The organism is Flavobacterium sp. RSP46 (assembly GCF_003984825.1).
GTDB lineage: Bacteria > Bacteroidota > Bacteroidia > Flavobacteriales > Flavobacteriaceae > Flavobacterium.
This window is the reverse complement of the sequence record NZ_RYDM01000010.1, coordinates 1-57,671: the sequence shown is the minus strand read 5'-3', so window position 1 is coordinate 57,671 and position 57,671 is coordinate 1. Positions and strand designations below refer to the sequence as shown.

Here is a 57,671-nt window from a genome sequence, read left to right as displayed (position 1 = left end):
TTTAAAAGGTTTATTTTAGTATTAAAATTAGGAACCTGATAGGATATTTGTTTGATGTTTTCCAGAGGTGTTCCTGATGCCGAAAGCGTAACTTCTTGAGGATAATCAAAATAATCATTCAAAATCGCATCTACTTCATCTGTCATAGTTGCTGAAAACAGAATGTTTTGACGTTTTTTAGGCATCATGGCCAATATAGAGGTCAATTGGGTACGGAAACCTAAATTCAGCATTTCATCAAACTCATCTATTACCAGCTTTTGCATTTCTTCAAAACGAATCACATTATCCAGCGTTAAATCCATGATTCTTCCTGGAGTTCCCACTAGTATGTCGCAACCTGCATACACTGCTTTCTTTTGGGTATTGATATTGACACCTCCAAAGATTCCAATAGTACGAACCGACATGTATTTTGTCAATTTCTCAATTTCTTCCGCAACTTGTACAACAAGTTCACGAGTAGGAACCAGGAGCACTATTTTTGGGGTATGCCCGGGAGTAAATTTATATAGTTTCAACAAAGGCAAAAGGTAAGCAAATGTTTTACCAGTACCGGTTTGAGCGATTCCCATCATATCTCTTCCTGACATTATCACAGAAAATGTTTTTTCTTGAATAGGAGTAGGAGTTGTAAACCCTAAATCATCTATCGCTTTTTGTACGGATTTAGGAAGATTGAATTGCTCAAAAGTAGTCATTTGCTTAAATTTTTTGCAAATATAGTCTTTTTGAAAGTAATACTCTAAAAATGATAAATATCACAAATCAAACGCATTAAAAATACCAGTTTTCCATTTAATTTTTCAAGCAAATTATATTAAATTCAACAGATTATACGTGATAAATATGTTTGTTGTTAGTGTATTTATTTGATAAGTAGCAAGAAAGATATATTGTCGCAATTATTAAAAAGAGTTTTTGCCACAGATTGTAAGGATTAAAAAGATTTTTAAAATTACATAACGAATTAATCTGTGCTAATCTGTGAAATCTGTGGTAAAGAAATTTAGTGCTTTATTAAAATACGACATTAAATTTTAGTCATTACTTAGATGCACAATATTTAATAATTTATATCAAAAGGATGGTAAAGGCAAATAATATTTGTCATAAAGAAATAATATGCGGTTAGTTAGATACCGACCTCGAAGTTTTATAATTAAATTAGCAATGAATTGACGGTTGATGATAAATAGTGTCTCAACCAAGATATGGAAAGAATAGCAAATATACTTTTACAAATCAACAAATCCAGGTTAATTAAGATTATACTTCAAGCAGAAAATAGTCAAGCAGGACTTAAAAACTCGCAACGCCAGAAACCGAAAAACGGTAATGCTCTTTTGGTCACTACTATATTGACAATATAAATCAAATGATCGATTTCTTGAAAGTAATCATTTTAAATAGTTTGTGAATAAAAAGCACTGAATTACAAGGGTTAAAAATGTTTTTACTAAAAGAGATACGAAGTTTTACTTATTTAAAAATGTTCAATTCTTCGTTATAAATAGGACTTTGAATATTTAAAAAATTTAAAACACTGTGAAATACATGGTTTTGAGACAACATCTCATTAGGTTTTAAATGTTTTGAACTGTTATCAGAATACCAAACTATAAAAGGGATTTCATATTGTTCTTTTGGTGCAATACTCAAAGGTAAACCATGCATGTATAGGTTTTTTTCTCCCAAAGATTCACCATGGTCAGACACAAAAATCATAGTACTTTTATAGGTAGTCAATTGCTTTAAATCTTTAATTATATTGGCTAATATATAATCGGTATACACAATGGTATTGTCGTAAGCATTGATTAGTTCTGTTTGAGAACAATTAGCTAATTCAACGCTATTGCAAACGGGTTTAAAAGTCTCAAATTCAGAGGGATATTTCTTGCTGTATGTAGGTCCATGACTTGTACTTGTATGTAAAACGATTAATATTTTATTCTTTTTACTGGCTAAAATTTGTTCCTTTAATCCGCTCAAAAGTACTTCATCATAATTACAGCCATCGCCTTTGCAATTTGGCATTAGAAATGCTCTGTTTTGATAATTTTTTATATGAATTGGTGGCTCTCCCCAATTTGTTGTTCTCCAAATAACCTCAACATTATTTCGATACAAATAATTGGGCAAAATTTCATACAAATCATCGGTGTTTTTATGTTCTAAAATACTTTTCACACCTGCAGTGGTATAGGTTGCATCCGATTTTGCATTAAAATGAAATACATTATTAGTTTTAGAGAGTAGGGGATTTGTGTTTTTGTTGTATCCATACAAAGAAAAATTTTGACTTCTTGCAGATTCGCCAATAACTAAAACTACAACTGATTTTTGATTATCTTTTATTGTTGCATTTGGTAATAAAATTTCTTTTTCATTTTTTTTGGATTCATGTGCATAAAAAAGTGAAATATTTACAGTATAAGACCAAGGCATTGCAAGTCCGCCCAAAGTTTTTGAATTTTTATCAATCCACAAAACATTACTTGAATTGGCAATTACTAAACCTAAAATAAATAATAAAGTCAATGAGATCAGGACAAAAAATCTTTTTACTGTAACATTTATGACTTTAACTTTGATGATATAAATACTAGGGATTATGCCCAGAAAAAGTAAGTATACAACTAATTTGAACGAAAAAAAACTGCTAGACTCGTCATAATTGGTATTAAGTATATTGCCTATCATACTTTCGTCAATGATAACACTATAGGTATTAACGAAGTAAACGGCAACTGAATTTATTATAAAGAACAACACTAAAAGAAATTTCCCAACATAACGCGACAGGAAAAAAAGCAGAAAAAAAACGAAAGCATTTAGCACTAACATTAGAATCATCAAACTAAGAATTAAAAACATTCCGTTCAAGTTTTTATATTCAACGTTATTAAACACAAATTTAAAAAACGGATAATGAAAGAATATAAAATTAAGAAAACTCATCAATAAGACAAAATGAGTTAATTTTAAATTATTTTTTAACGTATACATGAATGATTTTATAAAGTGAAACAATTAAACTAATTAACGCCAAATCAAATATGATGAAATTTTCTCGATTTATTTTGATGATGAATGAAATACCGCAGATCACAATCAACAAAATAAAAATTGGATAGTATTTTTTATTATTCACCCAATTCCATATTTTATATTTTCGGCTGGCAAAAATACCAATAAGACCCGAAATATATCCTATAATACTGCCTATAATCACGTCTAGCGGATGATGTGCTCCAACACCCACTCTGGAAAACACAATAATCAATCCTGTAAATACAACAGAAAAGACCCATAAGATTTTATAGTTTAACTTTTTAGGTATAAATGCAAACAACAAAACGGTGAGTATAGTAAAAACTGTAATGGAATGCCCAGAAGGCAAACTACTAAATCCGATAGCTGTTTTTCCTACAATGATAAAACTATGATTGTCAAAAATTTGAGCAGGTCGAGGTACTAAGAACAAGTTTTTTAAGAGGTAAGAAAACAGGAGGGAAGCCAATGAAGCTGTTAATATTGCCTCCCATATTTTAGGAGCATACACGATGAAAATAATTATAAATGACAAAAAAACAGAGGCATCGCCTAATTGGGTAAGATTGTATTCTAAATTTGGATATTGACCTAAATAATGGTTAATATATAAAAAGTAGTCCTTTTGAATTTGTACATACTTAAAAGTAGTTAAAGAATCTTGGCTGGAAAGAAATATAAGAATAACCAATAACAATATAAGCGGTAAAAAAAACAAAGTTATTTTTAGTTTGGCGTAATTATTAATAACTTTTAGATTCATTATAATTTTATATTTTCAGATTTAGACGAACAAATTTATTTAAAACTCACATACATTTATGACACCTTATTCGGTTAACGAACCACTTAATAAGTATTCCGGTGAAACTGTACCACTTTTTTAATGATATTTTCTGGGATCAAAATTAGATGTTTTTTTCTAATTATTTTTCATTTTTTTATGCATCGATTCACCCTTATGTTCGAACCTAATTGCGGAGTGAATTATCCTATCTGTAACTATTTAGGTTGCAATAAAGCAAACTTGGCTATCTAATTCTAAATGATTGGTAGAGTTTTAAACGAAATTTTGATAAAAGAGGGATATGCAAAGCCATATAACAATGTTTTCCGTGAAACGCTTCTATGTATCAGGAATGGAATTTACAAGCTAAAAACAAAAAATAGGATTGTATTCTATTGTAAATAAATTTTAATTTATTTTGTTGGGAAATAGCAAAATAAAAAAATCGTAAAAACTTAAAATATAGCTTATTACGATTTTTTTAAAGTGGAGTCGCCGAGAATCGAACTCGGGTCCAAACAAGCAACTAAAAAGCTTTCTACGCGTTTATTTTCTGATTGAGTTTTCGATACTGTGCTAGGCCAGAAACAGCCACACGATACTTATCTTCTTAATTTTGAAATCCACCCGAAGCTCATGGAAATCTAGGTTTATTTTTACGGTTCTCCTAAACTGAACGCCACAAACCAAGGCTTTCAAGGAGAATCCAGCTTTCCTATCTGATAGGAACGTGGCTTAATCGTACTATAATTCGGATTATGCAGCTAAAGCGTAGTTATTTTCGCCGTGTAAAATGGTAAGATCTTATATTTACGAGCAAGGTCTCAATGCTCGACGTGCTTACTTATCAATTCGACTTGCTGTCAAAACCAGTCGACCCCTTTTTGTTTAAAATTCCAATCCTGAATTTTAAGTTTGCAAATTTACACTTTTTATTGGGATTACTATTGCAAATCTAGTATCACTATTCTAAAATCATTCTTTTTTTTATTCATCTCTTAATTTGAATGGATAGTCGCCAAATAAAACAGCTAATTTTCGTACATTATACGTTTTTCGTGTAAATTTATTAGAAAGTGCTATAATAGTAACTCCTTCTTTTCTCAAAGTAATATAGGCTGAAGTATTTCCATGCCACCAGCCGTTGTGGAAATAAAAATTTTGTCCCGTTTCCCAATTGACCATTCGAATCCCCAAACCATAATTTTTTGTTCCTTTGCGTTCATTACTGTAGCCTTTATATACCTGACTTTGTAGTTCAGGTGTTAAAAAAGCAGCGCTATTTCTGGCTCTGTCAAACTTTAATAAATCACGTGGTGTAGAATAGATATTTTTATCTCCATAAACGGCATCCAGGTAATCTTTTCCTATCTCGACTTTGTTTCCTTTGTAGGATGTAACGGCAGTATCTTTATCTCTTTCATAATCAAAAACATACGTATTTTTCATATTAAGTGGCTTGAAAATAATTTGTTTCATAGCCTCTTTATAGGGAAGTTTTGTGATTTTTTCAATTATTAGTGCTAACATGGCATAATTGGTATTGCAGTAACTAAAACGGGTATTAGTTTTGAATTCTAAACCAATGTCTTTTGTAGCCATGATCGTCAGTATGTCTTGATTGGAAAGTATGTTGTGTCGGTCCCATATCGTTTTGTCTCGATCTGTAAAATAGGCGTAATTACGCATGCCGCTTCTGTGATTCAATAATGTTTTTATCGTAATTTCGGGATAAGGAAATTCCTTCAGGATTGTATTTACCTTTTGATCCAATTCGATTCTTTTTGCGTTTACTAATTTTAAAATAGCCGTTGCCGTAATAACCTTGCTGACAGATGCAATGTGCAGCGGCGTAGATTTAGTAATGACTGTTTTATCTTTGAAATTTGCATACCCTTCATATTTTTCATAAATAATTTGACCGTTTTTAGCAACCAGAAAACTTCCATTTGCGCTGTTATTGGGCCAATTTTTTTTGTAAAAAGAGTCTATTTCTTTTCTTTTTGAATCGACATATTCCGCGGTAAGTTTGGGCTCTAGGTTTGTTAACGGCTTCATTTTAGGCAATGTACTCTTTGGAAGTTGGGCATCACTTAATTCAACTTTCTTTTTCTCCTTGGCGCAGGAGCTCAAAATCAAAAAGAGGAGGTATATATGTAGTATCTTTGTTTTTTTTATAAAATTCATTTCTGTGGTGCTGGAAAGGCAAATATATAGAATCAAAGCCTTTTTGTTTGTTATTTTTTCTAAACCTTAACACTATTTTATCAGTAGACAGGGTACTCATTTTTGTATCATTTTGTACTTCAGTGACTAGGAGTGTACTGCCTGCAGATTTTAATTTTAAAATAAATTCAAATTCGTTTAAATTGTTATATTTGTAACAAATAAACGATATAAAGTTATATTAAACTAAATCAAAAGCATTCAAAACGTATGAAATTTGGAATTTTAAAAGAACGGAAAAATCCGCCGGACAGAAGAGTTGTTTTCTCACCTAATGAATTAACAAAGCTGAAACAACAGTATCAAGAGTGTATGGTAAAGGTAGAATACTCTGATATTAGAGTTTTTACCGACTCTCAATATGAAAATCAAGGCATCGAATTGACTGATGATATCAGTGATTGTGATGTTTTGTTTGGGGTAAAAGAAGTACCGGTAGAAAATTTGATTCCTAACAAAACCTATTTCTTTTTTTCGCATACCATAAAAGAACAGCCCTATAACAAAAAATTATTGCAGGCTGTTTTAGAAAAAAATATCGATTTGTACGATTATGAAACAATTGTAGATGCTAACAATCGCAGGTTAATTGGTTTTGGTCGTTATGCAGGGATAGTAGGGGCATACAACAGTATTCGTGCTTTTGGAATAAAATTCGAATTGTTCAAATTGCCAAAAGCAGAAACATTATCTGGTAAAGAAGCCTTAATAGCTCATTTAAAACGATTAGTATTACCGCCTTTAAAATTTGTTATTACAGGAACTGGAAAAGTGGGAAACGGAGCCAAAGAAATTTTGGATGCTATAAAAATAAAGGAAGTTTCGGTGGAAAATTATTTAACTAAAAACTATTCGCAGCCTGTTTATACTCAAATAGATGTCTTAGAATATAACAAAAGAAAAGACGGGCAGGTTTTAGATTTTACTGATTTTTATCACAATCCAAAAGAATATGTTTCTGATTTCGAAAGATTTACAAAAGTGTCTGATATCTATATAACAGGACATTTTCATGCCAATGAGGCTCCGGTGATTTTGACCCGAGAAATGCTTCAATCCAATGATTGCAAGATCAAAGTAGTGGCAGATGTTTCTTGTGATGTGAATGGGCCAATAGCCTGCACCCTCAGATCATCAACAATTGCTGAACCTCTCTATGGGTATGTGCCAAATGAAGATAAAGAAGTGGATGTGTTTCATCCTGCGGCAATTGTGGTTATGGCAGTTGATAATTTGCCGTGTGAATTGCCTAAAGATGCCAGTGAGGGATTTGGAGAAATGTTCATGGAACATGTAATTCCTGCATTTTTCAATGGAGATAAAGATGGAATTTTGCAAAGAGCCAAAATAACTGAAAAAGGAAAACTGACTCCACGATTTAGTTATTTACAAAATTATGTTGATGGAAAATAAATCTTTTTTCTTATGAATCCAAAAGCCCTGAATACAACGTTGCCGGTTTTTTTTATTAAAAGTTTTTAGACATGTTTTTTTTTGGTTTTATAATATTATAAATCAATTAACACCAGACAATTTTTGGCTCGACCGAAAATGATTATTTTTGTATAAAATCAGAAATTTATAATGACTAAAAAGATTCCAATTTCCATATTAGAGTTAGCATTAATTACTCAAGATAGCGATGCAAACGAAACATTTAAAAAAACAACAGCACTGGCGCAACTGGCTGACAGTTTAGAGTACGACCGTTTTTGGCTAGCCGAACATCATAATATGGCTAATGTAGCCAGTACAGCAACGGTTGTTCTGATTGGTTATATTGCCAGCCAGACTCAGAATATCCGAGTGGGTTCTGGAGGTATAATGTTACCCAATCATGCTCCGTTAATTATAGCGGAACAGTTTGGAACCTTAGAAATATTGTTCCCCAACAGGATTGATTTAGGATTAGGAAGAGCGCCGGGAACAGATGGATTAACCGCACAAGCGATTCGGAAAGATTTCTTTGAGCAATCGCAGCGATTTCCTCAAAATGTTGCCGCACTGCAAGAATTTTTCTCTAAAGATAATGCTATAGCCAAAGTGCGTGCTTTTCCTGCCGAAGGAACGAATGTTCCCATTTGGATTTTAGGTTCCAGTATGGATAGTGCTGCTTTGGCTGCTACCAATGGTTTGCCGTATGCCTTTGCCGGTCATTTTGCGCCAAAACTAATGCATCAGGCATTTGAGTTTTATCGAGAAAATTTCAAACCTTCCCAATTTTTAGAAGCACCCAAAACTATGGCTTGTGTAAACGCCATAGCTGCTGATACGGATGAAGAAGCGGAAAAATTATCAACCAGTTTGACTCAAATGTTTTTGAACTTGATTCGGAATGATAGAAAACAATTACAACCGCCTGTTGATTCGCTAGATGGGATTATGCGTGAAGAAGAACATTTTCATGTGAATCAAATGACTGCTTGTTCGTTTGTAGGAAGCAAAAAGAAATTAGAAACAGAATTGAAACAATTTATCGAATATACGCAAATTGATGAATTGATGATTACAAGCCCAATTTTTGATCATGAAGACAAATTGAAAAGCATTCGAATCATGAAAGAAGTTATGGATACAATTAATAAGAAATAAAAACTATAAGAGATTCTTTCTCAAAGCATAAAGAAACTTAATTGACTTATATGGTAAAAAAAATTAATCAGATAAGCCATGTAAGCAAAGATCAATTTTTAAATTTTGCTATTTAGAATATAAATAGATACAAAGAAACCCTGCAACGTTACATTGCAGGGTTTCTAATTTATATTAATAATTAAAAATTCAACATTGATAATTAATTATTTAAGGCTTCCCACCATATCTTCGGGTTTAACCCAAGCATCAAAATCTTCTGGAGTTACGTAGCCTAGACGAACAGCTTCTTCTTTGAGAGTTGTTCCGTTTTTATGTGCAGTTTGTGCAATTTCAGCTGATTTGTAATACCCAATTTTAGTATTCAAAGCCGTAACTAACATCAATGAGTTGTCAACTAATTCTTGAATACGTTTGTAGTTAGGTGCAATTCCTTGTGCACAATGTTCGTCAAAAGACATACAAGCATCACCAAGTAATCTGGCTGATTGCAAGAAATTTGCAGCCATCAAAGGTTTGAAAACATTTAATTCATAATGACCTTGCATTCCTCCCACAGAGATGGCAACATCATTACCCATCACTTGTGCGCAAACCATTGTCAATGCTTCACATTGTGTTGGGTTTACTTTTCCTGGCATGATGGAAGATCCCGGCTCATTTTCAGGAATAAGGATTTCTCCAATTCCGGAACGTGGTCCAGAAGCCAGCATACGGACGTCATTGGCAATTTTATTCAATGAAACGGCTAGTTGTTTTAAGGAACCGTGCGTTTCTACAATGGCATCGTGCGCGGCAAGTGCTTCAAATTTATTTTCGGCAGTTACAAATGGATGTCCGGTAAATTCAGCGATGTATTCGGCAACTTTTACATCGTATCCATCAGGAGTATTCAATCCTGTTCCTACGGCTGTTCCTCCTAAAGCCACTTCGGATAAGTGTGCCAATGTATTTTTAACCGCTTTCAAACCGTAGTTCAATTGTGCTACATATCCTGAAATTTCCTGACCTAATGTTAGTGGCGTAGCATCCATTAAATGTGTCCGACCTATTTTGACTACTGTATTAAATTCAACTGCTTTGGCATGAAGCGTGTCTCTTAATTTTTCAACTCCGGGAATAGTAACTTCAACTACTGCTTTGTAGGCTGCAATGTGCATTCCGGTAGGGAAGGTGTCATTTGAAGATTGGGATTTATTCACATCATCATTGGCTTTGATGAATTGTTCGCCTTCGCCAATGTTGAATCCTTTGAGAACTTGAGCACGATTGGCAACTACTTCGTTCACGTTCATATTACTTTGTGTACCAGAACCTGTTTGCCAAATTACCAATGGGAATTCATCATCTAGTTTTCCGGCTAGAATTTCATCACAAACTGCAGCAATGGCATCTCTTTTTTCGACTGGTAAAACGCCTAAATCACAATTGGCATACGCCGCTGCTTTTTTAAGATATGCAAAACCTTCCACGATTTCTTTTGGCATGGAAGCTGATGGGCCTATTTTGAAGTTGTTCCTGGAACGTTCTGTTTGTGCACCCCAGTATTTGTCAGCGGGAACCTGCACTTCACCCATGGTGTCTTTTTCTATTCTGAATTTCATTTTGTTGTTATTTAAAAATAATTATGTTGTTTATTACGTTTTTAGCCCCGATGGCAACGGAAATCCTTTTCTTTTTATTTTCAAAAAGAAAAGATTGGAGCGTACAGCGGGAAATAGCTCCAAATTCTGAGTTCAAAAATACGGATAATTCCTTTTTTATAAAAATTGATTGATAGTTTTTATGGTTTTTTATTGGTACGAAAAGGAATTAAACTTACATTTGTGGCTACATTCAAAAATTCCGGAAAACATGTTTGAATTTTCACAGTATTTAGGCTTTTTACTTTTCTTAACCATCCTTACTATAGGATTTTGGTTAATGTTTTTTCTTGTAGGTTTCGTTCAATATTGGATTGGCGGTGCTTTATGGGAAATGTATAAAGAAAGAAAAGCAAAGAAAGAACAATCAGTATAATCTGTTTGTTAAATAAAAAAAGGACTTCTGAAAAGGAGTCCTTTTTTTATGCTTTTACTTTTCAATTTTATTAGCTCTGATGAATTTATAAAAAAAAAAGACCCATTTTCATGAGTCCTTACTTTATTATCCTTGATAATCTCCTTCGTTATCATTTTGCAATTTTTTAGGCTGTTTTTCTTTTTCGTTTTTTGGTTTGTTAAAACGATATGTGAATGACAAACTAAACTGTCTGACTCTCCATTGCATCTCACCGTAGGAGTTTGCAAATCCGGGAAGGTTTGTTTCCATCATTCTTTTTCTGGAATTGAATACATCGCTGATATTAAACGAAAGCGTTCCTTTGTCTTTCATGATATCTTTACTGAATGCTAAGTTTGCACTAAAAACACCTAGACGATTTCCTTGAGCACTTTTTTCTGCACCATTATAAGTCGCATTCGTTTGCCAGTCAATTTTGTACGGCAACGAAACTTTTGAGGTGATTCTGGTGAACCATGATGTTGCGATATTGTCAAAATTTTGTGTAATTATTTTGTTGTTGAAATCAGTATAAACAAAATCTCCTTGTGTTTCGTTTCTGAAGAAATTGAAATTCCCGTTTAATTTCCACCATTTGTACGGAGAATAATTTAACGTGAATTCAAAACCTGCTCTATATTCTGTAGCTAAATTAATTGGTGAACTGATTGTTATTGGTATGCCGTTAACGAAATCTCCGGATTCTCTTCTTGCAAATTGAAAAACATCTGTTGTTTTATTTACATATAGGGATGTATTAAAGGTAAGTTTATCCCATCTTTTGATATAACCAAAATCAATAGCATCTGAAAAAGCAGGATCTAAATCTGGATTTCCCACAAAAATATTGATATTACTAGACAAGTTGCTGAATGGATTCAACATTCGTCCTCTTGGTCTTTGTATTCTTCGGCTGTAGCTTACCGAAGCGCTGCTTTTATCGGAGATTTCATAAGTAAAGAAGGCGCTTGGGAAAAAGTTATTGTATTTTTTAGTATTAAAATCATTAGTTGCCAATTGATTGATATTAATATTAGAATCCTCAAAACGCAATCCTACTAAGACAGAAAATTTATTTATTTTCATTCCATATTGGGTGTAAACAGCATTCACTTTCTCCTTATATTCTAATGTATTGGTGAAGTTTTTATTGATTAGGCCGTCATTTTTAACTTGATAATCCGTGAGTAATTCTGAAAAATCACCACGATATCCAGCCTCAAACTGACCTCCTTCGCCAATAGGCAACACATAATCCATCTGTAGTAAATTTCGACTTTGACTTTGGTTGTTGAGGGTGTTGTCAAATTTTACCTTAGCGGTATTGGTAGCTCTATCCGTAATTACTGCTATTTCGAGGTCTTTACTAGTTGAAAAGGAACCGTCAAGGGTTAATTTATGTCCTTCTTTTTTGAATTTTTTAGTAAAATTAGTTGCAAATTCTACATTTTCACTATCACTGTTTTCTAAATTGATTCGGTTGCGAGTGTAATCAAAAGTATTGTCTGCTTCAAAATAATTCTGAAAAACATTATCCCGATTATCTCCGTTATTTTTTCGGTAATTGAATGTATTGGTCCATGCGGTGGTCTCGTTTAAAAACAATTCTATTCCAAAATTTCCATTGTACCCTTTACTAAATCGGTCATTTTCTCGGGTTTCATTTACAATATTGTTGATAGTGTTGTCCGCATTTAAATAATTGGTATTTGTAAGAGCGTTTCCTGGACTGTTCCGCTTGTTGTATCCTTGAGTAGTGAAAAGATTAAAGTTGTCAGATTTATAATTTAATGTACCACTCAAACCATTATTTTCAGGATAACCTGCCGAGCCAATAAATGTTCCGTTTAAACCTCGGTTTTTTCCTTTTTTCAAAATGATATTTAATAATCCACCACCACCTTCCGCATCGTATCGTGCTGATGGGTTAGTGATCACTTCTACTTTTTCAATGGCATCCGCAGGAATCAATCGCAAGGCTTCCGCGATATTTATGGCATTTGAGGGTCTGCCATCAATAAGAACTCGTACATTATCGTTTCCACGAAGACTTATATTCCCTTCAATATCTACCGCTACAGAAGGAATGTTGTCTAACACATCGCTTACAGTTCCACCTTTTACCATCAGGTCATTTCCTACGTTGTATACTTTTTTATCTAATTTGATTTCGACAGTAGTTTTTTCAGATCGAATAATAACCTCATTCAATTGATTCGCATCTTCCTCTAAACTAATCAATCCTAAACTGGTGTTAACCTGAAGGTTTTTTTGCTTAATTTCATTTACTTTGAAAGAAATAAATTCAATATTAATATCGTAAACACCTGGAATAACTTCTATATCAAATTCTCCTTTTGGATTTGTTATTCCTCCGGCAACCGGTTTTGGATTGTTAGGATTCAGGAATGTTATAGTAGCATATTCTAAGGGTTGTTTGCTGATTTTTTCTATTACTTTACCGGAAATTTTAATTTTTTGGGTGGGAGCTTGTTGGGCAAAACTAAATAGTGTAGTAAAGAAAAGCACTAGAATTAAAACAGATTTCATTTTTTTCATTTTAAAAAAACTTTGGTTACAGTCGTTAGATTGTAAAAGTAAGAGATGGTTTAATAGTACAAATCATAAAAAAATGTTAATTAAAAAAATAAGAATTTTAGGAAATAAAGGCCTCTACTTTTTCTAAATCTCTTCCTATTATTGCTTTATTTCCTATGATAACCAGGGGTCTTTCTATCAGAATTGGATTTGATAGCATAGCTTGAATGATTTGTTCCTCATTCATCGTTGTTCCTTTGAAATTTTCAATCCAAATTTTTTCTTTTTGACGAACCAATGCTATTGGTGCTATATTTAGTTTCTTTATAATTGCAGACAATTGCTCAAAAGTGGGCGGACTTGTCAGATAATTGATTACTTCAAACTCTTTTTCAGATTTTTCTACAAATGCGAGGCAATTTCTAGATTTTCCACAACGTGAATTATGGTATATTTGTATCATATTTAGTCGTTTTTAAATAATTATTAAAAGCATTAGATTAGTGGTAACAAAAATAACGTTTGTGAAACTAATCAAGTATAAAATTAAATTAAAATAGATGTTTATAGCGCAGGGTTTAAAATCAGAGAATACGTTTTGGAAATATATTAAGGGATCATTTATATTTATTTTTGCTTCAACTTTGGGTCAGTTGCCACTTATAATTCTTTTAATTTATGAAACAACAGTTAAAGGAAAACCTTATCCTTCAAATAATGAAGCCGTAATGCAGTTTTTTGAGCCCAATTTAACCTTATTTTTAGTCCTGATTTCATTTGTGGTTCTCATGGGAAGTATTATTTTGGTTGTGCGTTATTTGCATCATCAAACGCTACTTTCGGTAACTACTTCACGGGTTAAAGTAGACTGGAAGAGAATCGTATTTTCCTTTTTAATTTGGGCGGCATTTACTGTTGTATCCACATTGTTATTTTATTTTTATAGTCCAAGTGATTTTGTGATCAATTTTAAGCCTGTTCCATTTGCTATTTTGGTTCTCATCGGTATTGTTTTAATTCCAATACAAACTAGTTCTGAAGAATATATTTTCAGAGGCTATTTGATGCAGGGATTTGCGAACCTTGCTAAAAACAAGTGGTTTCCGTTGCTGATGACTTCTGTTATTTTTGGGGGAATGCATTGGTTTAACCCTGAAGTAGCTAAGATTGGTCCTATTATTTTAGTATATTATATAGGAACCGGATTGTTTCTTGGAATGATTACCTTGATGGATGAGGGTATGGAACTCGCATTGGGATTTCACGCAGCTAATAATTTAGTGGGTGCATTGCTGGTCACTTCGGATTGGTCTGCCTTTCAGACACATTCTGTTTTTAAGGATATTTCGGATCCATCTGCGGGATTAGATGTTATTGTGCCGGTTGTTTTTATTTACCCGATACTTTTATTTATCTTTAGTAGAAAATACAACTGGACAAATTGGAAAGAAAAATTAACTGGAAAAATTTAGTAAAAGAACAGTTTCAATAATTTATAAAAAAAAAACGCAATCATGGTCAATACAATTACGTATCAAAATGTTCATAATCTATTTAAAATGAATGGTTATCATCTAAATCGAAACGATTTATGCAGAGTAGCGTATAGTTTTATCAAAGAAGGGGAAGAATATGAAAAAGCTGTGGGTGATTTTATCCTAGATTGGTTTGACAACAAATCCTATCTAGAATTGAATACATCAGGCACCACTGGAATCCCAAAAGTGATTCGAATAGAAAAACAAGCCATGGTAAATTCAGCCATTGCAACCGGTGATTTTTTTGATTTGCAACCAGGTAATAAAGCTTTACATTGTTTGCCAACTAAATATATAGCCGGAAAAATGATGTTTGTAAGAAGTTTTATCCTGGGTCTTGATATTGATTTTGTTGCGCCAAGTTCACATCCTTTGTTAAACAATGAAACTAAATATGATTTTGTTGCCATGGTGCCTTTACAGGCTCAAAATTCATTGACAATGTTGAAGAATGTCAAAAAAATGATTGTTGGCGGCGCTAAAATGAATAAAACTCTTGAAAAAGGACTTTGTAAATTGAAAACCAAAGTGTATGAGACCTATGGAATGACGGAAACCATCACGCATATTGCGGCAAAGGAAATAGGTGAGGTGGCTTTTTCAGTATTACCTAATATAAAAATAGCTAAAGACGACAGAGATTGTCTGGTTATTAATGCACCTAAAATTTCAAGCGAAGCAATTGTTACTAATGATATAGTAGAATTGATCAATGAGAACCAATTTATTTTTTTAGGTCGAATTGACAACATCATAAACAGCGGAGGAATTAAATTAATTCCAGAGCAAATCGAGGAAAAATTAGCTACTATGATTCATTCCAGATTTTTTGTCACTGCAAAACAAGATCTTGTTTTAGGAGAAAAATTAGTATTGATTATTGAAGGGGAACAACAAATTATAGCTGAAACTGTTTTTGATGTTTTGGATAAGTATGAAAAACCAAAAGAGGTTTTGTTTGTTGCAAAATTCGCTGAAACACAAAACGGAAAAATAAAGCGAAAAGAAATTACAGAAAGTATTTAAATTGTTTTTAATAAAAAAACATCCGCCTAAACGAGGGCGCTGAAAAAGTCTTTTTCCGAATAAATCGATAAATAAAAAGAGGGTAAATCTTAGGATTTATCCTCTTTTTTGGTATGTTTAGTTCTAATTATAAGAGTTTTTTTAGATGTTACTACAACAGTAATCAACACATTTCAATGAACATTCTTTGTCTATGATTTAATTATTCCAAAGAATAATTTTTTGAAAAAGATCAATGATTTAATAGATTTTCCTTAATTTATGACAAATTGTTAAATAAATACTGCACCAATAATGGACGTATGGCAGAAAGTCCCGTTTGTATGTTAGAGTATTTGCTTCTTAAAACAATTTGTAGCGTTTCGGATGTTGATGTAGTGGAAGGTTTGCGTTACAACATGTTTTTTAAATATAAATCCAGAACCATTCCGGTTTAAACTGTACAGGTGAAATAGCAATTTTCACAGTCAATTTAAAAAGAATATTTAAATTAATATTAGAAAAATGCAATCTACCAGAGTTACTTAAAAGGACTCTAGTTAAGCCTAAAGTAGGTTTATTGAACCTCCATTAAAAAATCAATCATAAAAAAAGAAAAAACGCTTGTAACCGATTATATAAATCCTGTTACAAGCGTTTTTTTATTATCTGAAAAATGATTCTGATCAAAATTAGGAATGTTTTTTATTAAATTATTGCTGCATTTTAAAATAATAATCAGCTGAATTTTTCCCGCTTCCGTAGAATAAGAAAAATATGCAAGCTCCTAATATTAGCAATGCCAATAGTAAATTTTGAGAATGCATTGCTCCCATAAAATTTATTATAGTAGCACCTACCAATATGGGAAGTTGTGTTATTATAGCCCATCTTGTCAGTAAACCAAAAGCAATCATTATACCACCTACCATGTGTGCTGGAGCAATATAGTGGATAAGGAACATTCCGCCACCAATCCTGTCAATTGGAGATATTAGATCATTTAAATATTGGATGTTCGTTATAAAAGAGATTCCTTTCATAAACAAAAATACACCAAGTGTTATTCGTACCAAATCCACGGTTAAATAAGTGTGCGTATTCGCCCATTTGTTTAAATTTTTTACGCTATTCATAATACTATAGTTTTAAATATTTAGTACTAAGTTACTGAATTTTAATATAATAAATTATAATTGTTAAAGAAAACTAAACTTTGATTGTTTTTTTGTTTAAAAAAATAGAATTTCAGCTGTTGAGAATAAACCACTAATAATGCCGTCTTAATTTATAAGTGCAGCGTAAGTAAGTATATTAAATAATTAAAATGAATTTGGTTTAGATTTTCAGCACGTTATATCGCAAAGGGGCTAATGCTATAACTACCAATCCTTTGAATAAAGGCAATTATATATGTACAAAATAATAAATATAAGTTCCAGTAAATTAGGAGTTAAACTTGAATAATCCCTAAGTTAAATTTTTTATCAATAGGCGAGTGGTTAGCCGCTTCTATTCCCATAGAGATCCAAGTTCGGGTGTCTAAGGGATCAATAATAGCATCTGTCCATAATCGTGATGCGGCATAATAAGGCGAAACTTGCTCGTCATATCTGGCTTTTATTTTATCAAATAATTCTTTTTCTTTTATTTCATCTACGAGTTCTCCTTTTGCTTTAAGCGAAGAGGCTTCAATTTGAGCCAGCACTTTTGCAGCTTGGGTTCCGCCCATAACGGCTAATTCCGCACTTGGCCAGGCGAATATTAATCTTGGATCATACGCTTTTCCGCACATGGCATAATTTCCAGCACCATATGAATTTCCTACAATTACAGTGAATTTTGGTACAACGGAATTGGATACCGCATTTACCATTTTGGCACCGTCTTTTATAATTCCTCCATGTTCTGATTTAGATCCTACCATAAATCCAGTAACATCTTGAACAAAGATCAATGGGATTTTTTTCTGGTTGCAATTGGCAATAAAACGGGTGGCTTTATCTGCACTATCGGAGTAGATTACGCCACCAAACTGCATTTCACCATTTTTAGTTTTTACCACTTTTCGTTGGTTGGCAACAATTCCCACTGCCCAACCATCTATTCTGGCATAACCAGTGATAATAGTTTGGCCATAGCCGTCTTTATAAGCTTCAAATTCTGAATTGTCTACTAAACGATTGATGATTTCCATCATGTCATACTGCTCATTTCTGGCTTTTGGCAAAACACCGTAGATTTCTTTTTCGTCTAATGCTGGTTTTTGGGATTTAATTCGGCTGAAACCAGCTTTATCAAAATCACCTATTTTATCAACTATATTTTTTATTTTATCCAATGCATCTTTATCGTCTTTGGCTTTATAGTCGGTCACACCGGAAATTTCACAATGGGTAGTTGCTCCGCCCAGAGTTTCATTATCAATACTTTCGCCAATAGCAGCTTTGACAAGATAACTTCCTGCCAAGAAAATACTTCCTGTTTTTTCGACAATCAAAGCTTCGTCACTCATGATGGGTAAATAAGCTCCACCGGCGACGCAACTTCCCATTACAGCAGCAATTTGGGTAATTCCCATGCTGCTCATTTGGGCATTATTTCTAAAAATACGTCCAAAATGTTCTTTGTCCGGGAAAATTTCATCTTGCAAAGGCAAATATACTCCGGCGCTATCTACTAAATAAATAATTGGCAGTCGGTTTTCCATAGCAATTTCCTGTGCCCGTAAGTTTTTCTTGGCCGTTATAGGAAACCAGGCTCCCGCTTTTACGGTAGCATCATTGGCTACAACAATACATTGTTTGCCTCTGATGTACCCTATTTTTACCACGACACCACCTGATGGGCATCCACCGTGTTCTGCATACATTCCTTCACCAACAAATGCTCCAATTTCAATGCATTTCGCTTTTGGATCCAATAAATAATCAATACGTTCACGAGCGGTCATTTTGCCTTCACCATGTAATTTTTGAATGCGTTTTTCACCGCCGCCTAATTTAACTATGCTTAATTTTTGTCGCAATGCGGAAAGTAAAAGTTTATTGTGGTCTTCGTTTTTGTTGAAGTTTAAATCCATGATGAAAGAATGTTAAAAATAATTTTGGGCTAAAATACAAAATTCAACTAAATAAATTTTATTGGTTTAGAAAGAAAACGGAATATTTTTTTGATTTAAAAACAAAAAAACAGAAGTTACCTCCTGCTTTTTTATGAATTTAATAAAAAAAAGGTTATTTATGTTTGGATTCATTTACAAGTCTTTTTAAAATTGCCCATTGTTTGAGTGCATCACGAGCTTCAACGGCCGGATACCCTAGCATGGTTTTTCCTGCAGGAATATCTCCTGTTACACCGGAACCGGCACCTACAATCGCACCATCGCCTATGGTGGTGTGATCCTTTATAGAAGCGCTTCCGCCAATGATTACGCCATTTCCTAATGTTACAGAGCCTGCTAATCCACTGTTTCCAGCCATAATACAAAACTTACCTAGTTTGCTGTTATGCCCAATTTGGACTAGATTATCAATTTTACAGCCGTCACCTAAAATGGTTGAACTGAATTTGCCTCTGTCCACACAGGTATTAGCGCCAATTTCGACACTATTACCAATAATTACATTTCCAATTTGCGGAATTTTGACCAAACCTCTTTGTGGGTCAGGCCGAAAACCAAAACCATCCGCACCTATAGTCGCATTAGGATGCAAAATACAATCATTGCCAATGTGACATCGTTCTCTGATAACCGTTCCTGACCAGATTACTGTGTTTTTACCAATCGTACATTCATCTAGAATGGTCACATTAGGATATACAGTGGAGTTGTCTCCAATTATGACATTAGGTCCTATATAACAGCCAGCACCAATTCGGGCACCAGTGCAAATAGAGGCAGTTGGATCAATCACAGCACTGGGATGAATGTCAATAGTAAATACTGGTGTTGGTGGAGCAAATAGTTCTAGTACCTGAGACATCGCTAAATCAGCATTTTTAACTTTTATGAAAGCTCTATTTTCTCCGGGTTCTATAGCAATATCTTCATTGACAACTGCCGCACAAGCATTGGAAGTAAACCATAATTTTTCGTATTTTTTGTTTCCAATGAATGAAATTTCGGAAGCGGTAGCCATTTCTAATTGTTCAGGAGCAGTAATGTTTTGGGTAGTATTCCCTATAATTACGCCATTAAGAATCGCATTAATTTCTTGGATTGTATAAGATTTCATTCCGTGTAGATTGGATTTGGTTGTTTAATATTTTTCAAATAAAAGAATTTAGCGTTGAAATTCCTAATCTTACTAATTTCTTTAACAGGAATAAATGGAGTGGTTATATAAATTGTGAATACAATATTGTAATTGTTCCTTATCCTTTGGACATGAGGAAATGCTGATTGATTACAATAAATAGCAAACAACAGTTAGCGGTAGAGACTTTGTTGATTCAATGGTTGGGGTTAATTATAAAACAAATAGCCGGTACTTAATTATAAGTACCGGCTATTTTCTATTTATTTGACTCGGATAAATTATCTTTTCACAATCATTTTTCCATTGTTTTCTCCTTTAAATAAACCAAGTAGCGCTGTAGGTAATTGATCAAAACCTTCTACTATAGTTTCTGTAAACTTCAATTTTCCTTCATTGACCCATTTTGATAAGTGTGCAATTCCTTCTGGAAAGTCTTTTTGAAAATTATTGATAATAAAACCCTGCATTAATACACTTCGGGTTAATAACATGGGTTGGATTCGGGGTCCCATTGGTATTTCGGTGCTGTTGTATAGGGAAATTTGTCCACACAAAGCAATTCTGGAATGAAAATTCAGGTTTTCGATAACCGCATCAGAAATACTGCCACCTACATTGTCAAAATAAACATCCACACCGTTTGGACATAATTTAGCAATTGTGGATTTCATATTGGTATTTGTTTTGTAATTGACGACTTCGTCATAGCCAAATTCTTCTTTTAGCATTTTTACTTTTTCATCAGAACCGGCAATTCCTATTACACGAGCACCTTGGATTTTTGCAAGTTGGCCTACTACTATCCCAACGGCTCCTGCGGCTCCTGATACCACAACGGTTTCTCCCGCTTTTGGTTTTCCAATTTGCATTAGACCAAAATAAGCGGTAAGTCCTGTCATTCCCAGTATTCCTAAATAATATGTTAGGGATTCTACTGTTGATTCAATTTTTTGCAGGCCTTTTTCAGAGGCAATCATTTGTTCGCTCCAAGGCAAAGCGCCCAGAACAGTATCTCCTGTTTTGAAAAGATCGGATTTTGATTCTACTACAGTAGCCAAAACTCCGCCCTCTATAGGTTGGTCTAATTCAAATTGAGGTACATACGATTTTCCTTCATTCATTCGACCGCGCATATAGGGATCTACGGAATAATACAATCCTTTTAAAAGGACTTCTCCTTTTTTTAGATCGTTTAATTCTATATTTTCAGATCTAAAATCATTCAATGTTGGAATTCCATTAGGTCTTGATGCTAATACGATTTGTTTCGTTTTCATTTTTTTTTGTTTAATAAAAACTCTATTAGCCATTAGCTAATGAAGTTTTGTTTCCTGTTTTCTTTTTTAAAACTAATTTATAGTTTGGTTCTGAAATCATTTATGATTCCCCCTTTTGCAAGTACGTTAATTTGACGATCACTTAAACTGTGTTTGGTTTCAAATTCTAAAGTGCTTCCGTCCCCTTTTTCGATCACTACTTTTATATTATTTCTATTGACAACATCTTCACGGAGGTTTTTAAAACGGATCAAATCTCCCTGTTCCATTTTGTCATAATCAGAAACGTTTATAAATTCTAAAGGCACAATTCCAAAATTGACTAAATTTTGCCAAGCAATACGGGCATAACTTTGGGCAATAACAGCCACTTGTCCCAAATATTTAGGAGCAAGAGCGGCATGTTCCCGACTGGAACCTTGGGCATAATTTTCTTTTGCAATAACGATATGTCCACCAAATTCTTTTTTAGATTTCATGGCTCGGTCATAAAAACTAGGATCGATCACACTAAAAGCATATTTACTGATTTCAGGAATATTACTTCTTAAGGGAAGTACATCGGCTCCAGCTTTCAAAATTTCATCTGTAGATACATTATCGCCCATTTTTAATAAAATAGGAATTCGATAGTCTTGTTGTAAAGCTTCAATTTCAGGAATCGATTTGATATTTGGACCTTTATGTAATTCAACTCCTGATCCATCTTTTAGGGGAGCCACGAGCATATCAGTATTGATAATTTCTACTTCAGGATTCTCAAATTTAGGATATTTCATGCCATAGATTTTTTCCATATCTCTAGGATCTGTGATTTTTCCTGTCAGGGCAGATGAAGCAGCCGTTTCGGGACTACACAAATAAACCTGATCATCTTCTGTTCCAGAACGACTTGGGAAATTTCGAGGCATGGTTCTTAAACTGATTGTTCCGGTAGCGGGAGCTTGCCCCATTCCTATACAACCCATACAACCTGATTGATGAAAACGAGCACCAGCAGTAATCAAATTTGCAAAAGTAAAATTCTTTAGCATGTTTTGAATTGTTTGTCTCGAAGTAGGATTGACATCAAATGAAACTGCACTGTTGATTGTTTTGTCTTTTACGATCACTCCGGCAATCCAAAAATCTCGTAATCCAGGATTTGCAGAAGAGCCTATTACGACTTGACCAATTTCTTTTCCGGCAACTTCGCTCACAGGAACTACATTTCCAGGACTTGTAGGCAGGGCAATCAAAGGAACTAAATCGCCCAAATTGATTGCTGCATATTCATCATAAGTTGCTCCTGAATCGGCAATTAATTCCGTCCAGTCAGATTCCCGATTTTGGGAAATTAAAAACCGTTTGGTTTCATCATCACTGGGGAATACAGTTGTTGTAGCACCTAATTCAGCACCCATATTGGCAATTACATGGCGGTCCATCACGCTCAGATTTTTCAATCCTTCACCATAATATTCTATAATTTTTCCCACTCCGCCTTTTACATCATAGCGTCTTAGCATTTCTAGAATGACATCTTTGGCACTAACCCAATCGGGTAGTTTACCGCTGAGTTCTACACCCATTACTTTTGGCATTTTGACAAAATAAGGTTGACCTGCAATTGCAGCTGCAACATCTAAACCACCGGTTCCAATGGCCAGCATGCCCAAAGACCCTGCAGCACAAGAATGACTATCGGACCCAACGAGTGTTTTTCCGGGTTTGCCAAAACGTTCCATGTGCACCGGATGACTTACGCCATTTCCGGGACGACTGTACCAAAGACCAAATCTTTGTGACGCCGAAAGTAAAAATAAATGGTCATCGGCATTTTTAGAATCCGTTTGTAAAAGATTGTGATCCACATATTGAACCGCAACTTCTGTTTTGGCTTTTTTTAGACCCATGGCTTCTAATTCTAATTGGACTAATGTTCCAGTTGCATCTTGTAATAATGCCTGATCTATCCGGATTCCAATTTCTTGACCCGCAATCATTTCACCATGTAAAAGATGCGATTGGATTAATTTTTGACTAACGTTTAATTTTGACATATTTTGTACTTTTAGATGCTTTTCTTAAATGTAAAAATCGAGATATTGTCTTATTCTAGAAAGGATCGGATAATCCACTCACACGGATTAATTTTTTATTTACAAATTCATGAATTCCAATTTCAGAGAGTTCTCTACCGTAACCAGAACCTTTGGTTCCTCCAAAAGGTAAATCGGCTTGTGTCCAAGTTGGGTGATTGATAAATACCATTCCAGAATCAATCTGATCAGCAAGTCGTTTTCCACGTTCAATATCTTTAGTAAATATGGATCCTCCTAAACCAAAATCAGAATCATTCGCCAAGGCAATTGCAGCAGCTTCGTCTTTTACTCTGTAAAAAGAGGAAACTGGTCCGAATAATTCTTCGTGATATGCTGGAATTTCAGGATTTAGATCCGTTAGAATGGTAGGTTCCATAAAGGCTCCCGGACCATCAACTCTTTTTCCTCCAAGTAAAACGGTAGCTCCGGCAGCAACTGATCTTTCCACTTGATCTACTAAGTGTAATAAAGCTTCTTCACTACTCAATGGACCTAATTCTGTATTTGAATCCATTGGATCTCCTACTTTTAATTTAGCTAGTTTAGCTGTGTACTTTTCGATAAATTCATCAGCAATAGCTTCTATAGCAATAATTCTTTTGGAAGCAATACAACTTTGTCCATTATTGTTCATTCTACCTACTACGGCCCATTCTACAGTTTTATCAATATCGGCATCTTCTAAAACGATTAAGGCATCATTACCTCCTAATTCTAAAACTGATTTCTTAAGGTTTTTACCAGCTTCTGCAGCTAAACTTGCACCAGCGGCTTCACTACCGGTAAGTGAAACACCTTTGATTCTTTTGTCAGAAACAATGGCTGAAGCTCTTTTTCCTGAGATTAACAAATTAGTGTATAATCCAATTGGAGCTTGCGCTTCTTTAAATAAATCTTGAATTGCAATTGCACATTGAGGAACCATAGAAGCGTGTTTTACTAAGATAGTATTTCCTACCATGATGTTTGGCGCAATGAAACGAGCTACCTGATAAAAAGGGAAATTCCACGGTTGAACACCCAGTAAAACGCCTATTGGGCTTGATCTGATAATGGCTTCGCCAAGTTCAGGCTCTAATTTTTTATCGACTAAAAAGGCTTCGCCATTTTGAGCATAATAATCTAATATATTAGCACTTAATTCAATTTCACCTTCTGCCTGTGAAAATATTTTTCCCATTTCGAGTGTAATCAAAGTAGCCAAAGCTGTTTTCTTCTTTCTCATTAAAGAAGCTACTTTGTTTAAAACAGCCGCTCTTTCAGAATATGATGTTTTTTTCCAATCTTGGAAGGTATTGGCAGCTTGTACAATGGCATCATCTACTTGCTTGTCGGTCATTTCATCAAATGATTTCAAAACTTTGTTTGTTGCGGGATTCGTTGTTTGTATGGCCATAATTCTAATATTTAAAGAAGATTAATTTTTGGCTTCTGCCAAAAATAATTTATAATGTAAAACAGATGGTTTTAGCATGTATAATTCAATAATTGGTTAGGAAATTTTTACGAAGTAGATTGGTTTTTTTGAAAAAAATAAAATTGTTCTAGTTTGTAATAACAATTATTGAATAACAAAGATAAAAATATTATGAGGAATAAGACTTACATAATTCCCACATTAACTTTTTTTTATGCGTAAAGTAAACACATCTAAAAGCCTTCTTTTTAGATGTTGTTTCTTTTCGTCTTCCTTTTTTTACATTTGGATGGATGGTGCTAATTTTTACTTTTTTTAATTAAAACAAGACAAGAAACAGTAACTATAGCGGTTTAGATTAATACAATAGGATATTTTTTAAATTAATTTTTCTTCATAATAGTGTTACTTTCAAAACAGAAAAAAATTAGCATTGAAAATGGGATGCAATTGTGGGTCGTGAATAATTACTAAGCAGAAAATAATACCGTTTTCTAATGGCTTTAGAAAAAAAGGTAAAGAGTAGTATGATGCCTTAAGTAACATGATAAAATGTTGCCGTTAAAAAAGGGGTTTATCTATAAAAAAAATCCCACCGACTTTAAAGCCGGTAGGATCTGTTTTATTTTAACTAAATGGTATTTTATTCCTCTTCCTTTTGTCCCATCATCATTAGATAAGCTTTCAGGAACTCATCAATTTCTCCATTCATAACGCCGTCAACGTTGCTGGTTTCATAACCGGTGCGAACATCTTTGACTAACTTATAAGGTTGCATGACATAATTTCTGATTTGGGAACCCCATTCTATTTTCATTTTACCAGCTTCAATATCAGCGCGTTGTGCCTGTTTCTTTTTTAACTCAATTTCGTACAATTGAGAGCGTAACATCTGCATGGCACGCTGTCTGTTGTCTTGCTGCGATCGCGTTTCGGAACATTGTATTTGAATTCCGGTAGGTTTATGAAACAATTGTACTTTAGTTTCCACCTTATTTACATTTTGTCCACCAGCTCCGCTGGATCGCGAAGTCGTGATCTCAATGTCAGCAGGATTGATGTCAATTTCGATGCTATCATCTACCAGTGGATACACGTAAACGGATGCAAATGAGGTATGACGTTTGGCATTGCTGTCAAAAGGAGAAATTCGTACCAGTCGATGCACGCCGTTTTCGCCTTTTAAATATCCAAAAGAATAATCGCCTTCAAATTCGAGTGTTACGGTCTTGATACCGGCAGCTTCTCCTTTCTGGAAATTCAGTTCTTTGATTTTGTAACCGTATTTTTCGCCCCACATCATGTACATGCGCATGAGCATTTCGGCCCAATCACAACTTTCGGTTCCACCGGCACCAGCAGTAATTTGTACCACAGCACTCAAAGTATCCCCTTCGTCCGAGAGCATGTTCTTGAATTCAATGGCTTCAATATGCGCTTGAGTGGCGTAGTAATGTTCGTCTAATTCTTCTCCGGTAAGTTCACCTTCTTTGTAAAAATCATAGGCAAGTTGCAATTCATCCGTCATTTCGACTGCTTTATTGTAATCTTCAATCCACTTTTTCTTATTTCGGAGATTTTTTACAATGATCTCAGCTTCTTTTGGATTGTTCCAAAAATCAGGGGCAAAGGTTTTTTCTTCTTCGTTTGAGATCTCAATTAGCTTGGCATCAACGTCAAAGATACCTCCTCAACGCACCAAGGCGCTCTACAATACCTTTAATTTGTTCGGTAGTTGTCATAAAATTATATTAATTTGGTTGGTCTGTTTTCAATAATTTATCAAAATTGCTGCCGTGTACTACAATTAGTGTAGTTTTAACGGAACTAGTTGGAATTAATAAACGGTATTGTGTAAATTTGTGGCACAAAAATAGAAAAATTTTACGAAGGGACAATTCGCGAATTGTCCGTACTGAAAATAAAAATAAATATGGAAATAAATTTAGTTAGCGACACAATCACGAAACCTTCACGTGAAATGCTGGTTCATATGTTAAATGCTGAAGTAGGCGATGATGTTTACAAACAAGATCCTACAGTTATAGCCCTAGAAGCCAGAGTTGCTGAGATGTTTGGTATGGAAGCGGGTCTTTTTTTTCCCTCAGGAACGATGGCCAATCAAACAGCGATAAAATTGCATACCCAACCCGGAGAACAATTAATTGCTGACAAATATGCACATGTATACCATTATGAAGGCGGCGGTGTTTCCTTCAATAGTGGCGTTTCTTGTTGCTTATTAGACGGAAACCGCGGAATGATAACTGCAGAGCAAGTGGCTGGAGCCATCAATGATCCGGAGTTTTACCACAGTCCTTTAACAAGTTTAGTTTGTGTAGAAAACACCACTAATAAAGGTGGCGGCGCTTGCTATGAACTGGAAGATTTGCAAAAAATAAAAAAGGTTTGTGATGCTAATAATTTGAAATTTCACCTGGATGGCGCCCGAATCTGGAATGCTTTGGTAGCCAAAAATCAAGATCCAAAAGCATTTGGGGAATTATTTGATACCATTTCGGTTTGTTTGTCTAAAGGTTTGGGAGCACCAATTGGTTCGGTGTTGTTAGCGGACAAAGCCACGATTCACAGAGCATTGCGAATTCGAAAAATATTAGGTGGCGGAATGCGTCAGGTAGGCTATTTGGCAGCAGCCGGAATTTATGCCTTGGACAATAATATAGAACGCCTTGCTGAAGATCATAGGCGAGCGAAAGAAATTGCCGAAGTTTTGAAAAAGGTAAGCTGGGTTGCATCAGTAGAGCCGGTTGAAACTAATATTTTGATTTTCTCGTTGGTTCCAAATTGTATCGAAAAGAATTTAATTGAATTGTTAAAGCAAAAAAATATTTTAATCAGTTCCATGGGGCATGGAAAACTGCGAATAGTCACGCATCTTGATTATAAGGAAGTTATGCATACCTATGTATTGGAAACCTTGCAGAAGTTAGTATAGTTCTTCTTGGAGAATTTGTTTAAAGTTTAAGGTTTAAAGTTTTTATCGTGATCAAAAAACGTTAAACCTTAAACTTTAAACTTTTTTATTTAAACAAATCTTCCATTCCGGGAATCATTGGCATATCCATTTTAGTAACGACATCCAGTTCGCTCTGATTGACATTTGTCGCTTTTTCGATTGCTTTATTCAATACTAAAATCAAATAATCTTCCAGTTGCTCTTTATCTGCTAATAGAGTGTCGTCAATAATAATTGATTTTAGGGTTCTGTTGGCAGTCAAAGTAACTTTCAATAAACCATCAGTGCTTTGTTCGTCTATAAGAACAGTATCTAAACGTTTTTTTGTGTCTTCTATCTTTTGTTGGGTCTCTTTAAGTTTGCCCATCATTCCCATTAAATCCATGTTTTAATTTTTTAAATTAATTTGATTTACAAAATTACTATATTGCATAGTTATAATCAATAAAATATTCATGAAAAATAAACTCGTCTTAAGTTGTCTTTGTGTTATTTTTGCACCATCAATTACTAATATAAAAGCGCAACAAATGTCAAAAAATATTCCTTCTCCCGTAGCTAAAATAATTCCAAAAACTTTAGAAAAACACAACCAAAAACGGGTAGATAATTATTTCTGGTTAAACGAGAGAGAGAACCTGGAAGTGATTGATTATTTGAATCAAGAAAATACGTATTATGAAGCCATGACTGTGGATACAAAAGGGTTTCAGAAAGAATTATACGAAGAAATGAAAGCCCGCATCAAGGAAGACGATCAATCGGTTCCTTACTTATACAATGGTTACTATTATATCACGCGTTTTGAAACCGGAAAGGATTATCCCATTTATTCCAGAAAAAAAGGAAGTCTTACCGCTACTGAGGAAATTTTATTCAACTGTAATGACTTAGCCAAAGACCATTCTTACTTTCAATTGGGTGGTTTGAGCGTGAGTCCGGACAATAAATTTGCGAGTTTTGGTATTGATACCGTTGGAAGACGTATTTATACGATACAAATCAAAAACTTAGAGACGGAAGAAATTCTTTCGGATAAGATTGAAAATGCTACTGGAAGTTCTGTTTGGGCCAATGATAATAAAACGATATTTTACACCAGACAAGATAAAGTTACCTTGCGGTCTGATAAAGTTTTTAAACATAAATTAGCCACAGATTCAGCTACTGATATATTAGTTTTTAATGAAAAAGACGATACGTTCAATGTTTCTGTAGGCAAAGAAAAATCAAAAAAATATATTGTAATAGGCTCCGGAAGTACCTTAACAACCGAGTACAGAATTTTAAATTCAGATACTCCAGATGGAGAGTTTGTGGTTTTTCAACCAAGGGTTCGCGGCTTAGAATACAGTATTTCTCATTTTGGAGATTCTTTTTATATCATGACCAATAAGGACAAAGCAACTAACTTCAAGTTGATGAAAACCCCTGAAAACGCTACTGCAAAAGAAAATTGGAAAGATGTCATTGCGCATCGAAAAGACGTTTTACTGGAAGATATCGAAATTTTTAGAAACTATTTAGTTGTAGAAGAACGTTCCAATGGTTTGAACCACATTCGTATTATGCCTTGGAGTGGAGAAGGAGAATATTATTTGCCTTTTGGAAGCGAAACGTATAGCGCATATACGACAACAAATGTGGATTTTGATACTGATATTTTGCGTTACAGTTACCAATCATTGGCAACGCCATCTTCAGTTATTGACTTTAATATGAAAACCAAAGAGAAAGAAATCAAGAAAGAGCAACAGGTTCTTGGGGGCAAATTTGATAAAAATAATTATATCGAAGAGCGTGTTTGGGCCACAGCAACAGATGGTACCAAAGTACCCATTTCTATGGTGTACAAAAAGGGGTTGAAAAAAGATGGGAATAATCCGGTATTGCTTTATGCCTACGGTTCATACGGCGTTACCATGGATGCTTATTTTTCATCTACGCGTTTGTCAATTTTGGATCGAGGATTTGTATTTGCCATAGCACACATTCGCGGTGGTGAAGATTTAGGAAGACAATGGTATGAAGACGGAAAATTATTGAAAAAGAAAAACACCTTCACTGATTTTATTGATTGTTCTAAGTTTTTGATTCAGGAAAAATATACTTCACCAAAACATTTATATGCCGAGGGCGGTTCAGCAGGTGGATTATTAATGGGAGCAGTTGTCAATATGGCGCCGGAATTGTACAACGGAGTAATTGCGCAGGTTCCTTTTGTAGATGTTATCACCACGATGCTTGATGACACGATTCCGCTGACAACAGGAGAATATGATGAATGGGGCAATCCAAACGAGAAAAAATATTATGATTATATGGCATCCTACTCTCCTTATGACAACGTAAAAGCTCAAAACTATCCTAATATGTTCGTTTCTACCGGACTTCATGATTCACAAGTACAATATTGGGAGCCTGCCAAGTGGGTTGCAAAGCTCCGTACTCAAAAAACAAATGATACCGTTTTATATCTTAATACGAATATGGATGCGGGTCACGGCGGTGCTTCAGGTCGGTTTGAAGCCTTAAAGGAATTAGCAAAGGAATATAGTTTTTTATTAGATTTAGAAAAAATTAAAAACTAGATAGCTTTTTTTTGTTAAATTTGTAACTTTCGAGGTGTAATTAGAAATTGCTGCAACTAACTATTTTTTTATGAAAAAAAAAGTAAACGCTTACAATAATGTCTTAGAACTTATAGGTAATACTCCTCTTATTAAGTTAAATAAAGTCACTGAAGAGTTAGAAGGTGCTTTTTATGCAAAAGTAGAAGCTTTTAATCCGGGACATTCCTCCAAAGACAGAATAGCATTGCACATAATTGAAGAAGCTGAAAAGAGAGGCGTTTTATCTCCTGGTGATACTATAATTGAAACAACATCCGGCAATACGGGTTTTAGTTTAGCAATGGTGAGTATTATAAAAGGATATAGCTGTATTCTGGCTGTTAGTTCTAAATCATCTAAAGACAAAATAGACATGCTTCGCAGCTTAGGCGCTAAAGTGTATGTTTGTCCGGCGCATGTTTCTGCTGATGATAAACGTTCGTATTACAATGTTGCCAAACGTTTGCATGAAGAAACAAAAGGCTCGGTGTATATCAACCAATATTTCAATCAGTTGAATGTTGATGCGCATTATAAGTCTACCGGTCCGGAAATTTGGAAGCAAACAAATGGAGCAATCACACACTTAATTGCTTGTAGTGGAACAGGAGGAACTATTTCCGGTACTGCAAAATACTTAAAAGAACAAAATCCAAACATTAGAATTCTTGGAGTCGATGCTTTTGGATCCGTATTAAAAAAGTACCATGAAACTGGAGAATTCGATAATGATGAAATTTATCCGTACCGAATAGAAGGTTTAGGGAAGAACTTAATTCCATCAGCAACGGATTTTGATATTATTGATAAATTCATGAAAGTAACTGACGAAGAAAGTGCTCATGCGGCTCGAGAAATCACAAGGAAAGAAGGTTTATTTGTAGGATATACTTCAGGAGCTGTTTTGCAAGCCATCAAGCAATATGCTGATGAAGGCGAGTTTGATGTTAACAGTGTTGTTATTGCCATATTTCCAGATCACGGTTCTCGTTATATGAGTAAAGTATTTAGTGATGATTGGATGCATGAACAAGGTTTCTTTGACAGTATAAACCAAGAAGAAGTTCAAAAAATAGAAATGATAAAATAAGTTGAAATTATAAATAAAAAGTCCCATTAGCTTTTGCAAATGGGACTTTTTTATTGATCATATAAGGAAGAATACTTTTTTGGTTAATCCAATAATTCAGGAGTACTAAGTATTAATTCGATTTTTTTAATAGTGATCGTGATCTGGCTCATTTGTAATTCTATGTTTCTAAAAAAGAGACTAATATCTCTGTTGACCCAACTTTCAGAAATAACTCTTGCTCCTAAACTAATTCTTAAAATAGCACTTTCAATTTCAGTAGTATATTTTACATTAACTGCTTGACCAATATGGCATTTTTGGGCAGCAAGCCGAATGATTTCTAATGAAGAACCTTCAAACTGATCCGATAAATCAGTATTTAATAACGTATATAATTTTTTTACGTTATCAACAGATAAAACTTCATTATCTTTAAAAATAAAGAAAGGAAAAATGGTACGGATATTTCGTATTCCAAATTCTTTACTGCTGTAACTCTTCGTTTTTGTTTCATCACCATAAATAGGCTGTAAAAAAGTGGCTTCTTTTATGGAATCATCAACAAAATTGCAAAACATCTCAATACCCATATTTCGATATAAAACAGGTGTTTTGTAGTATCTGTCCATTTCAACTACGGCCGCATTCCAGCGCATATAGGAACCATAGTTATACCCATCGGATAATTCATTGGAACAAAACCAAGAAGCCGGCCAATCAGAATGATTGTAATATTGGGTTAAACCTTTGGGTAATGTGTTTTTTACAGAATGTATTAATTTGTTGACACTTTTAGGTAAAATTAATGCACCGCAGTATGGAGGGCCCGTGAAAAATTTACTTCCTGTTATAGTAACAATATACCCTTTGTTTAAATAATTTTGTATGTCTTTTGGATCTAATCTAAGCTGTGAGCCGTCTACAATAATCTGAATTGATAAATTTTCAAGTGTATTTAGTTTTTTTATAAATTCGTCACTGGGAGATTGATACCCTAATTTTGATTGGTCCATAGTATGTAACACTATGTGCCTGCCTTGATTTTTGGTCTTGATAACGGCATCAAATACTTCCTTATCTAATTGAGCAGAAGATTTTGATGCGCCATTTTCATCTCGAAAAGGGATTTTAATTAAATCAACCTCTCTAAAGCCTTCAATTTTAGTATCTTTTTTAATTGGATAATTTAGTGCAGTAGTGTTTTCAAAGTGGCATCCCTTTAAGGCGGCAGCAACGCCACTACCAGTTTCATCAGAGGCCACCAAAATGTGTGTAATTTCTTTGTCGGAAATAATTTGTGTTATAGCTGCTATTTGCAGCGACGAATCGGTACCTGATGGAGAAAAAATTATTTCACATTCCTCATTTAATTTAAATATTTTTCTAAGGTTATTTTTTAGTAATTCAGAAAACTCGGTAGTAGTATTTTTAAAACTGTTTTTCAAGCTGTTTCTAATTAATATACTTCTCACTTTATCGGTTTTATCAAAAGCAAAATTTGAAACGCTGGACGCCGTAGATGAGGCAAAAGTAAATGCATCAGGTCTTGGGAATGGGCGACATCCGTATTTGTTTAGCAAATGAATTTCGTCGATATTCAATCTAAGATCTCCTCCAGACATTAATAAGTATTCGGTGGGTTTTGCTAGATTTTCAACAATAGGTTTCCAAGATTCTTTGAGTTCAGTATTTAAATTTTTTAAACCATGGAAAGATTGTAGCTCTTCGTTTATTAATGAAGATTCTGTATTTAAGTAGGTATCATTTTTGATTAAATTAATTAAAACATAATCAAGATCTTCTAATTTTTCTTTATCATCTTTAGGTAGTAAATTATAAAATATTCGAATCACTTCAAGTGCAGCGATATCGCATAAAACAGCCTCTTTTTTTTCGTTATTCAACGCTTTGTACCATAACTGCCATTCAATACCATATCTTAAATAAACTAGAGCTAAAATAGGTTTGTTCAAAAAGGACGAGCCAATTATAATCGATTTATTGGGTATAATTTTGAAAATAGTAGGCTCACTAGTTGAGGTGATTATATTGATGTTATTTATCTTTGGTACAGTATTAAACCTTTTTAAAATACGCACTAAATAGTTTACATTTTCTTTTTCAAATAAACTGGTTCTTTTATATTGATTTTCAATTAGAATGTTGTTTGTCATATATGTTATAATTTAAAACGTTCCTTAGAACGATATTCTGTATTAGGAATATTTAGTTAATTCACTACACGCATTCAATCAGGGACTACATTCTGCTGAAAATTGTCACAAAAAATAATTTTCCCTTTTATTCTTAATATTCAATGATGGTGCTCTATTTTTAAATAATTATGCTCTCACTTGCTGGCTGTTTCGCTTGTTTTTTGGGCGTCGCATTTATCAAAAAGTAGGCAAATATAAGAAACTTGATATCAGGAAAAAAAATATTAAAAATACTCGTTTGCTAAATCTCTTCGTGTTAATTGTAGACCGTGAATTAAACTTATATTCACTAAATAATGGAACTTGTATTTTTTAATTAAATATTGTATTTTTTTATTTTTGATTTATTATTTGAGCACCTGATAAAAAAGGATATGGGACACTCCAGAGAATATTTAAAACAATAAATGACCGAGGCTTAATTTTAAAGTCATACATTTTCAGGCAAAAAAACTCCAGCCGAAGCTAGAGTTTTAGTTATTGTAGAAATTAAGTTTATGCTTCTTCCATAGTATGATACACGTTCATGACATCATCGTCTTCTTCCATTTTTTCAATTAATTTTTCTACATCGGCCATTTCAGCTTCCGATAGTTTTTTAGTAATTTGGGGGATTCTTTCAAATCCGGAAGAAAGAATTTCCAGTCCTCTGTTTTCTAATTCTTTTTGAATGGTTCCAAAACTTCCAAAGGGCGCATATATTAAAATACCATCTTCGTCTTCAAAAACTTCTTCAGCACCAAAATCGATTAACTCTAACTCTAGTTCTTCAGGATCAATTCCGTTTGCCGGGATTCTAAAATTACAGGTGTGATCAAACATAAATTCAACTGAACCTTGTGTTCCCAATGTGCCATTGCATTTGTTAAAATAACTCCTAACATTAGCCACCGTTCTGTTATTATTATCAGTAGCAGTTTCAACCAGAATGGCAATACCATGGGGTGCATATCCTTCAAATAAAACTTCTTTATAATTGGCCGTGTCTTTATCGGTTGCTTTTTTAATGGCGCGTTCCACATTTTCTTTTGGCATATTCACTGCCTTAGAGTTCTGGATCACTGCTCGTAATCTGGAATTGGCATCAGGATTTGGTCCGCCTTCTTTTACGGCCATTACAATATCTTTTCCTATTCTGGTAAATGCTTTGGCCATTGCTGACCAACGTTTCATTTTTCTTCCTTTTCTAAACTCAAACGCTCTTCCCATTTCTATTTCTTATTTTGAACTGCAAAAATACAGTTATTCTAAACTTTATCCAATGATTTTATTTCTTGTAAAAAGGTAATTTTACCACTTTGGCAGGGACGTCATTTTTACGGATTCGGATAAAGATATCGCTTTCCAAAGCACTGTTTTCTGAAGTTACATACCCCATTCCTATTCCTTTATTCATTGAAGGTGACATCGTTCCCGAAGTTACAATTCCGATTACATTTCCTGTTGCATCTACAATTTCGTAATCGTGTCTTGGCACCGCACGTTCCTGCATTTCAAAAGCAACCAGTTTTTTAGAAACACCCGCTTCTTTTTGTTTTTTCAGATTTTCTGAATTCGTGAATTCTTTTGTGAACTTTGTAATCCATCCCAAACCAGCTTCAAGTGGCGAAGTCGTGTCATTAATGTCATTTCCGTACAAACAGAAACCCATTTCCAATCGCAACGTGTCACGAGCTGCAAGACCAATTGGCTTGATGCCAAAAGCTGCACCTGCTTCAAAAACTTTAGTCCAAATTTGTTCTACTTCTGAATTTTTGCAATAAATTTCAAAACCTCCAGAACCAGTATATCCTGTAGCCGAAATAATTACATCTTTGATACCCGCAAATTCACCCACTTCAAAATGGTAATACGGAATCGCAGATAAATCTTTTGAAGTCAACGATTGCATTGCTTCAACCGCTTTTGGCCCTTGAATTGCCAATAATGAATAATCATCCGAAAGGTTTTTCATCTCCACACCCAAATCATTTTGAGCCGAAATCCAATCCCAATCTTTCTCAATATTCGACGCATTTACTACTAATAAATACTGCTCATCTTTCATTTTATAAACAAGCAAATCATCTACAATTCCACCATCATTATTTGGTAAACAAGAATATTGCGCTTTTCCGATAGTCAAAGTCGAAGCGTCATTTGTAGTCACTTTCTGAATCAAAGCCAATGCATTTGGACCCGTAAGCAGGAATTCACCCATGTGAGAAACGTCAAAAACACCCACGGCATTGCGCACCGTTTCATGTTCCGCATTCACTCCTTCATATAAAATGGGCATATTGTATCCGGCAAACGGTAGCATTTTTGCTCCCAAACTCTCGTGTATGTGCGTAAGCGCAGTATTTTTCATTGTGTTTTTCTATAAAATTTAATTTTGCTAATTTATTGATTTTATTTCGGGTGACAAAGGCAGAGCGAAGCAAAGTTTAAAGTTTCAAACGTTTTCGGAACAACACGTACCATATCATTTATCATAAGTTTTTTTAGGAGCTATTTCCTGCTTTTCACTGCAATCTTATTATTCGCCAAAAAAGGCGTATAATAAGGATTTCCGTTATAATCAGGGCTAGGTAATTTCGATTAAATTGACGAATTTGTTTCCTATTAAATTCGTAATTTTAAACAAATAAATTTCCATGACGAATCCTATTTATATTGACCAAAAAGAAATTCTAAAACGCCTCAAACAACCAGATAAACATACCCACAAAGGTATTCAAGGACACGCTTTAATCATTGGCGGAAGTTACGGCAAAATAGGAGCAGTGAGCTTATCCTCTAAAGCGGCTTTGAAAACCGGCTGCGGATTAGTTACCGTTTTCATTCCAAAATGTGGGTATGATATTTTACAAATTTCAATCCCAGAAGTCATGGTTTTAACTGACAATCAGGAGAAATCAATTTCCAATATTACTTTCGACATTACACCACAAGCCATCGGAATTGGTCCTGGATTGGGTCAGGCCGTAGAAACCCAAAATGCGCTGCATCAGTTTTTAAAAACAAATAAAACGCCTTTAGTGATCGATGCCGATGCACTGAATATTTTATCCCAAAACAAAGAATGGTTTTCTTTAGTACCGCCCAAAACAATCTTAACGCCACATCCCAAAGAACTGGAACGATTAATTGGAAAATGGCATTTCGAAGAAGAAAAAATGAATAAAGCAATCTCTTTCTCCAAACAACACGAAATTATAATCGTTATGAAAGGCGCACCCACCCGAATCATTGATGGTAAAACTTTCTACGAAAATACCACCGGAAATGCTGCGCTTGCAACCGCTGGAACGGGTGATGTTTTGACGGGAATGATTACAAGTCTCTTGGCACAAGCCTATGAACCCATTAGTGCCGCAATTCTTGGCGTGTATCTTCACGGATTAACCGCGGATATTGCCTTGCCAGAAACGGGCTATCAATCTTTTATCGCTTCAGATGTAATTGCGAATATTGGAAAAGCTTTTTTGAGTATAGAAAACTTGGAGTAGTATTTTGTCTTTTACCATTTCATTTTATTTCTTTTCCTTTTGTCATTCCGACGAGGGAGGAATATCATTGTAGTTTCCGGTAATTTTTTTATGAATAGCTAATTTATTCAACTTATTATTGATACAAGTTAGCAATAAAAAATATTCTTGATAAGGTTAATTTTTCGTCAGACGGACAGATTGTTAGCAATCATTTTACAAAATAGACACGAAATTCTTCTCACTTATTTGTAAGTTTGTATCCAAGCAAAATTGCTTTATCCAATTTGATTATGGAAAAAACACCCCATCTTAGAACCGTAAATGTTACACGATACATCGCTCCTTTGCGGGAAGGCGGCTCTTTGCCTGCGCTCGCTGAAGCCGATGACGATTTTAAATATGTACTGAAATTCAAAGGTGCCGGACATGGCGTAAAAGCCTTAATTGCCGAATTAATCGGTGGAGAAATTGCTCGTGTATTAAACTTGAAAATGCCGGAACTCGTTTTTGCAAATCTCGGCGAAGCTTTTGGCCGCAGTGAAGCCGACGAAGAAATTCAGGACTTGCTTCAAGGGAGTCAGGGTCTGAATTTAGCTTTGCATTATTTATCGGGAGCCATAAATTTTGATCCTGTTGTCACGTTGGTTAACCCAAAACTAGCTTCCCAAATTGTTTGGTTAGATGCTTTTATCACCAATGTGGACAGAACCTTTAGAAACACCAATATGTTGATCTGGCATAAAGAATTATGGCTTATTGATCACGGCGCAAGTCTTTATTTTCATCATTCGTGGACCAATTGGGAAAAGCAAGCACAAAGTCCTTTTGCACTGATTAAAGACCATGTTTTGTTGCCTCAGGCTTCTTTATTAATAGAAACGGATTTAGCATTCAAAAAAATAATGACAGACGATGTATTGCAAAATATCGTGAATCTGATTCCGGAAGTATGGCTCCATTGGGAAGATACCGATGAAACTCCGGATGCAATTCGGGAAGTCTATTTTCAGTTTTTAATAACACGTTTGAACCATTCCGAAATTTTTATAAACGAAGCACAAAATGCAAGAAAAGCACTTATATGAGTATGCCGTAATCCGAGTTGTGCCTAGGGTAGAACGCGAAGAATTCCTCAATGTGGGTATTATTCTGTTTTGTAAAAAAGCAAAATTCATCAAGGTTTTGTATGCAGTAAATGAATCCAAACTCCAAGTTTTTTCGGATGATTTGGATATAGAACAATTGCATTTAAATATACAGGCATTTGCCAAAGTAGCGCATGGCGAAAAATCAGGAGGACCAATAGGACAATTTGATATTCCGTCGCGTTTCCGTTGGTTGACAGCACTTCGCAGTTCCGCCATTCAAACCTCAAGACCACATCCAGGATTGTGTGATGATTTGGAACAAACAACCCAGCGTTTATTTGAAGAAATGATATTGTAAATGAATTTTAAAACTATTGTGTAAAGTCATTTTGCAATCAAAAATACTTTTAGCCAATTTACAATAGTAATATTTAAAGTTACAATTGTCCGAAAAACATACCAAGGTTTTTTTGCCACAGATTCACAGATTTATATATTTTGTTATAAATATTTTTTTACTAAAAATCTATTTTTAATCTGTGAATCTGTGGCTGATTTTTTAAAAACGTTGATGCGTGATTTACTAGGTAATAGTTAAGGAAAATATTGTAAAAAATTCAAGAAAGACTGTTCAGATGACGCGCAAGATGCATCCCCATACTAAAACAAGCTTGCAAGAGATAGCCTCCGGTAGGTGCATCCCAGTCGAGCATTTCACCAATGCAATAATTACTTTTTTTATCTTTTAGTTGAAAATTTTCGTCCACAGCATTCAGTTGGATACCGCCTGTTGTTGATATCGCATCGTTCAATAACGCAGCACCGGTAATTTCGAGGCTTAATTTTTTAATATTTTGAGCCAATAATTCTGGATTCAAGTAGATTTCTTTCGAAAGGTATTTTTTCAAAAGTCCAATTTGCGCGGGACTCAATTTTACTTCTTTCTGTAATGTTTCGCTCGTCTTTTTAAAAGTTGATTTTCTAATTTTGTCAAGCAAATCTTCATAACATAAGGTTGGTTTGAGATCTAGGAAAATTGTAGCTTTTTGTTGGCTTTCCAATTCTTCTCGAATGTGTGGACTAAGTGCATAAATAGCATTTCCTTCTAAACCGAAACGTGTGATAACCGCTTCGCCTTTTTGTCTTTTATTCAAACAGCTAATCGCAATATTTTTAAGCGGACTGCCTTCATGTTCCAAGATGAAATCTTCCGGCCAGTTCACCCGATACGCACAATTCGAAGATTGAAAAGCAACGATAGGAATATTTTCTCTTTCAAATAAATCTAGCCAGGTACCATCAGAACCGGTGATCTTCCAGCTACCACCGCCCAGGGCAAAAATGGTATAGTCGGATTTTATTGCTGTATCTGTATTGAAAACGATGTCATCTTTGTTCCTCCAGCCCGTCCAGGTGTGTTGGTATTGAATAGCGACACCTTGCTTAGTCAAAACATCCAGAATTGCGTTGAGTACTGTTATGGGTTTGATGCCACTTTCAGGATATACTCGTTTGCTACTGCCAATATAGGTTGGGATACCGATGGTATCTATCCACTGTCTAAAGTCTTCATTATCAAAATTAAGCAATGCTTTTTCCAAAAAATGAGGTGGTGTATAGCGTGCAATCAATTCAGCAATGGGTTCCGAATGGGTGAGGTTAAATCCCCCTTTTCCGGCCACCAAAAATTTCCTTCCCAGTGTTTTGTTTTTTTCGTAGACTGTAACCTTGAATTTCTCACAATCCAATAATGCAGCCAGTATAAGTGCTGCGGGTCCTCCTCCAATAATTGAAACTGATTTTTTCACGTCACAAAAATAGGTTTTGTTTTTCCCGTAAATGCCGTTACGTATTTTTATATTAGCCAATGTATATGTAAAAAATAAAAAAGGCTGTTCAAAATAATTTTGAACAGCCTTTTTAGAAATTTTTTATCCACTAATATTTTGCCGACTCTCCGGCTTTCGGCAAGGATTGTTTTATAAATTGTCTGATATCCTCGTTGGCAGTTTCTAAATCTACTTTTCTCAAATACATCATGTGACCGCTTCTGTAACCTTTCCAGGACATTCTGTCATTTAGTCTTCCGCTTGGATCCATTTGCCACATGTTGTATTTTGAATTGAAATAATCACAAGCCCCGTCATAATAGCCGGACTGAACCATTACATGCAAATACGGATTTTGAGCCATGGCTTGTCTCAGGTTTTCTCCAGTTTTATCATTGGAATCATCCCAAGGCCGCACAGAACCAAACATATTGTATTTGAAATCGGTTTTGTAATTCAAATTATTGCGCAAGTACATATTGATGGCAGGAGTAAAGGAGTGGAGCCAAGAAGTAAGTTCGGCATTAAAATCAGGACTGTCACCAGCGGTTTTACGGTCAATTCCTTTGTAACGAGAATCTAATCTTCCTACGGTAAATCCTTGATCGCGCAACAATTCTTTCCAGAAATAATCATAGGGAACATCTAAATTATTTTGTAAAACCACTTTTTCCGAAAGTCCGGAATAGCGCGCAATTTTGGACGCGATTTCTTTTCTTTTTTGATCGTCCAATGCGCCTCCTTTGCTCATTGCGGGAAGCAGTTCATTTATGGTAAATTCTTCTACTTCAGGCAGCATATCCGTTAAATCTTTGTTCTGTAAATCAGCAGGTAATTTTTTGTGGAACCAAGCCGTAGCAGCAAAATAAGGCAGTTTCAGCGCAGCTTCAGAAGCGACTCCACGAGTGATTCCCAATTCAGTTGGCGATACTAAAATAACGCCGTTCAAATACATCCATTCACTATTTTGTAATTCTAGTGCCAATCCGGAAACACGCGTAGTACCATAACTTTCACCAATGAGATATTTGGGTGAAGCCCAACGATTGGTTCGGGATACAAATCCATTAATCCAATCAGCAAGGTATTTAATGTCGGCATTTACACCAAAGAATTTAGTGGTTGGTATTTCTTTACTTGTCGCTCTTGAATAGGCGGTATTAACAGGATTTACAAAAACAATATCGGCAACATCCAATATTGAATATGGATTTTCCTTGATTCCATAAGGCTGTAACGGATAGCCTTCATCATCAATATTAATTAAAGTGGGACCCGTATAGGCAATCTGCATCCAAACCGAAGCGGAACCTGGACCGCCATTAAAGGAGATGACTAAAGGGCGGGCAGCACGATCTTTTACATCAGAACGCTCATAATACGTGTAAAATAATCCGGCAATTGCTTTTCCATCCTCATCCCAAACCGGCATCGTCCCAGTGGTGGCTTTGTAAGGCACTTTTTGACCTTTGATAGTTGTGCTGTGTTCTGTTATGACCTGCGAATCCGGATTGAAAATAAGATTTGCAGCTGAATATTCTTCTTTTGGAGCAGGAGTAGCTGCTGGTGTTTTTGATGGTTGGGCATGCATTGTCGTAAAAAATCCAACTAAGAGCAACGATAGTACTGTTTTTTTCATAAAGAGATCGGTTTGAGGTGTTTTTAACAACAATTTTTGATAAAATTTAATTTCACTAATGTATTGTTTTTTATTGGAGCATCTATAAAAGAATGCAGAATTATGATTTTAATGCGTTTGACCTGTCATTTAAGCACCTGGAATAGGAATCAAATAACAGTTGTGTTTGCCCTGATTTTCTGATTACCTTTGCATCATGGATAAAATTTTTCGTCCCAACCCTAATTCTTTCAAAAATACTTTCTGCGTATTTGATGAAATTTCTATTGATGCTATAAATGGATTGAAAATTCAGTATGACAGCAAATCGGGCAGTAAATATTATTATACTAAAACGGGAATGTATCGGTTGTCCAATCATTGGGGACGATTAGCTAATAGCAAATGGCGATTAGAACCTTTAGAACCAGAAACAATTTCTAAAATTAAATTGGGTTATGCTTCTTGGGATCGTTTTTATCCAGATAATGCTATAGAAGAACTCTATTATTTAGAAGCAAATTATCTAAAGAAAACAGTCAATTACCAACACAGAAATAATCCAAAGTATGATAAAAAAGCGATCTTGAGAACCAGTTTTGAAACCACTAAACGCATCAAGCAGATCCGAAATTTATTCAATCTGACTTCGTGGGCTAACTATTTTGATTGCGACGATATTGATCTTTTGAGAGAGAAAATTATCAATCAATTAATTTTTACCACTAAAACGTTAGAGGAAATAAAAAAAGAATTCATTTGATGCCAGCCACGGAATCATCTGAAAAATATTGATTTTTCGCCTTTTAAGTAATAACCATGGTATAATGTCGTGTTTTAAAATCAGGATAAAATTATGTAACAATCTGATTTAAACTCGTTTTACTTAAAGTTAATTCTTTTGACTTTACGACTTTTAAACTTTCGACTTACTTAATAGACTGCTTCGTGTTTTTAATCACATAAAGAAATCAATAATAAATCATTAGTAGTGATAGGTTTAGACAGGTATCCCAGAATATTTTTATATGATTTAGATTTGTTTTTATCTTCAACTGCAATGGAGGAACTCACGATATACACAATGATTTGTTTATCAAATAAAGATTTTATAAGTCCCATTTCTTCCATAAATTCCCAGCCGTCCATTATTGGCATATTAATATCCAATAAAATGATATCCGGAAGGGCAGCGTTATTTTCTACAGCAATATGAAGATGGTCAATTGCTTCTTTTCCATTTTTGAATGATGAAACCCTCGAAAATATTTCGGACCTTTGAATTATTTTATTTACGATAATTTGGTAAATGGCATCATCATCGACTATCCAGATTGCTTTTTTTGTCATTGAATATAGATTTTAAATGTTGTTCCAATATCGGGTTCACTTTCCACGGTGATATTTCCTCCCATAGCATCAATTTTATTTTTAGTAATAAACAATCCAATTCCTTTTGAATCAGAATTAGGGGTAAAGGTCTTGTACATTCCAAAAATTTTATCGGCATTTTTAACCAAATCAATCCCAATGCCGTTATCCGAAATTTGAAGGACTTTCATCTCGTTTTCTATAATCAAAGTAATTTTTATGATGGGTTTTCGCAAGGGATGTCTGTAACGAATAGAATTTGAAATAATATTATAAAGTATGCTTTCCAGATAAGCCGGATTATAATTTATCATTATTTGATCTGAAATGGCTGAAATAATAGTGACTTCATGGGCCATAATTTGTTCCGAAAGTACATTTTGTGTTATCTGAATGTACTGTTTTAGGTTCAAAGGTTCGGATACTAAACCAATATTTGTGCTTATGTTTACGACTTCATTCAGGTGTAACATGGTTTCGTTCAGCGAACTAGAGACTGTTTTTAAAAGTTCCATCATTTCCGCTCTTTCTTCTTCGGATTCTGAGGAGGTGATTAATCCTATAATTGAAGTAATATTGCTAGTATGTGATCTTAAGTTATGAGAAACGATATAGGAAAAATTCAGCAATTTTTTATTTTGTTCCGTAACAAGAGTAAAGGATGATTTTAACTCTTTTTCAGCTTCTTTTGTTTTAGTAATATCAATCATAATGCCTCGTAATCTTGCTGCTTTACCATTTTCAATGACAACATTTGCGATGTCACGCAGCCAAACTACATCCCCATTTTTGGCTACCATCCGATACTCAAAATCATGGTCTGCCTTGTCATTTGTTAGTATAGTGCAATAATTCTGAACCCATTCACTATCTTCTGAATAGAGATGGTCACTCCAAAAAGTAGGGCTTTTAAGCCATTCCTCAGGGGTATAACCTAATATGTTTTCAACTTTCTGACTAATGAAATTAAAAGAAAAATCAGTAGCATTACACTCCCATACAATTCCATCAACGGTATTTATCAAGGATTCAATTCTTTGTTGTGAATCTATAATTATTTTTTCAGAGTATTTTCGATCAGTAATGTCTAATGTGGAAACAATGATTCGTTCAAATGTTTTTTCATAACCACGAATAACATTCCATCTTAAGTTAATGTCCCGTAATTTGCCTTCTGAATCTTTTATTACGGTTTCAATAATAAATTGTTTGTTATATTGAGTAATTGAGACCAAATTTTTTATGAAATCTTCTCTGGACTTCATATTAAACAATTCTCCTTTAATACTTATTAATTCCTCTAATGAGGAAACCTTATAAAGCAACAAGTTAGCTTTGTTAACATTGATAATTTTAATTAAAGAATGACATTTGTCAACAACTGCGGGATTATTGTTGAAATATTCTGTTACCTTTTCTTTGTTTTCCCCAAACAAATTTAATTCCTCCAGATATTTTTTAACATCTAAAAAATCCTCTTCTCTAAGAGGTAATGGAGAGTCCAGAAAAAGGCTTTTGAACCGGTCTTCACTTTTTTTGATTAATTGCTCCGCTTCTTTTTTTATTGAAATATCCTCTATAATAGCGATATTAGTGGATGCTTTTTTATAGAGTGCTGATACCGTAAGATTGACCCAAAGAATAGTACCAGTTTTTGTAAAATACCGTTTTTCCACTGAATACTCAGTAATTTCACCATTCCGGAGTTTTTCAAGTTTTATTAAATCTTGTTCTAAATCATCGGGGTGCGTTACTGATTGGAAATTTAAGTGTTTCATTTCCTTTTCAGAATATCCTAATAATTGGCAATATTGGTTATTGATTTCAATAAAATTACCGGTTAAGGAATTTATGTGCGCTATTCCTACAGGTGCCTGATCAAATATGGCTTCAAATTTTATTTCAGAATTCAATAATTTTGTGGCCTGAGTATTTACAAGAGACTGCAATTCTTTTGGTATTTTCAGTACTATAAATAGTAAAACACCAAAAAGCGCAGCAAAAAATACACCAATAATTCCAGGAATTAAAATTTGAGGATAGAGGTAATTCTCGTGTTTTGATATCAGATATAATTTCCAGTTGCCATCCGGAATAGAAGTTGAAATAGTATAATTTTTTGAAAATTCAGTTCTAATGGGCAAATAGAAAATTTCTTTTTCATTATCAAATTTTGAAAACTGGAAGTAATATTTAGAATCATCAATATCTGTTATCCCTGAAGTTTCTAAAAAAGTTTCTAATGTAATGATAATGGCTGAAAATCCCCAAAATTTATTGTTTTCAAATACTGGAAACCGTCCTATAATTCCCATTCCGCCTTGTTTTAATTTCAAAGGCCCGTCAAAATACATTTTTCGGGTTTTTATAGATTTTAAAGATTCCTTTTTTTGATGTGGTGCTGTTAAAACATTTAATTCTAAGGATGCTTCATTGCCTTTTAAAGGATAGATGTACTTAATTATTCCATTAGGAATCAGCAGAATTGCACTGATGTCGGTATTTGTTTCAATCAGTTTTTTACTTACGGAATCAAAATTTTCAGGAACACCTTTGTCATTGATGGTCAGTGCTAATGTTAACGTTGAAGTGTAACAGTTTTTAAGCGATTGATGAATGTTTTGACGAACAAAATGAAGAATAGTATTCATTTCGCGTTGTTCATCTTCTTTTATTAGTTGGTATTGCTGCCAAACGATGAAACCAGTGAGACAACTTAAAATGAGAAATGTCATGAAGCCCATTGTCCTGGGCTTGTCTATAAACCATCGGATGAATTTATTATGTTTTTTTTTAGACATTATGTAGTATTTTTAGTAGGTTTTTGAGGCAATATCATTAAAAAAATAAATATATAAAAAATAAAGATTAAAGTATATTTTTTTTTTTGATTTAGTTGCAGTATCAATTTTTGTGTTTTATATATTTTTTAGTGTATTTACAGTATTTGCCTCATAATCTTTGATATCAAAAAAAAATGATTTTCGCAAAAAAAAAGTACACTACGGAGAAGATATTTCAAAGCCCATTTGAAAATTTAAAGCGTAAAGTAGCCTGTTGACAATTAAAAGAAGCACTATCAAACTAAAAACAATTTTAATTTCAATAATTAAACCGAACTTTGCAGTAGTTTTTGAATCGAAAAATTGATTCAACATTTGATAATTTAGAGCGCAAGAGCATGAGTAGAAATAACGAAAGAAATATTAAAAAACACAACGATAAGTTGCACAAAGCGCAGGATAAATTAAAACAAGCTGAAATGCTGCGCAAGGAAAAACTAAAGCAAATCACTAAAAAATTTAATGAAGATAAGGCTTCAGAAAAATAATGTAACTACATCATGGAAAAAAATAAATTTAGCGAAGTAAAAAGTGGCGTTCAGCAAATAATAGATTTTATTGCTAAAAAAAATGCCCGGGAAGCCAATACTAAATTAGCAGAAGTTAGCGAGCAATTAGATGAACTCCTGGATTTTGCCGAAGAGGATGAAGACCTAATGGAGATAAGCCGCTATCAAGTCTTGTTGAACCAGTTGCATCAAAAAATAGTAGGGTTAAATGGACAGGCAACCGAATCCATTTAGACGAATTTTATCAAAGAATGATCAAAAATAAATGTTATTGCGGTTTTGATAAAAATTTCCAGGATTGTTGTGAACCCATTATTAATGGAGTAAAAAAAGCGACTACTGCGGAGTCTTTAATGCGTTCCAGATATTCAGCTTATGCAACGCATCAAGTAGATTATTTGTTAGCCACGACCCATATTACGGTGAGAAAGCAGCATTCAAAATCTGAAATTCTAAATTGGGCCACCTCAAATAAATGGCAGCAATTGGAAATTATAGAATCCACAGAGAACACGGTAGAATTCAAAGCTCATTTTTTAGACACCAAACTTCATAAACAAATTCATCATGAATTTTCTACTTTCAAACTTGAAAATGGATGTTGGTTTTATGTGGACGGACAATTTTTTTAGGTAGCTTTTTTTGGATTTTATCGTTTTTAACTAAAAATTAATAAATGTTTGTATAGCATACATTTTTTATTGGTGTAATTTTATTGGCTATGAAAAATGACACTAAAAAAGGTTTTTATTTCAAGCAATACGAAGCCCCCTTTCAGTCTCCGTTTGATAAGCTCTTTGGTATTTTCAAAGAATTAATTACACATACTTCAGGAGATTTTGATGAAGCAATCGACTGGTTACGGGAATTGGACAAAGAATATAAACTCACTGATGAACACTACAGTATTGATGATTTTATTGAAGATTTAAAGAAAAAAGGATACATCCGCGATGAACTTAAAGAGGATGGAACTGCTGGAATTGGTATTACTGCCAAGACGGAGCGTGCCATTCGGCAACAAGCCTTGGACAATATTTTTGGTAATCTGAAACGCTCCGGAAGCGGCAATCACAAGACTAAACATTCCGGAAACGGTGACGAACATACCGGGGAATTTCGGGAATTTCATTTTGGTGACGGACTCGAACGAATTTCCTTGACCGAAAGTTTACGCAATGCCCAAATCAATAACGGAGTAGCAGATTTTATGTTGACCGAAAATGATTTAGTTGTCGAAGAAACGCAATATAAATCACAGATGAGTACTGTTTTGATGATCGACATCAGCCACAGTATGATTTTGTACGGTGAAGATAGAATTACTCCCGCCAAGAAAGTAGCAATGGCTCTTGCTGAATTGATTACGACACGTTATCCAAAAGATACTTTAGATATTCTGGTTTTTGGAAACGACGCTTGGACCATTGCAATTCGGGATCTACCGTATTTAAAAGTGGGTCCTTACCACACCAATACAGTTGCCGGTTTACAACTAGCCATGGATATCCTGCGCAGGAAACGAAACACCAACAAGCAAATTTTCATGATTACCGATGGGAAGCCAAGTTGTGTCCGCGAAAAAGACGGTTCCTATTATATGAACAGTAACGGACTCGACGAATATATTGTGGATAAATGCTACAATCAGGCGCAGCAAGCCCGAAAACTACACATTCCAATCACCACATTTATGATTGCGAATGATCCGTATTTGCAAAAATTCGTCAATAAATTCACCGAATCAAATCAAGGAAAAGCATTTTATACCGGATTAAAAGGACTGGGTGAAATGATTTTTGAGGATTATGAAACCAATCGTAAAAAGAGAATAAAATAGTAATTAGTCACAGTCTCAGTTGTCAGTTCGAGCGCAGTCAAGAACAAATTGACAGTTAACAATAATAACAATTTTAAAAGCAATATGAAAATAGAAAATATAAAAACTCTCGGAGAATTAAAAAAATCAGGTTACAAAAGTATAAACATCAAAGATGAGTTGCGTACGAACTTAAGAAATAAAATTAAATCAGGACAACCAACTTTTGAAGGTGTTCACGGTTTTGAAGATACCGTAATTCCGGAACTAGAACGTGCTATTTTGTCGCGTCACAACATCAATTTATTAGGGCTTCGTGGTCAAGCCAAAACCCGATTGGCGCGCAAAATGATCGAATTGTTGGACGAATACATTCCGTTTGTGACAGGTTCCGAGATTAATGACGATCCGTTGCAGCCCATTTCTCGTTTTGCCAAAGATATTATTGAAACCAAAGGAGATGCAACTCCCATTTCCTGGCTACACCGAAGCGACCGTTTTTTCGAAAAATTAGCTACGCCGGATGTAACCGTTGCAGATTTGATTGGAGATGTCGATCCAATTAAAGCAGCAAATTTAAAACTGTCCTATGCGGATGATCGTGTGATCCATTTTGGGATGATTCCAAGAGCGAATCGTTGTATATTCGTTATCAACGAATTACCGGATTTACAGGCGAGAATCCAAGTAGCACTATTTAATATTTTGCAGGAAGGCGATATCCAGATTCGTGGATTCAAATTGAGAATGCCCCTTGATCTGCAATTTGTATTTACAGCAAATCCAGAAGATTACACGAATCGTGGGAGTATTGTAACCCCATTAAAAGACAGGATAGGTTCTCAAATCCTGACACATTACCCGGAAACCATTAAAATTGCCAGAACCATTACAGAGCAGGAAGCAAAACTGGACGCCACACAAAATAATATGGTTTACGTGCCTTCGTTAGCGAGAGATTTATTAGAACAAATCAGTTTTGAAGCAAGAGAAAGCGAATATATTGATAACAAAAGTGGGGTGAGTGCCAGATTGAGTATTACCGCTTTTGAGAACTTATTAAGTACTGCAGAAAGAAGGGCTTTGAAATCCGGAGTAGATAAAACAACGTTGCGATTGTCTGATTTTATGGGAATTATTCCTGCTATTACCGGAAAAGTCGAATTGGTTTACGAAGGAGAGCAGGAGGGAGCTGCCGCCGTAGCACAACATTTATTGGGCGATGCGATCCATACTTTTTTCCCTGCATATTTTCCAAAAATCGAAAAATTAGAGAAAGAAGGTGTCAAAAATGCCTACACGGATATCATCGAATGGTTTTTTGCCGAAAGTGGTTTCGAATTATCAGACGATTGTTCTGATGAAGAATACGAAAGAATATTAGGAAGTATTGTTCCTCTTGAAATTTTAATCAAAAAACACCAACCGCAACTGGAAAAAGAAGATAAATTTTTCATGAAGGAATTTATTCTTTGGGGATTGGTTGAATATAAAAAACTAAGCAAAGACCGTTTTTCTAAAGGATATCAGTTCAAGGATATTTACGGAAGCTTTATTAGTAAATTGTAAATAACATACGTTTTTTACACTATAAGTCATTTAAGGAATCACTATTGTGTAGTTCCTTAAATGACTTTTTTGTTTAAAAATTGATCTATTTTTGTCGTTTTTTTTTCTAGAGAATAAAATAAGCGTCCCATTTATTTATTTCTTTATCGGCGTTACTGATTTTTATTAGTCTACCTTGCCTCATTGACCGTCTAAGCAGTCAAAAAGAAAGACATGGAAAATAGCTTTGAAGCCTTGATTGCTACTTATATTGAAAATAAGGTAGGCATATCCGAACATTTTTTGAGCACCGATTTAGCTAATAATCTAAAACAAAATTTGATTGTTTTAAACCAAAATAGTCTGTTGACGGAAGCAGGAATTGGTAACGCAGAAAAGGTTTCTTATGATGGTGCAATACGAAGCGATTCCATTTATTGGTTGGATAAAAAACACAACAACGCATTCGAAAATGAGTTTTTTGCTCAAATAGAAGCTTTTATTATTTATTTGAATGAAAGTTGTTATGCTGGAATAACGGGATATGAATTTCATTATTCGTTGTATGAATCGGGCGATTTTTATCTCAAACATTTGGATCAATTCAAGAATAATCCCAGCCGAAAATACTCTATGATCAGTTATCTGAACAGCAATTGGCAAGAAAGTGACGGTGGTGAGTTGCTGATTCATCAAGCTAATAACAATCAAAAAATAGCCCCAACTCAAGGTAAAACAGTTTTCTTTAAGAGTGACGAATTAGTTCATGAAGTTTTGGTCACCCAAAATACCAGAATGAGTATTACGGGATGGTTGAAGAGTGATTAATATTTCTAAAAAAAAATACTCAGTTTCCCTTTATCCGCGTAACTATTTTTTGAAATAATCGCTTTCCGTCCCTTTTGTTTTTAGGAACTTCAACCGCTTTTAGTTCTGTTTTGCTTGCAATAAATTGATAGCTGAAAGCAAATTGAGGGTTTTTTGAATCGTCATTTAACAGTCCAAAGCGCAAATCATTGAAATATAAAGATTTATTTTTATTAGAAATAATATACCAGCCTTCGCTCGCTTTTTTTAGTTTTTCAAAATCTGAATTTCCTTTTAGCTGCGATTCTAGAAATTTATTTTTGCTATAAGCAGTAAATAAAATGGGTTGCGTGTCAAAAAGAGAGTAGTCGCCTAATGCGTAATTGTTTGCTGTGGCTACGTTAGCATTCCACAAAATGAGGTTGAAAGCGGTGGGTTTTACGATGATTTCAGAATACTGAATTTTTTGTTTTGTTAATGCTTTTTCAAATTGGTTCAAGGCATATACTTTTATAAAACAGGACAAAAGGAGATACGCACTACTGATGGATAATCCTCTAATTATATATTTTTTGCGAAGTACTGCGTTTTTTGTTTTCCAAGTCACAATCAATGTAATAATTAGTGGAATGGTGTACAACGGGTCAATTACAAAAATGGTTTTTAACGCAAATCTATAGTCTAAAGGCCATAAAATTTGTGTACCCCAAGAAGTGAACATGTCCAATAACACATGGGTAAACAAACACCAAAACGCCATACGAGTTGCCTGAAAAAAGTTGATTTTATCTCTTTCTATTTTTGAAATAATCCAACCCAAAACAGGCGATAAAAATAGAAAAAGAAAAAGAGAATGACTGATGCCACGGTGAATCAGGATGGCATCTACAGGATTTAAAAACAATCCCACTACAATATCTAAATCGGGAATTGTGCCCAGAATTGAACCATATAAAATTGTTTTATTTTTGAGCTTTTTGCCTGCGCATACTTCGGCAATGGCAATTCCTAAAGCAACTTGAGTAAAAGAATCCATTCTGTAAAAGTAGCTGAAATCAATAGATATCTTGATGACCAGTAGTAAATTTTTGGTGTGAATTACACTTTTTTTTATTGTACTTGAAAAAATATCTTAAAATAAAACTATACTGATCAGTAGAGATTTTAAAATAAATATGTGCTATCTTGTCCCATAATAAATAAACCAAGCTATGTATAAAATTCATACTATTGATTTACACTTTCAATCCGAAAAACATTCTATTGGTGCTTTTTTAATTGAAACCGAAAAAGGTCCGATACTTATCGAAACCGGACCGGAATCTACTTGGGAGTATCTTGAAAAAGGAATCCAGAAGATAGGGTATGAGATCAAAGATATTCAGCATGTATTCCTGACGCACATTCATTTTGACCATGCCGGAGCAGCATGGAAATTGGCACAAAATGGCGCTAAAATATACGTACACCCCATTGGAATTCCACATTTAGCTAATCCGGAGAAATTATGGAATTCAGCCAAAATGATCTATACCGATAAGATGGAGCTTCTTTGGGGGAAAATGGAATCTATACCTGAGCAACAATTGATTGGGGTTACGGACGGTGATGTTGTAGACTTGGGAGATATTCAAATAAAAGTATGGTATACACCGGGTCATGCTGTGCATCATAATGCGTATCAAATTGAGGATGTGATATTTACTGGGGATGTGGCCGGAGTAAAAATAGGAGATGGTCCCGTTGTACCTCCTTGTCCTCCCCCGGATATTAATATTGAATTATGGAAACAATCCCTTAGAAAATTAAAAGATTTAAAGCCTAGAGCCTTGTATTTAACACATTTTGATTTTCAAAAAAATCCGGATGAATTACTATCAGGATTAGAAATAGTTCTGGATGATTGGGCTAGTTTTATCAAACCTTTTTATGACAATCAAACTCCGCCAGAAAGTATAGTTCCTCAATTTATGGAATACACCAGAAAGCAGTTTTTGGACAAAGGACTCGATGCGGAAGAAATTCAAACCTATGAGTTTGCTAATCCAAGCTGGATGTCTGTAAATGGTTTATTGCGGTATTGGAAACTCAAAGAACAAGGAAGGATTTAAGATTGCCATAATTTGATGGCTAAATTCTCCTTTTGTACTACTGAAACCGGATGCGTACTATTCTTGTTCTGGAAATATTACTTTCAATACTTTCATAAAAGAGCAAAAGGAAAGACAATAAATGGTAGTTTTACCCTCTAAAAATTCGCTATGCTATTTCTTGTTTTAAGTATTATTTGCAGTGTCACTGTGGGAGTGTTGTTTAAAATGGTTCGCGGATATGAAGTCAGTCCTATTCAAATTGTTGCTTGGAATTATGTATTTGCGCTTATTCTTTGTTATTTTTTCTTCAGTCCAAATCTTACCAATATTGGCACTTTAGCACCTTGGGGAATTTATGTTTCTCTTGGGGTTTTGTTGCCAGCAATCTTCCTTTTTTTGGCGGCTTCAATCAAACAAGTAGGGATTGTAAAAACGGATGCTGCTCAAAGGCTATCTTTGTTTATTCCTATTTTAGCTGCTTGGCTGGTCTTCAAAGAGGATTTTACTATCCTAAAAATAGCGGCGCTTTTGGCAGCATTTCCAGCGCTGTTGCTAATCCTTGATAAACCTTCTGAAAACACAAAAAATAAATGGATCTATCCTGCAGTAGTGCTATTAGGATTTGGAATTATAGACATCCTTTTCAAGCAAATTGCCCTTCACACCACTTTGCCATATACAACGTCATTATTTGTAGTTTTTGGAATTGCGTTGTTTATTATGATTGGCGCTGTTATTTATAACGTGATGATAACTAAAGTCTCATTAAACTTCAAAAATATTATTTTTGGTGGTATGGTAGGTGTTTTCAACTTTGGAAACATACTCTTCTATCTAAAAGCGCATAAGGCTTTCGCTGAAAATCCTTCAACGGTTTTTGCCGGTATGAACATGGGTGTAATAGTAATGGGAAGTCTTGTTGGGATTTTTATTTTTAAGGAAAAACTAACTAAAATGAATTTTGCTGGACTTTTTCTGGCTTTAATAGCGATTGTTTTAATCGTAATCTCGCAGATCATTTAAAGAATAAGTTGCAACTAAAAGAGTTTTCATATACAATTTTTGGTTTTTTTGATTGCATTTAAAGCAAAAGTATCCGATCTAAAAGCGGATCTACAGTCGAATCAAAATTCCGTAAAACAAGGTTGCATAAAAAAGTGATATTTTTTGCATTTAATTTTACAGAATCATTGTTTTTTTTATAGTTTACCGTATAAGTAATAACCATGGTATAATGTTGTATTTTAAAATCAGGATAAAATTATGTAACAATCTGATTTAAAGCTGTTTTACTTAAAGTTAATTCTTTTGACTTTACGACTTTTAAACTTTCGACTTACTTACAATAAATTATTGGTCCGAAACTGGTGTAATGGAATAGAAAATTAAGCACTAAATATTCAAATATATGTTGTTTTATATAATTGCAAGTTTAATGCGATTTTCAAGGTTGGTTCAGTTTATTTAACAATTTCAAAAAAAAATAAATAACAAGATAAATGATTAAAGGAAAAAAAGCAAAATGGATTAGGAAGTCTCACCGATATTTAGGGATATTTTTGGGTCTTCAATTCTTAATGTGGACTATTAGTGGACTATATTTTAGTTGGTCAAACATTGATGACATTCATGGAATGCAATTTCATAAAAAAGGAATTGTTGCTGAGTCGTTTTCAGGTTTAATTAGTCCTTCACTTCTTCATCCTTCGATAGCAATTCAATCTATCGAATTAAGGAAAATAAATAATCAACCTTTTTATTGGGTGAATGAGAAGATGCTTTATAATGCGAAAACTGGAAAATTAAAAAATGGGATCTCTAAAAAAGAAGCATTGTCAATTGCAGATAAATACATTATATCGGGTTTAAAAGTAAAAGAAATACAACTCATTAAAGAAGTAGGGAAACACCATGAATATAGAGAGCATTTACTACCTGCCTACGTTATTTCATACCAAGAACCGGATAATTTAAAAGTTTATATTTCAGTCAATGACGGAGGTTTTCAGACGATTAGACATAGAAATTGGCGATGGTTTGACTTTTTATGGATGACCCATACCATGGATTATGAAGGTCGAGATAATATGAATAATATTGTTTTGCGACTATTTTCATTGTTAGGGTTAATAACTGTTTTAAGTGGTTTTTTACTTTGGTATATCTCTTCGCCTACCGTTAGAATAATCTGGAGGAAAATAAAAAAATAATTTAACATAATAAAACAAACCATAAAATCAATTTAAAATCAAAAACTATGAGAAAAATAATTCTAATACATTTCTTTATTTTACAAGCATTAGTAATTTCGGCACAAGAAAAAGTTCAAATAAAACTAACTTCGGCAAGTCCATCTGCATCATTTGAACAAGAATTGGGTAGCACAATGATTAAAGTTTCTTACAGCAGACCACTAGCAAGAGGCAGAAAAATATTTGGTGAATTAGTGCCTTTTGAAAAACTTTGGCGAACTGGCGCTAGTGATTGCACTTTAATAACTACTAACGAAGATATTGTATTTGGAAATACTACTTTAAAAATGGGTAGCTACTCAATATTCACAATGCCTTCTAAAAAGGAGTGGACAATAATTGTAAATGCAGATACAACATTACACGGCGAAACTGGATATGATGCCAAAAAAGATGTTTTTCGTTTAACAGTTCCTGTAGAAAGCATATCTAATTTCTATGAAACATTTACAATCGAAATAAATGATATTAACAGCAAAGGAGAGGGGTTTCTAAAAATAATATGGGAAAATTCGATGATTAAAATTCCATTAAAAAGTAAAGCAGATGAAACTATTTTAACAGTAATAGATAAAAACATCATTAAAGAAAAAACCCTTGATGCTAATTTATTATTTCAAGCAGCAAACTATTATTACAGTACAAACAGAGATTACAAACAAGCAGTGGCTTGGCTTTTAGAAGCCGCGAAATTGGATCCAGATAATTTTTATTATCCTAATTTGAGACAAAAAATAGCAACGGAATTAAAAGACTATCCAAGTGCAATTGAAGCAGGTAAAAAAGCTTTATCTATAGCAGAATTTAAAAAAATGAAAAGTGTAGAATCACTCAAAAAACAAATTTTAGAGATGGAGTTACTATTGAACAAATAAATTAATTTTAAATCAAAAATTATGAAAATGAAACACACAACAGAAGAGCATACACAAGAATCAAGTTTAACTATGTACAAAAAATTGACGATTATGATAGTGGTGTCATTTATAGCTATGTACATACTAATGTATTCAATGGTAGATATTTTATCTATATTTATAAGGGGTTAGAAGGGTAGAGGTGTACAAAAGAAGTACTGATTTTGATCAAGTAACTATCTTTAGTGTTAGTAAAAACAATTTGTATTTTTTATTCATTCAAAAACTGCTGAGTTCTATACTTTGTTTTTATGATAAAAAACGTTCTTTCTGTGATGGAAAAAATATTGAAATGAATCGCTTAGCTTTTGACAACTTTTCTTCAATTTTGTTATATACAAAGCTAAGTTGCTTTTCATTCAAGTCTAACACTGATACAAATTTATCATTTATATTTTAGTTAATTTTACCGCCTTAACAGTAATTCGTCCTTTTGTTTCTTTAATTAGATGCTATGTCACGTCCTAATAATGATTTTACTGCTATAACAGTAAAATGATAAATTTTTTAATGATTTAAGCCGTGCGTGTTATTAAATTGTATATTTTTACCGCTAAAACAGTATATAATGAATGATTTTGATTTAGGTGCTTTAATTAAAGACCATCGAAAAAAAGCAGGACTTACACAGCTTGAACTAGCCGACTTAGCTGGAGTAGGCAAGACCACTGTTTTTGATATTGAAAAAAATAAAGAGACAGTTCGTTTGAATAATCTTTTTGCAGTACTCCGAGTGCTAAATATTAAAGTAGAATTCAAAAGTCCTTTAAATAAATAATTATGAGAAGAGCAATTGTATTTGCACACGGAAAAAGAGCTGGAATTTTAACGGAAATTGCTGCTAACGACTATCATTTTGAGTACGATGAAAATTATGATGGCGAAGCGGTTTCATTGACTATGCCTACAACTCAGAAAAAATATAGCTATACATTTTTTCCACCGTTTTTTGAAGGGCTATTACCTGAAGGTGTAATGTTAGAGGGATTACTACGTATTGTCAAAATTGACAAAAAAGATTACTTCTCTCAACTGATAGCAACGGGAAATGATTTAGTGGGAGCAGTAACGGTTAAATTGATGGAAGATGAATAGATGTCCTATTACGTATGACTTGTGTGGTACAGATAAGTACAGTGAAAAAGGATTACGCATGATAGCTCCTAAGCTGGCTTATTTAAATGATTTACCTTATACGGCTGTTGAACTTCGTCAGGAAGCCGCAAATAGAGCTAAAAAGCTATCCATTCAGGGAGTGCAACCAAAGCTTAGTGCGGCTATTTCAATAGTGGATCAAGAATTTAAAATTGTGGACCAATTTGGAACGTACATTATTAAGCCACAAAATGATTTATTTCCACAATTACCGGAAAATGAAGATGTAACTATGCGAATGGCGAAAGTGTTTGGTTTAGAAGTGCCATTTCACGGGATGCTATATGGCAAAGATGGTAGTTTGTCTTATTTCATTAAACGTTTTGACCGCTACGGTAAAGGAAATAAGTTCGCAACAGAAGATTTTGCTCAATTGACTGGGAATACAAGAGACACAAAGTATCGTTTTACGATGGAAAAATTGATTCCTGTACTTGATGAATATTGTTCATTTCCCGCAATTGAAAAAGCTGATTTTTTTAAAAGAATTCTTTTTTGCTATCTGACCGGAAATGAAGACATGCATTTGAAAAATTTTTCGCTAATTACCAAAAATGGAAAAACAACACTGACTGGAAAAACCGGTCAAATTGACCACCCAATTCCAGTGCAAATTGACCACCAGTTCCGGAGTAAACTGACCACCCTA

Annotated in this window: 48 protein-coding genes, 1 other RNA gene and 1 pseudogene (1 of these 50 running past the window's edge); 26 read left to right on the top strand and 24 right to left on the bottom strand. The window is 34.1% G+C overall.

The window, feature by feature from the left end:
* The 5 genes from EKM01_RS13755 to EKM01_RS13735 form a co-directional block, all read right to left on the bottom strand.
* On the bottom strand, positions 1-701 hold the 5' portion of the coding sequence (locus tag EKM01_RS13755; protein ID WP_126768669.1) for a DEAD/DEAH box helicase. It extends 652 nt beyond the left edge of the window; 701 of the gene's 1,353 nt are visible here — the first part of the coding sequence; the start codon lies at positions 699-701; its stop codon lies off the left edge, out of view.
* Positions 702-1,482: 781 nt separating this feature from the next.
* Positions 1,483-3,012, bottom strand: coding sequence for a phosphoethanolamine--lipid A transferase EptA (gene eptA / locus EKM01_RS13750; protein ID WP_126564449.1), 1,530 nt, complete (start codon positions 3,010-3,012; stop codon positions 1,483-1,485).
* Positions 2,993-3,820, bottom strand: a complete 828-nt coding sequence (locus EKM01_RS13745) for a phosphatase PAP2 family protein (protein ID WP_199736846.1) — start codon at positions 3,818-3,820, stop codon at positions 2,993-2,995. Before EKM01_RS13745 ends, eptA begins: the two co-directional genes overlap by 20 nt.
* 508 nt (positions 3,821-4,328) lie before the next feature.
* Positions 4,329-4,725: a transfer-messenger RNA gene (gene ssrA, locus EKM01_RS13740) on the bottom strand.
* A 106-nt stretch (positions 4,726-4,831) separates the two neighbouring features.
* Positions 4,832-6,031, bottom strand: coding sequence for a serine hydrolase (locus EKM01_RS13735; protein WP_126768668.1), 1,200 nt, complete (start codon positions 6,029-6,031; stop codon positions 4,832-4,834).
* Positions 6,032-6,280: 249 nt separating this feature from the next.
* On the opposite strand from EKM01_RS13735, the gene EKM01_RS13730 reads away from it, so the two are divergent.
* Both EKM01_RS13730 and EKM01_RS13725 read left to right on the top strand, forming a co-directional pair.
* Positions 6,281-7,483 carry an NAD(P)-dependent oxidoreductase gene (locus EKM01_RS13730; RefSeq protein ID WP_126555489.1) on the top strand — a complete coding sequence of 401 codons (1,203 nt, stop codon included), beginning with the start codon at positions 6,281-6,283 and terminating at the stop codon, positions 7,481-7,483.
* A 171-nt stretch (positions 7,484-7,654) separates the two neighbouring features.
* Positions 7,655-8,662 carry an LLM class flavin-dependent oxidoreductase gene (locus EKM01_RS13725; protein WP_126768667.1) on the top strand — a complete coding sequence of 336 codons (1,008 nt, stop codon included), beginning with the start codon at positions 7,655-7,657 and terminating at the stop codon, positions 8,660-8,662.
* Positions 8,663-8,868: 206 nt separating this feature from the next.
* On the opposite strand, the gene fumC is transcribed toward EKM01_RS13725, so the two are convergent.
* Positions 8,869-10,266: a class II fumarate hydratase gene (gene fumC / locus EKM01_RS13720; RefSeq protein ID WP_126768666.1), complete on the bottom strand. Its 1,398-nt coding sequence runs from the start codon at positions 10,264-10,266 to the stop codon at positions 8,869-8,871.
* A gap of 250 nt (positions 10,267-10,516) precedes the next feature.
* Between fumC and EKM01_RS13715 the strand changes: the two genes are divergently transcribed.
* Positions 10,517-10,681, top strand: coding sequence for a hypothetical protein (locus EKM01_RS13715; RefSeq protein WP_091170588.1), 165 nt, complete (start codon positions 10,517-10,519; stop codon positions 10,679-10,681).
* Positions 10,682-10,807: 126 nt separating this feature from the next.
* Here EKM01_RS13715 and EKM01_RS13710 read toward each other — a convergent pair whose 3' ends face one another.
* Both EKM01_RS13710 and EKM01_RS13705 read right to left on the bottom strand, forming a co-directional pair.
* Positions 10,808-13,261 carry an outer membrane beta-barrel family protein gene (locus EKM01_RS13710; RefSeq protein WP_126463364.1) on the bottom strand — a complete coding sequence of 818 codons (2,454 nt, stop codon included), beginning with the start codon at positions 13,259-13,261 and terminating at the stop codon, positions 10,808-10,810.
* Positions 13,262-13,358: 97 nt separating this feature from the next.
* Entirely contained in the window at positions 13,359-13,703 is a 345-nt protein-coding gene (locus EKM01_RS13705; RefSeq protein WP_126768665.1) for an ArsC/Spx/MgsR family protein, read from the bottom strand.
* 97 nt (positions 13,704-13,800) lie between these two features.
* Here EKM01_RS13705 and EKM01_RS13700 point away from each other — a divergent pair, with 97 nt between their 5' ends.
* From EKM01_RS13700 to EKM01_RS14875, 3 genes and pseudogenes are all read left to right on the top strand, one after another.
* Positions 13,801-14,712, top strand: a complete 912-nt coding sequence (locus tag EKM01_RS13700; RefSeq protein ID WP_126768664.1) for a CPBP family intramembrane glutamic endopeptidase — start codon at positions 13,801-13,803, stop codon at positions 14,710-14,712.
* A gap of 42 nt (positions 14,713-14,754) precedes the next feature.
* A complete protein-coding gene (locus EKM01_RS13695; protein WP_126740615.1) occupies positions 14,755-15,804 on the top strand; it encodes an AMP-binding protein in 1,050 nt (349 codons plus the stop codon).
* A gap of 201 nt (positions 15,805-16,005) precedes the next feature.
* A pseudogene (locus tag EKM01_RS14875) lies at positions 16,006-16,217 on the top strand (IS5/IS1182 family transposase); the annotation flags it as partial.
* A 279-nt stretch (positions 16,218-16,496) separates the two neighbouring features.
* Here the strand turns inward: EKM01_RS14875 and EKM01_RS13690 are convergent.
* From EKM01_RS13690 to prfB, 7 genes are all read right to left on the bottom strand, one after another.
* Positions 16,497-16,919, bottom strand: coding sequence for a DoxX family protein (locus EKM01_RS13690; protein ID WP_126463356.1), 423 nt, complete (start codon positions 16,917-16,919; stop codon positions 16,497-16,499).
* A 317-nt stretch (positions 16,920-17,236) separates the two neighbouring features.
* Positions 17,237-18,865: an acyl-CoA carboxylase subunit beta gene (locus EKM01_RS13685; RefSeq protein WP_126463354.1), complete on the bottom strand. Its 1,629-nt coding sequence runs from the start codon at positions 18,863-18,865 to the stop codon at positions 17,237-17,239.
* A gap of 154 nt (positions 18,866-19,019) precedes the next feature.
* Positions 19,020-20,021, bottom strand: coding sequence for a UDP-3-O-(3-hydroxymyristoyl)glucosamine N-acyltransferase (gene lpxD / locus EKM01_RS13680; protein WP_126463352.1), 1,002 nt, complete (start codon positions 20,019-20,021; stop codon positions 19,020-19,022).
* A gap of 302 nt (positions 20,022-20,323) precedes the next feature.
* Entirely contained in the window at positions 20,324-21,322 is a 999-nt protein-coding gene (locus tag EKM01_RS13675; protein ID WP_126463350.1) for an NADP-dependent oxidoreductase, read from the bottom strand.
* Positions 21,323-21,399: 77 nt separating this feature from the next.
* Positions 21,400-23,364 carry an aconitate hydratase gene (locus tag EKM01_RS13670; protein ID WP_126768663.1) on the bottom strand — a complete coding sequence of 655 codons (1,965 nt, stop codon included), beginning with the start codon at positions 23,362-23,364 and terminating at the stop codon, positions 21,400-21,402.
* A 55-nt stretch (positions 23,365-23,419) separates the two neighbouring features.
* A complete protein-coding gene (locus tag EKM01_RS13665) occupies positions 23,420-24,802 on the bottom strand; it encodes an NAD-dependent succinate-semialdehyde dehydrogenase (RefSeq protein ID WP_126768662.1) in 1,383 nt (460 codons plus the stop codon).
* Positions 24,803-25,466: 664 nt separating this feature from the next.
* Positions 25,467-26,565, bottom strand: a protein-coding gene (gene prfB / locus EKM01_RS13660) for a peptide chain release factor 2 (protein ID WP_126456165.1) whose coding sequence is annotated in 2 segments (ribosomal slippage) — positions 25,467-26,501 and positions 26,503-26,565 — 1,098 coding nt in all. Because the reading frame shifts where the segments join, the coding sequence is not laid out codon by codon here.
* Between the two features lie 191 nt (positions 26,566-26,756).
* On the opposite strand from prfB, the gene EKM01_RS13655 reads away from it, so the two are divergent.
* Positions 26,757-27,779, top strand: coding sequence for a low specificity L-threonine aldolase (locus EKM01_RS13655; RefSeq protein ID WP_126456163.1), 1,023 nt, complete (start codon positions 26,757-26,759; stop codon positions 27,777-27,779).
* Positions 27,780-27,864: 85 nt separating this feature from the next.
* On the opposite strand, the gene EKM01_RS13650 is transcribed toward EKM01_RS13655, so the two are convergent.
* Positions 27,865-28,185 (bottom strand): YbaB/EbfC family nucleoid-associated protein, encoded by a 321-nt coding sequence (locus EKM01_RS13650; RefSeq protein ID WP_126454841.1) that lies wholly within the window; start codon positions 28,183-28,185, stop codon positions 27,865-27,867.
* A 70-nt stretch (positions 28,186-28,255) separates the two neighbouring features.
* On the opposite strand from EKM01_RS13650, the gene EKM01_RS13645 reads away from it, so the two are divergent.
* Both EKM01_RS13645 and EKM01_RS13640 read left to right on the top strand, forming a co-directional pair.
* Positions 28,256-30,391, top strand: a complete 2,136-nt coding sequence (locus EKM01_RS13645) for a S9 family peptidase (RefSeq protein ID WP_199740690.1) — start codon at positions 28,256-28,258, stop codon at positions 30,389-30,391.
* 70 nt (positions 30,392-30,461) lie between these two features.
* A complete protein-coding gene (locus tag EKM01_RS13640) occupies positions 30,462-31,502 on the top strand; it encodes a PLP-dependent cysteine synthase family protein (protein ID WP_126463342.1) in 1,041 nt (346 codons plus the stop codon).
* Between the two features lie 83 nt (positions 31,503-31,585).
* Here EKM01_RS13640 and EKM01_RS13635 read toward each other — a convergent pair whose 3' ends face one another.
* The 3 genes from EKM01_RS13635 to gcvT all read right to left on the bottom strand — a co-directional run bounded on the left by EKM01_RS13635 (position 31,586) and on the right by gcvT (position 36,050).
* Positions 31,586-33,658, bottom strand: coding sequence for a hypothetical protein (locus tag EKM01_RS13635; protein WP_126454834.1), 2,073 nt, complete (start codon positions 33,656-33,658; stop codon positions 31,586-31,588).
* A gap of 537 nt (positions 33,659-34,195) precedes the next feature.
* A complete protein-coding gene (locus tag EKM01_RS13630) occupies positions 34,196-34,909 on the bottom strand; it encodes a YebC/PmpR family DNA-binding transcriptional regulator (protein WP_126454832.1) in 714 nt (237 codons plus the stop codon).
* Positions 34,910-34,967: 58 nt separating this feature from the next.
* Positions 34,968-36,050: a glycine cleavage system aminomethyltransferase GcvT gene (gene gcvT / locus EKM01_RS13625; RefSeq protein WP_126516245.1), complete on the bottom strand. Its 1,083-nt coding sequence runs from the start codon at positions 36,048-36,050 to the stop codon at positions 34,968-34,970.
* Positions 36,051-36,336: 286 nt separating this feature from the next.
* Between gcvT and EKM01_RS13620 the strand changes: the two genes are divergently transcribed.
* The 3 genes from EKM01_RS13620 to EKM01_RS13610 all read left to right on the top strand — a co-directional run bounded on the left by EKM01_RS13620 (position 36,337) and on the right by EKM01_RS13610 (position 38,619).
* Complete coding sequence (locus EKM01_RS13620) at positions 36,337-37,191, top strand: NAD(P)H-hydrate dehydratase (protein ID WP_126768661.1); 855 nt, start codon at positions 36,337-36,339, stop codon at positions 37,189-37,191.
* 272 nt (positions 37,192-37,463) lie between these two features.
* Positions 37,464-38,258 carry a HipA family kinase gene (locus tag EKM01_RS13615; RefSeq protein ID WP_126768660.1) on the top strand — a complete coding sequence of 265 codons (795 nt, stop codon included), beginning with the start codon at positions 37,464-37,466 and terminating at the stop codon, positions 38,256-38,258.
* Positions 38,236-38,619, top strand: coding sequence for a DUF3037 domain-containing protein (locus EKM01_RS13610; RefSeq protein ID WP_126768659.1), 384 nt, complete (start codon positions 38,236-38,238; stop codon positions 38,617-38,619). The genes EKM01_RS13615 and EKM01_RS13610 overlap by 23 nt, the downstream gene beginning before the upstream one ends.
* A gap of 259 nt (positions 38,620-38,878) precedes the next feature.
* Here the strand turns inward: EKM01_RS13610 and EKM01_RS13605 are convergent, their stop codons facing one another.
* Together EKM01_RS13605 and EKM01_RS13600 are read right to left on the bottom strand one after the other, a co-directional pair.
* Positions 38,879-40,069 carry a TIGR03862 family flavoprotein gene (locus EKM01_RS13605; RefSeq protein WP_126768658.1) on the bottom strand — a complete coding sequence of 397 codons (1,191 nt, stop codon included), beginning with the start codon at positions 40,067-40,069 and terminating at the stop codon, positions 38,879-38,881.
* A 130-nt stretch (positions 40,070-40,199) separates the two neighbouring features.
* Entirely contained in the window at positions 40,200-41,729 is a 1,530-nt protein-coding gene (locus tag EKM01_RS13600) for a S10 family peptidase (RefSeq protein ID WP_126563665.1), read from the bottom strand.
* 196 nt (positions 41,730-41,925) lie between these two features.
* Between EKM01_RS13600 and EKM01_RS13595 the strand changes: the two genes are divergently transcribed.
* Positions 41,926-42,471 carry a hypothetical protein gene (locus EKM01_RS13595; RefSeq protein ID WP_126463326.1) on the top strand — a complete coding sequence of 182 codons (546 nt, stop codon included), beginning with the start codon at positions 41,926-41,928 and terminating at the stop codon, positions 42,469-42,471.
* A 191-nt stretch (positions 42,472-42,662) separates the two neighbouring features.
* On the opposite strand, the gene EKM01_RS13590 is transcribed toward EKM01_RS13595, so the two are convergent.
* Together EKM01_RS13590 and EKM01_RS13585 are read right to left on the bottom strand one after the other, a co-directional pair.
* Positions 42,663-43,058, bottom strand: a complete 396-nt coding sequence (locus EKM01_RS13590) for a response regulator (protein ID WP_126563666.1) — start codon at positions 43,056-43,058, stop codon at positions 42,663-42,665.
* Positions 43,055-45,880, bottom strand: a complete 2,826-nt coding sequence (locus EKM01_RS13585) for a PAS domain S-box protein (RefSeq protein ID WP_126563667.1) — start codon at positions 45,878-45,880, stop codon at positions 43,055-43,057. Before EKM01_RS13585 ends, EKM01_RS13590 begins: the two co-directional genes overlap by 4 nt.
* Before the next feature lie 332 nt (positions 45,881-46,212).
* Here EKM01_RS13585 and EKM01_RS14600 point away from each other — a divergent pair, with 332 nt between their 5' ends.
* From EKM01_RS14600 to EKM01_RS13560, 6 genes are all read left to right on the top strand, one after another.
* Entirely contained in the window at positions 46,213-46,410 is a 198-nt protein-coding gene (locus EKM01_RS14600) for a hypothetical protein (RefSeq protein ID WP_126562030.1), read from the top strand.
* 12 nt (positions 46,411-46,422) lie between these two features.
* Complete coding sequence (locus tag EKM01_RS13580; protein WP_126463444.1) at positions 46,423-46,665, top strand: hypothetical protein; 243 nt, start codon at positions 46,423-46,425, stop codon at positions 46,663-46,665.
* A gap of 17 nt (positions 46,666-46,682) precedes the next feature.
* Positions 46,683-47,063, top strand: a complete 381-nt coding sequence (locus EKM01_RS13575; protein WP_126463319.1) for a YchJ family protein — start codon at positions 46,683-46,685, stop codon at positions 47,061-47,063.
* Positions 47,064-47,152: 89 nt separating this feature from the next.
* Positions 47,153-48,271 (top strand): VWA domain-containing protein, encoded by a 1,119-nt coding sequence (locus EKM01_RS13570; RefSeq protein WP_126463317.1) that lies wholly within the window; start codon positions 47,153-47,155, stop codon positions 48,269-48,271.
* A gap of 84 nt (positions 48,272-48,355) precedes the next feature.
* Positions 48,356-49,819, top strand: coding sequence for a magnesium chelatase (locus EKM01_RS13565; protein WP_126568674.1), 1,464 nt, complete (start codon positions 48,356-48,358; stop codon positions 49,817-49,819).
* Between the two features lie 213 nt (positions 49,820-50,032).
* The gene (locus EKM01_RS13560) at positions 50,033-50,626 is read left to right on the top strand and encodes a 2OG-Fe(II) oxygenase family protein (RefSeq protein ID WP_126463313.1); all 594 of its coding nucleotides are present in this window, start codon (positions 50,033-50,035) and stop codon (positions 50,624-50,626) included.
* A 19-nt stretch (positions 50,627-50,645) separates the two neighbouring features.
* On the opposite strand, the gene EKM01_RS13555 is transcribed toward EKM01_RS13560, so the two are convergent.
* Positions 50,646-51,641 (bottom strand): metal-dependent hydrolase, encoded by a 996-nt coding sequence (locus EKM01_RS13555; protein ID WP_126577141.1) that lies wholly within the window; start codon positions 51,639-51,641, stop codon positions 50,646-50,648.
* Positions 51,642-51,816: 175 nt separating this feature from the next.
* Here EKM01_RS13555 and EKM01_RS13550 point away from each other — a divergent pair, with 175 nt between their 5' ends.
* The 7 genes from EKM01_RS13550 to EKM01_RS13520 form a co-directional block, all read left to right on the top strand.
* Complete coding sequence (locus EKM01_RS13550) at positions 51,817-52,716, top strand: MBL fold metallo-hydrolase (RefSeq protein ID WP_126562026.1); 900 nt, start codon at positions 51,817-51,819, stop codon at positions 52,714-52,716.
* Between the two features lie 150 nt (positions 52,717-52,866).
* Positions 52,867-53,721, top strand: a complete 855-nt coding sequence (locus tag EKM01_RS13545) for an EamA family transporter (RefSeq protein ID WP_126768657.1) — start codon at positions 52,867-52,869, stop codon at positions 53,719-53,721.
* A 476-nt stretch (positions 53,722-54,197) separates the two neighbouring features.
* Positions 54,198-54,908, top strand: a complete 711-nt coding sequence (locus tag EKM01_RS13540) for a PepSY domain-containing protein (protein ID WP_126768656.1) — start codon at positions 54,198-54,200, stop codon at positions 54,906-54,908.
* Between the two features lie 47 nt (positions 54,909-54,955).
* Positions 54,956-55,825 (top strand): DUF2911 domain-containing protein, encoded by an 870-nt coding sequence (locus tag EKM01_RS13535; protein WP_126768655.1) that lies wholly within the window; start codon positions 54,956-54,958, stop codon positions 55,823-55,825.
* A 610-nt stretch (positions 55,826-56,435) separates the two neighbouring features.
* Positions 56,436-56,645, top strand: coding sequence for a helix-turn-helix transcriptional regulator (locus tag EKM01_RS13530; RefSeq protein WP_126463301.1), 210 nt, complete (start codon positions 56,436-56,438; stop codon positions 56,643-56,645).
* 2 nt (positions 56,646-56,647) lie between these two features.
* Positions 56,648-56,962: a HipA N-terminal domain-containing protein gene (locus EKM01_RS13525; RefSeq protein WP_126463299.1), complete on the top strand. Its 315-nt coding sequence runs from the start codon at positions 56,648-56,650 to the stop codon at positions 56,960-56,962.
* The coding region (locus EKM01_RS13520) for a HipA domain-containing protein (protein ID WP_233589334.1) at positions 56,955-57,671 on the top strand (717 nt) is incomplete at its 3' end. The genes EKM01_RS13525 and EKM01_RS13520, both read left to right, overlap by 8 nt.

Coding starts and splice junctions, on each gene's coding strand:
- lpxD (WP_126463352.1), bottom strand. CDS start 20,021: ATGAAATCTTATACAATCCAAGAAATTAATGCGATTCTTAATGGCGTA.
- EKM01_RS13695 (WP_126740615.1), top strand. CDS start 14,755: ATGGTCAATACAATTACGTATCAAAATGTTCATAATCTATTTAAAATG.
- EKM01_RS13555 (WP_126577141.1), bottom strand. CDS start 51,641: ATGGATTCTTTTACTCAAGTTGCTTTAGGAATTGCCATTGCCGAAGTA.
- EKM01_RS13710 (WP_126463364.1), bottom strand. CDS start 13,261: ATGAAAAAAATGAAATCTGTTTTAATTCTAGTGCTTTTCTTTACTACA.
- EKM01_RS13675 (WP_126463350.1), bottom strand. CDS start 21,322: ATGAAAACGAAACAAATCGTATTAGCATCAAGACCTAATGGAATTCCA.
- fumC (WP_126768666.1), bottom strand. CDS start 10,266: ATGAAATTCAGAATAGAAAAAGACACCATGGGTGAAGTGCAGGTTCCC.
- EKM01_RS13615 (WP_126768660.1), top strand. CDS start 37,464: ATGGAAAAAACACCCCATCTTAGAACCGTAAATGTTACACGATACATC.
- EKM01_RS13630 (WP_126454832.1), bottom strand. CDS start 34,909: ATGGGAAGAGCGTTTGAGTTTAGAAAAGGAAGAAAAATGAAACGTTGG.
- EKM01_RS13600 (WP_126563665.1), bottom strand. CDS start 41,729: ATGAAAAAAACAGTACTATCGTTGCTCTTAGTTGGATTTTTTACGACA.
- EKM01_RS13535 (WP_126768655.1), top strand. CDS start 54,956: ATGAGAAAAATAATTCTAATACATTTCTTTATTTTACAAGCATTAGTA.
- EKM01_RS13590 (WP_126563666.1), bottom strand. CDS start 43,058: ATGACAAAAAAAGCAATCTGGATAGTCGATGATGATGCCATTTACCAA.
- EKM01_RS13715 (WP_091170588.1), top strand. CDS start 10,517: ATGTTTGAATTTTCACAGTATTTAGGCTTTTTACTTTTCTTAACCATC.
- EKM01_RS13545 (WP_126768657.1), top strand. CDS start 52,867: ATGCTATTTCTTGTTTTAAGTATTATTTGCAGTGTCACTGTGGGAGTG.
- EKM01_RS13525 (WP_126463299.1), top strand. CDS start 56,648: ATGAGAAGAGCAATTGTATTTGCACACGGAAAAAGAGCTGGAATTTTA.
- EKM01_RS13650 (WP_126454841.1), bottom strand. CDS start 28,185: ATGGATTTAATGGGAATGATGGGCAAACTTAAAGAGACCCAACAAAAG.
- EKM01_RS13725 (WP_126768667.1), top strand. CDS start 7,655: ATGACTAAAAAGATTCCAATTTCCATATTAGAGTTAGCATTAATTACT.
- EKM01_RS13635 (WP_126454834.1), bottom strand. CDS start 33,658: ATGACAAACAACATTCTAATTGAAAATCAATATAAAAGAACCAGTTTA.
- EKM01_RS13565 (WP_126568674.1), top strand. CDS start 48,356: ATGAAAATAGAAAATATAAAAACTCTCGGAGAATTAAAAAAATCAGGT.
- EKM01_RS13570 (WP_126463317.1), top strand. CDS start 47,153: ATGAAAAATGACACTAAAAAAGGTTTTTATTTCAAGCAATACGAAGCC.
- EKM01_RS13595 (WP_126463326.1), top strand. CDS start 41,926: ATGGATAAAATTTTTCGTCCCAACCCTAATTCTTTCAAAAATACTTTC.
- EKM01_RS13645 (WP_199740690.1), top strand. CDS start 28,256: ATGAAAAATAAACTCGTCTTAAGTTGTCTTTGTGTTATTTTTGCACCA.
- EKM01_RS13530 (WP_126463301.1), top strand. CDS start 56,436: ATGAATGATTTTGATTTAGGTGCTTTAATTAAAGACCATCGAAAAAAA.
- EKM01_RS13620 (WP_126768661.1), top strand. CDS start 36,337: ATGACGAATCCTATTTATATTGACCAAAAAGAAATTCTAAAACGCCTC.
- EKM01_RS13705 (WP_126768665.1), bottom strand. CDS start 13,703: ATGATACAAATATACCATAATTCACGTTGTGGAAAATCTAGAAATTGC.
- gcvT (WP_126516245.1), bottom strand. CDS start 36,050: ATGAAAAATACTGCGCTTACGCACATACACGAGAGTTTGGGAGCAAAA.
- EKM01_RS13690 (WP_126463356.1), bottom strand. CDS start 16,919: ATGAATAGCGTAAAAAATTTAAACAAATGGGCGAATACGCACACTTAT.
- EKM01_RS13550 (WP_126562026.1), top strand. CDS start 51,817: ATGTATAAAATTCATACTATTGATTTACACTTTCAATCCGAAAAACAT.
- EKM01_RS13730 (WP_126555489.1), top strand. CDS start 6,281: ATGAAATTTGGAATTTTAAAAGAACGGAAAAATCCGCCGGACAGAAGA.
- EKM01_RS13665 (WP_126768662.1), bottom strand. CDS start 24,802: ATGGCCATACAAACAACGAATCCCGCAACAAACAAAGTTTTGAAATCA.
- EKM01_RS13735 (WP_126768668.1), bottom strand. CDS start 6,031: ATGAATTTTATAAAAAAAACAAAGATACTACATATATACCTCCTCTTT.
- EKM01_RS13655 (WP_126456163.1), top strand. CDS start 26,757: ATGGAAATAAATTTAGTTAGCGACACAATCACGAAACCTTCACGTGAA.
- EKM01_RS13700 (WP_126768664.1), top strand. CDS start 13,801: ATGTTTATAGCGCAGGGTTTAAAATCAGAGAATACGTTTTGGAAATAT.
- eptA (WP_126564449.1), bottom strand. CDS start 3,012: ATGTATACGTTAAAAAATAATTTAAAATTAACTCATTTTGTCTTATTG.
- EKM01_RS13670 (WP_126768663.1), bottom strand. CDS start 23,364: ATGTCAAAATTAAACGTTAGTCAAAAATTAATCCAATCGCATCTTTTA.
- EKM01_RS13610 (WP_126768659.1), top strand. CDS start 38,236: ATGCAAGAAAAGCACTTATATGAGTATGCCGTAATCCGAGTTGTGCCT.
- EKM01_RS13745 (WP_199736846.1), bottom strand. CDS start 3,820: ATGAATCTAAAAGTTATTAATAATTACGCCAAACTAAAAATAACTTTG.
- EKM01_RS13580 (WP_126463444.1), top strand. CDS start 46,423: ATGGAAAAAAATAAATTTAGCGAAGTAAAAAGTGGCGTTCAGCAAATA.
- EKM01_RS13585 (WP_126563667.1), bottom strand. CDS start 45,880: ATGTCTAAAAAAAAACATAATAAATTCATCCGATGGTTTATAGACAAG.
- EKM01_RS13685 (WP_126463354.1), bottom strand. CDS start 18,865: ATGGATTTAAACTTCAACAAAAACGAAGACCACAATAAACTTTTACTT.
- EKM01_RS13640 (WP_126463342.1), top strand. CDS start 30,462: ATGAAAAAAAAAGTAAACGCTTACAATAATGTCTTAGAACTTATAGGT.
- EKM01_RS13575 (WP_126463319.1), top strand. CDS start 46,683: ATGATCAAAAATAAATGTTATTGCGGTTTTGATAAAAATTTCCAGGAT.
- EKM01_RS13560 (WP_126463313.1), top strand. CDS start 50,033: ATGGAAAATAGCTTTGAAGCCTTGATTGCTACTTATATTGAAAATAAG.
- EKM01_RS13540 (WP_126768656.1), top strand. CDS start 54,198: ATGATTAAAGGAAAAAAAGCAAAATGGATTAGGAAGTCTCACCGATAT.